52 protein-coding genes and 1 pseudogene (2 of these 53 only partly in view) are annotated in these 57,671 nt (G+C 56.1%); 30 read left to right on the forward strand and 23 right to left on the reverse strand.

Annotated elements, in window-relative coordinates; all coding sequences use genetic code 11:
• The 4 genes from INT32_RS07975 to INT32_RS07990 form a co-directional block, all read right to left on the reverse strand.
• Nucleotides 1-53, reverse strand: partial view of an SDR family NAD(P)-dependent oxidoreductase gene (locus INT32_RS07975; RefSeq protein ID WP_193088196.1) — the beginning only. The gene continues 709 nt to the left of window position 1, outside the view; 53 of the gene's 762 nt are visible here — the first part of the coding sequence; its start codon is at nt 51-53; its stop codon lies beyond the left edge, outside the window.
• Between the two features lie 19 nt (nt 54-72).
• The gene (locus INT32_RS07980) at nt 73-798 is read right to left on the reverse strand and encodes an SDR family oxidoreductase (protein ID WP_193088197.1); all 726 of its coding nucleotides are present in this window, start codon (nt 796-798) and stop codon (nt 73-75) included.
• 5 nt (nt 799-803) lie between these two features.
• On the reverse strand, nt 804-1,799 hold the full coding sequence (locus INT32_RS07985; protein ID WP_193088198.1) for a tripartite tricarboxylate transporter substrate binding protein: 996 nt from the start codon (nt 1,797-1,799) through the stop codon (nt 804-806).
• Between the two features lie 237 nt (nt 1,800-2,036).
• The gene (locus tag INT32_RS07990) at nt 2,037-2,936 is read right to left on the reverse strand and encodes a LysR family transcriptional regulator (protein ID WP_193088199.1); all 900 of its coding nucleotides are present in this window, start codon (nt 2,934-2,936) and stop codon (nt 2,037-2,039) included.
• 112 nt (nt 2,937-3,048) lie between these two features.
• Between INT32_RS07990 and INT32_RS07995 the strand changes: the two genes are divergently transcribed.
• From INT32_RS07995 to INT32_RS08010, 4 genes are all read left to right on the forward strand, one after another.
• Complete coding sequence (locus INT32_RS07995) at nt 3,049-3,873, forward strand: TauD/TfdA family dioxygenase (protein WP_193088200.1); 825 nt, start codon at nt 3,049-3,051, stop codon at nt 3,871-3,873.
• Nucleotides 3,874-4,103: 230 nt separating this feature from the next.
• On the forward strand, nt 4,104-4,637 hold the full coding sequence (locus INT32_RS08000) for a DUF2946 family protein (RefSeq protein WP_193088201.1): 534 nt from the start codon (nt 4,104-4,106) through the stop codon (nt 4,635-4,637).
• Between the two features lie 90 nt (nt 4,638-4,727).
• A complete protein-coding gene (locus INT32_RS08005; protein WP_193088202.1) occupies nt 4,728-6,341 on the forward strand; it encodes a PepSY domain-containing protein in 1,614 nt (537 codons plus the stop codon).
• Between the two features lie 87 nt (nt 6,342-6,428).
• Nucleotides 6,429-7,211 (forward strand): phosphodiester glycosidase family protein, encoded by a 783-nt coding sequence (locus INT32_RS08010; protein WP_193088203.1) that lies wholly within the window; start codon nt 6,429-6,431, stop codon nt 7,209-7,211.
• Nucleotides 7,212-7,231: 20 nt separating this feature from the next.
• Here INT32_RS08010 and INT32_RS08015 read toward each other — a convergent pair whose 3' ends face one another.
• From INT32_RS08015 to INT32_RS22360, 4 genes and pseudogenes are all read right to left on the reverse strand, one after another.
• On the reverse strand, nt 7,232-8,149 hold the full coding sequence (locus INT32_RS08015; RefSeq protein WP_193088204.1) for a pseudouridine synthase: 918 nt from the start codon (nt 8,147-8,149) through the stop codon (nt 7,232-7,234).
• Nucleotides 8,150-8,367: 218 nt separating this feature from the next.
• Nucleotides 8,368-9,759 carry a Re/Si-specific NAD(P)(+) transhydrogenase subunit beta gene (pntB, locus tag INT32_RS08020; RefSeq protein ID WP_193088205.1) on the reverse strand — a complete coding sequence of 464 codons (1,392 nt, stop codon included), beginning with the start codon at nt 9,757-9,759 and terminating at the stop codon, nt 8,368-8,370.
• 1 nt (nt 9,760) lies between these two features.
• Nucleotides 9,761-11,305 carry a Re/Si-specific NAD(P)(+) transhydrogenase subunit alpha gene (locus INT32_RS08025; RefSeq protein WP_193088206.1) on the reverse strand — a complete coding sequence of 515 codons (1,545 nt, stop codon included), beginning with the start codon at nt 11,303-11,305 and terminating at the stop codon, nt 9,761-9,763.
• 683 nt (nt 11,306-11,988) lie between these two features.
• A pseudogene (locus INT32_RS22360) lies at nt 11,989-12,162 on the reverse strand (helix-turn-helix domain-containing protein); the annotation flags it as partial.
• A 110-nt stretch (nt 12,163-12,272) separates the two neighbouring features.
• Between INT32_RS22360 and INT32_RS08035 the strand changes: the two are divergent.
• The 6 genes from INT32_RS08035 (at nt 12,273) to INT32_RS08060 (ending at nt 19,774) form a co-directional block, all read left to right on the forward strand.
• Nucleotides 12,273-13,076, forward strand: coding sequence for an enoyl-CoA hydratase (locus INT32_RS08035; RefSeq protein ID WP_193088208.1), 804 nt, complete (start codon nt 12,273-12,275; stop codon nt 13,074-13,076).
• Nucleotides 13,073-15,238, forward strand: coding sequence for an acetate--CoA ligase family protein (locus tag INT32_RS08040; protein WP_193088209.1), 2,166 nt, complete (start codon nt 13,073-13,075; stop codon nt 15,236-15,238). The genes INT32_RS08035 and INT32_RS08040 overlap by 4 nt, the downstream gene beginning before the upstream one ends.
• 242 nt (nt 15,239-15,480) lie before the next feature.
• Complete coding sequence (locus tag INT32_RS08045; RefSeq protein ID WP_193088210.1) at nt 15,481-16,470, forward strand: tripartite tricarboxylate transporter substrate binding protein; 990 nt, start codon at nt 15,481-15,483, stop codon at nt 16,468-16,470.
• Nucleotides 16,470-17,651, forward strand: coding sequence for an acyl-CoA dehydrogenase family protein (locus INT32_RS08050; RefSeq protein WP_193088211.1), 1,182 nt, complete (start codon nt 16,470-16,472; stop codon nt 17,649-17,651). The genes INT32_RS08045 and INT32_RS08050 overlap by 1 nt, the downstream gene beginning before the upstream one ends.
• A 2-nt stretch (nt 17,652-17,653) precedes the next feature.
• Entirely contained in the window at nt 17,654-18,916 is a 1,263-nt protein-coding gene (locus tag INT32_RS08055; protein ID WP_193088212.1) for an acyl-CoA dehydrogenase family protein, read from the forward strand.
• 60 nt (nt 18,917-18,976) lie between these two features.
• The gene (locus tag INT32_RS08060) at nt 18,977-19,774 is read left to right on the forward strand and encodes a polysaccharide deacetylase family protein (protein ID WP_370540197.1); all 798 of its coding nucleotides are present in this window, start codon (nt 18,977-18,979) and stop codon (nt 19,772-19,774) included.
• A 49-nt stretch (nt 19,775-19,823) separates the two neighbouring features.
• Here INT32_RS08060 and INT32_RS08065 read toward each other — a convergent pair whose 3' ends face one another.
• Nucleotides 19,824-20,435: a LysE family translocator gene (locus tag INT32_RS08065; RefSeq protein WP_193088214.1), complete on the reverse strand. Its 612-nt coding sequence runs from the start codon at nt 20,433-20,435 to the stop codon at nt 19,824-19,826.
• A gap of 120 nt (nt 20,436-20,555) precedes the next feature.
• Here INT32_RS08065 and INT32_RS08070 point away from each other — a divergent pair, with 120 nt between their 5' ends.
• Both INT32_RS08070 and INT32_RS08075 read left to right on the forward strand, forming a co-directional pair.
• Nucleotides 20,556-20,807, forward strand: coding sequence for a hypothetical protein (locus tag INT32_RS08070; RefSeq protein WP_193088215.1), 252 nt, complete (start codon nt 20,556-20,558; stop codon nt 20,805-20,807).
• 9 nt (nt 20,808-20,816) lie between these two features.
• On the forward strand, nt 20,817-22,103 hold the full coding sequence (locus INT32_RS08075; RefSeq protein ID WP_226816770.1) for a PLP-dependent aminotransferase family protein: 1,287 nt from the start codon (nt 20,817-20,819) through the stop codon (nt 22,101-22,103).
• 163 nt (nt 22,104-22,266) lie between these two features.
• On the opposite strand, the gene INT32_RS08080 is transcribed toward INT32_RS08075, so the two are convergent.
• Entirely contained in the window at nt 22,267-22,596 is a 330-nt protein-coding gene (locus INT32_RS08080) for a YegP family protein (protein ID WP_130303200.1), read from the reverse strand.
• Nucleotides 22,597-22,937: 341 nt separating this feature from the next.
• On the reverse strand, nt 22,938-24,539 hold the full coding sequence (locus INT32_RS08085; protein WP_193088217.1) for a YdgA family protein: 1,602 nt from the start codon (nt 24,537-24,539) through the stop codon (nt 22,938-22,940).
• Nucleotides 24,540-24,666: 127 nt separating this feature from the next.
• On the opposite strand from INT32_RS08085, the gene INT32_RS08090 reads away from it, so the two are divergent.
• A complete protein-coding gene (locus INT32_RS08090) occupies nt 24,667-25,161 on the forward strand; it encodes a nucleoside 2-deoxyribosyltransferase (RefSeq protein ID WP_193088218.1) in 495 nt (164 codons plus the stop codon).
• Nucleotides 25,162-25,214: 53 nt separating this feature from the next.
• Here INT32_RS08090 and INT32_RS08095 read toward each other — a convergent pair whose 3' ends face one another.
• Nucleotides 25,215-25,724, reverse strand: a complete 510-nt coding sequence (locus INT32_RS08095; protein WP_193088219.1) for an SET domain-containing protein — start codon at nt 25,722-25,724, stop codon at nt 25,215-25,217.
• Nucleotides 25,721-26,545 carry a 3-methyl-2-oxobutanoate hydroxymethyltransferase gene (gene panB, locus INT32_RS08100; protein WP_193088220.1) on the reverse strand — a complete coding sequence of 275 codons (825 nt, stop codon included), beginning with the start codon at nt 26,543-26,545 and terminating at the stop codon, nt 25,721-25,723. Before panB ends, INT32_RS08095 begins: the two co-directional genes overlap by 4 nt.
• A gap of 154 nt (nt 26,546-26,699) precedes the next feature.
• Here panB and ilvB point away from each other — a divergent pair, with 154 nt between their 5' ends.
• The 8 genes from ilvB to INT32_RS08140 all read left to right on the forward strand — a co-directional run bounded on the left by ilvB (nt 26,700) and on the right by INT32_RS08140 (nt 37,147).
• Entirely contained in the window at nt 26,700-28,454 is a 1,755-nt protein-coding gene (gene ilvB, locus INT32_RS08105) for a biosynthetic-type acetolactate synthase large subunit (RefSeq protein WP_193088221.1), read from the forward strand.
• Between the two features lie 261 nt (nt 28,455-28,715).
• Complete coding sequence (locus INT32_RS08110) at nt 28,716-30,176, forward strand: NAD(P)-binding domain-containing protein (RefSeq protein WP_193088222.1); 1,461 nt, start codon at nt 28,716-28,718, stop codon at nt 30,174-30,176.
• Entirely contained in the window at nt 30,173-31,147 is a 975-nt protein-coding gene (locus INT32_RS08115; protein ID WP_193088223.1) for an ABC transporter permease, read from the forward strand. The genes INT32_RS08110 and INT32_RS08115 overlap by 4 nt, the downstream gene beginning before the upstream one ends.
• Nucleotides 31,144-32,070: an ABC transporter permease gene (locus INT32_RS08120; RefSeq protein ID WP_193088224.1), complete on the forward strand. Its 927-nt coding sequence runs from the start codon at nt 31,144-31,146 to the stop codon at nt 32,068-32,070. The genes INT32_RS08115 and INT32_RS08120 overlap by 4 nt, the downstream gene beginning before the upstream one ends.
• Entirely contained in the window at nt 32,067-33,059 is a 993-nt protein-coding gene (locus INT32_RS08125; protein ID WP_193088225.1) for an ABC transporter ATP-binding protein, read from the forward strand. The genes INT32_RS08120 and INT32_RS08125 overlap by 4 nt, the downstream gene beginning before the upstream one ends.
• Nucleotides 33,056-34,069 (forward strand): ABC transporter ATP-binding protein, encoded by a 1,014-nt coding sequence (locus INT32_RS08130; protein ID WP_193088226.1) that lies wholly within the window; start codon nt 33,056-33,058, stop codon nt 34,067-34,069. The genes INT32_RS08125 and INT32_RS08130 overlap by 4 nt, the downstream gene beginning before the upstream one ends.
• 82 nt (nt 34,070-34,151) lie before the next feature.
• On the forward strand, nt 34,152-35,714 hold the full coding sequence (locus tag INT32_RS08135; protein WP_193088227.1) for an ABC transporter substrate-binding protein: 1,563 nt from the start codon (nt 34,152-34,154) through the stop codon (nt 35,712-35,714).
• 119 nt (nt 35,715-35,833) lie between these two features.
• Nucleotides 35,834-37,147 (forward strand): acyl-CoA thioester hydrolase/BAAT C-terminal domain-containing protein, encoded by a 1,314-nt coding sequence (locus INT32_RS08140; RefSeq protein ID WP_193088228.1) that lies wholly within the window; start codon nt 35,834-35,836, stop codon nt 37,145-37,147.
• Between the two features lie 86 nt (nt 37,148-37,233).
• Here the strand turns inward: INT32_RS08140 and INT32_RS08145 are convergent, their stop codons facing one another.
• The 4 genes from INT32_RS08145 to INT32_RS08160 are packed head-to-tail and all read right to left on the reverse strand — an operon-like array spanning nt 37,234 to nt 41,307.
• Nucleotides 37,234-38,028 (reverse strand): SDR family NAD(P)-dependent oxidoreductase, encoded by a 795-nt coding sequence (locus tag INT32_RS08145; protein ID WP_193088229.1) that lies wholly within the window; start codon nt 38,026-38,028, stop codon nt 37,234-37,236.
• Nucleotides 38,021-38,791: a citryl-CoA lyase gene (locus tag INT32_RS08150; RefSeq protein ID WP_193088230.1), complete on the reverse strand. Its 771-nt coding sequence runs from the start codon at nt 38,789-38,791 to the stop codon at nt 38,021-38,023. Before INT32_RS08150 ends, INT32_RS08145 begins: the two co-directional genes overlap by 8 nt.
• A 12-nt stretch (nt 38,792-38,803) precedes the next feature.
• The gene (locus INT32_RS08155) at nt 38,804-40,315 is read right to left on the reverse strand and encodes a class I adenylate-forming enzyme family protein (protein WP_193088285.1); all 1,512 of its coding nucleotides are present in this window, start codon (nt 40,313-40,315) and stop codon (nt 38,804-38,806) included.
• A 17-nt stretch (nt 40,316-40,332) separates the two neighbouring features.
• Nucleotides 40,333-41,307, reverse strand: coding sequence for a tripartite tricarboxylate transporter substrate binding protein (locus INT32_RS08160; RefSeq protein ID WP_193088231.1), 975 nt, complete (start codon nt 41,305-41,307; stop codon nt 40,333-40,335).
• 108 nt (nt 41,308-41,415) lie between these two features.
• On the opposite strand from INT32_RS08160, the gene INT32_RS08165 reads away from it, so the two are divergent.
• The 5 genes from INT32_RS08165 (at nt 41,416) to INT32_RS08185 (ending at nt 44,295) form a co-directional block, all read left to right on the forward strand.
• A complete protein-coding gene (locus INT32_RS08165; protein ID WP_193088232.1) occupies nt 41,416-42,174 on the forward strand; it encodes an IclR family transcriptional regulator in 759 nt (252 codons plus the stop codon).
• Between the two features lie 120 nt (nt 42,175-42,294).
• On the forward strand, nt 42,295-42,807 hold the full coding sequence (locus tag INT32_RS08170; RefSeq protein WP_193088233.1) for a CMD domain-containing protein: 513 nt from the start codon (nt 42,295-42,297) through the stop codon (nt 42,805-42,807).
• On the forward strand, nt 42,804-43,391 hold the full coding sequence (locus INT32_RS08175) for a peroxidase-related enzyme (RefSeq protein WP_193088234.1): 588 nt from the start codon (nt 42,804-42,806) through the stop codon (nt 43,389-43,391). Before INT32_RS08170 ends, INT32_RS08175 begins: the two co-directional genes overlap by 4 nt.
• 323 nt (nt 43,392-43,714) lie before the next feature.
• Entirely contained in the window at nt 43,715-43,903 is a 189-nt protein-coding gene (locus INT32_RS08180; protein ID WP_193088235.1) for a type II toxin-antitoxin system HicA family toxin, read from the forward strand.
• A gap of 2 nt (nt 43,904-43,905) precedes the next feature.
• Nucleotides 43,906-44,295, forward strand: coding sequence for a type II toxin-antitoxin system HicB family antitoxin (locus tag INT32_RS08185; protein ID WP_193088286.1), 390 nt, complete (start codon nt 43,906-43,908; stop codon nt 44,293-44,295).
• Between the two features lie 41 nt (nt 44,296-44,336).
• Here INT32_RS08185 and INT32_RS08190 read toward each other — a convergent pair whose 3' ends face one another.
• The 3 genes from INT32_RS08190 to INT32_RS08200 are packed head-to-tail and all read right to left on the reverse strand — an operon-like array spanning nt 44,337 to nt 49,289.
• Entirely contained in the window at nt 44,337-45,158 is an 822-nt protein-coding gene (locus tag INT32_RS08190; RefSeq protein WP_193088236.1) for an SAM-dependent methyltransferase, read from the reverse strand.
• Between the two features lie 9 nt (nt 45,159-45,167).
• On the reverse strand, nt 45,168-46,529 hold the full coding sequence (gene hemN / locus INT32_RS08195) for an oxygen-independent coproporphyrinogen III oxidase (RefSeq protein WP_193088237.1): 1,362 nt from the start codon (nt 46,527-46,529) through the stop codon (nt 45,168-45,170).
• A gap of 36 nt (nt 46,530-46,565) precedes the next feature.
• A complete protein-coding gene (locus INT32_RS08200) occupies nt 46,566-49,289 on the reverse strand; it encodes a DNA topoisomerase III (RefSeq protein WP_193088238.1) in 2,724 nt (907 codons plus the stop codon).
• 160 nt (nt 49,290-49,449) lie between these two features.
• Here INT32_RS08200 and INT32_RS08205 point away from each other — a divergent pair, with 160 nt between their 5' ends.
• Nucleotides 49,450-52,212, forward strand: a complete 2,763-nt coding sequence (locus INT32_RS08205; RefSeq protein WP_193088239.1) for a GDYXXLXY domain-containing protein — start codon at nt 49,450-49,452, stop codon at nt 52,210-52,212.
• Between the two features lie 248 nt (nt 52,213-52,460).
• Here INT32_RS08205 and gluQRS read toward each other — a convergent pair whose 3' ends face one another.
• Together gluQRS and INT32_RS08215 are read right to left on the reverse strand one after the other, a co-directional pair.
• Entirely contained in the window at nt 52,461-53,405 is a 945-nt protein-coding gene (gene gluQRS, locus INT32_RS08210; RefSeq protein WP_370540198.1) for a tRNA glutamyl-Q(34) synthetase GluQRS, read from the reverse strand.
• A gap of 106 nt (nt 53,406-53,511) precedes the next feature.
• Complete coding sequence (locus tag INT32_RS08215; protein ID WP_100694625.1) at nt 53,512-53,970, reverse strand: DUF494 domain-containing protein; 459 nt, start codon at nt 53,968-53,970, stop codon at nt 53,512-53,514.
• Between the two features lie 109 nt (nt 53,971-54,079).
• On the opposite strand from INT32_RS08215, the gene INT32_RS08220 reads away from it, so the two are divergent.
• From INT32_RS08220 to INT32_RS08230, 3 genes are all read left to right on the forward strand, one after another.
• Nucleotides 54,080-54,526: a hypothetical protein gene (locus INT32_RS08220; RefSeq protein WP_193088241.1), complete on the forward strand. Its 447-nt coding sequence runs from the start codon at nt 54,080-54,082 to the stop codon at nt 54,524-54,526.
• A 220-nt stretch (nt 54,527-54,746) separates the two neighbouring features.
• On the forward strand, nt 54,747-55,937 hold the full coding sequence (locus tag INT32_RS08225; protein WP_193088242.1) for an acetylornithine transaminase: 1,191 nt from the start codon (nt 54,747-54,749) through the stop codon (nt 55,935-55,937).
• An 85-nt stretch (nt 55,938-56,022) separates the two neighbouring features.
• Nucleotides 56,023-56,355, forward strand: coding sequence for a hypothetical protein (locus INT32_RS08230; protein ID WP_193088243.1), 333 nt, complete (start codon nt 56,023-56,025; stop codon nt 56,353-56,355).
• 396 nt (nt 56,356-56,751) lie between these two features.
• Here INT32_RS08230 and INT32_RS08235 read toward each other — a convergent pair whose 3' ends face one another.
• Nucleotides 56,752-57,671 carry the 3' end of an acetyl/propionyl/methylcrotonyl-CoA carboxylase subunit alpha gene (locus INT32_RS08235; protein ID WP_193088244.1) on the reverse strand. It continues 1,114 nt past the right edge of the window, so 920 of the gene's 2,034 nt are visible here — the last part of the coding sequence; the start codon falls outside the window, past its right edge; it ends in the stop codon at nt 56,752-56,754.

A 57,671-nucleotide genomic window follows, 5' to 3' on the forward strand; every position in this document is an offset into this window, starting at 1 on the left:
ATCTTGCCTGCTCCCCCGGTTATCAGTGCGACGGCGGGTTTGTTATTGATCATTCATTTCCTCTGATAGCGGTTATATCGGCGCGGCACCGATCGAAAGCCCGCCACAAACATACAATACCTGGCCGGTCATGAATCGTGCGTCGTTCGAGAGTAGGAACGCGATAGGTCCGGCGATGTCATTCGGTTCTCCCAGCCGACGCAAAGGGATGCGGTTTTGCAGTGCCAGCGTCTCTTCTTCAGTCATGGGATTGTTGCTGTGAAAAAGCGCAGTGCCAATCGGTCCCGGCGCAATAGCGTTGACCGTGATGCCGTGCTTGCCCAGTTCCAGTGCCCATGTTCGGGTATAGCCGATCAAGCCGCTTTTTGCAGCCGCATAGGCCGATCGGCGAGGCATTCCAAGCGCTGCCCGGCTTGAAATATTAATCACTGCTCCTCGTTGTGAGCGAATCAGGGACGGCAGGCAGGCTTGCACACATTGCAACGGGGCACGCACATTGATAGCAAGGATTCTATCGAGCTCTTCAATGGAGGTGTCTTGAACAGTGCTATTGGTTGTCAGCCCGGCGTTGTTCACAATGCTGTCGACTTCATTCTCTGCGCAGATCTGAGTCAGCGTTTCGGCGGTTGTCCGCGCGTCAGCCAAATCCGCACAGTAGAACTTGCCAGGAAATGCGCCTTCAGGCGCTGAACGCGCCAGACCGATAACCGTATGACCGTCCCGGTCAGCGCGTTCGGCCAGCGCCAGTCCAATACCACGGCTGGCACCGGTAATAAGCACGGTTCTTGGATTTTCCATTGTCGTCATTCCTTGGCCATGACCCCAGAGGCTTTAACAACCTTGGCCCATTTCTGGACATCTGCTTTGACCACGTCGGAGAAGGCCTGCGGCGTATTCGGGTCTGGTGGCATACCTACGCCGCGGTTGACCAGAGTATCTTGCGTTTCTTTATCGGCGAGCGATATATTTACCGCCTGATTCATCTTGTCGATAGTCGGTTTGGCAGTGCCCTTGGGCGCAAAGAGCCCGAACCAGGTCTGGACCGCAAAGCCGGGTACGCCGGATTCGCTCAGGGTAGGAATATCGGGCGTCAACGGCCATCTTTTTCCGGTCGTAACGCCAAGTGCACGAAGCTTGCCGGCATCAACATTGGGTTTGACAGTTGGCATATTTTCAAAAACGGAATCGACCTGTCCGCCCAACAAGGCAGTCATGGCCGGCCCGCTGCCATTGAAGGGAACATGCAAAACATCGGTGCCGGTTTCGATTTGGAACAGTTCACAGGACATATGGATTGTGGAGCCTGTGCCTGATGAGCCACAGGTCAGCTTGCCCGGGTTCGCCTTGGCATAGTCGATGTATTCTTTGACCGATTTAATGGAAAGCTTGGGATTGACCACCAGCAGATTCGGCACGATTCCGAACAGGGACACCGCCGCAAAGTCCGACGTAATATCATAGCCGGCATCTTTATAGAACGTGTGATTGATGGTATTGGCAGCGCTGCCCACATAGAACGTATACCCGTCAGGTTTTTCCCGTTTGACAGCGACAGCGCCGATGTTGCTGTTGGCGCCTGGCCGGTTGAGCACAATAATGGCCTGTCCCAGTTTTTCCGAGGTTTTTTTTGCGACGGTGCGGGCGACGATGTCTGTGGTGCCGCCTGCCGCATAGCCGACGATCCAGGTGATCGGATGGGCGGGCCATTGCTCGCCGTTGCTTGTTTGCGCATGGGAATAAGTAACAACGCTGGTGCCCAGTATAGAAATGGCACCTAATGTCAATATTTTATAGTTCATTTCAGTGTCTCCGAAGCCTCTTGTTTATGGTCGTTCTCAATTCGAAGGGCGTACGATTGAGATTCATGCCTGTCGTGCTAACGTGCACGCCATGTTTGCCGACATCAACAAAGGTATCATGGGACGTGCCGATGGTTTATACAATTTCAAGGCCTGATTGTTAATCGTTTTGCTATAAATATTAGATTACCTTTTGCCCGGTACGCGATACATCGCGATCAGTGGGGCAAGTGCTGACTACCAATCGTCTTGCTTAAAATACAAGACGCAAAAATCGACAAAAGACTGCACGAACGGGTCCATTGCGTGTTGTTTGCTTGCAATGCCCACTGATAACTGCGGACTTGTCTGCATCAGAGGAAGATATTTCACTCCATACATCGACAGCCTGCGCTGAGACTTTGGTACGGGACAGAAGCCCTGTCCTGCCGCAACAAGTGCGAGCGCAGTATGCATGGTGGTTATCTGCAGAAAATCACTCGTTTTGATCCTGTGCTTGATGAACAAGTCCCGAAACAACGCGCGCGTGCTGCCGCTGGCATGATGGCTCGGAAAACCTATCATCGGCTGATTATGCAATTCGGTGACCGATATTTGATCTCCGGCATGGGTCGTCCAGCCCTCAGGAATGGCAATCCAATAAGGCTCGGAGAATAGCCGAGTGACGACGACGTTCTGGTCATGCACGGGTTCCCGGACAAAGGCGAGATCGACATTTTCGGTTGTCAGGACGGCGATTTGATTCTGTGTTGCATGTTCAACCAGCTTGATCCTGACGTCTTTCCGGGTGTTGGCCCATTGCGCAAGCAATCGCGGTAAAAACGTATAGGCATGTGCATGTAATATTCCAAGGCGCAAGGTGTTCATGTTTCGTAATCGGGCATCCCGAATGACTTCTGCACACTGGTCAAGATCGGCAAGAATGCGACGGGCATGAGGAAGAAGACTTATGCCGTCATCGGTCAGCGATACGCTTCGCGTGGTACGGCAAAACAGGGCGCAGCCCAGTTCCTGTTCCAGTGCACGAATATGCTCGCTCAAAGGCGGCTGACTGATGCCCAGACGCTCCGCAGCGCGGCTGAAGTGCTGTTCCTCTGCGACGGCGACAAAATAGCGCAATTTTTTAATATCGATCATTTATCTTATTTTCATATTAATAATGGGATAAAACTATATTGGACTATCATAATAGTGAACAATTATACTCCCCTCTGTTGCTCAGATCAGAGCTCAATTGGAGGACAATTTCATGGAAATCAGGAAGCTTACCGGAACCATCGGGGCGGAGATTTTTGGTTTGGATGTATCCAAGCCGTTTTCGTCGGCGATTCTGGCCGATGTACGTCAGGCTCTGCTGGATCATTGTGTGATTTTTTTCCGCGATCAAGAGTTATCGATGCAGGAACATATTGCCTTTGTGCAGCAATTCGGTGAAATCAGTACAAGCCCGGTTTACAAGACGCTGGAGTCTCATCCGCAAATCATGCCCGTGATCAAGGAAGCCACGGATACTGGGATTATTGGAGACACCTGGCATACCGATGAAACATATCAGGAAATGCCGCCTCTGGGCTCGGTGCTGTATGCCCGGCAAGTGCCATCTTTCGGGGGAGATACCCTATGGTGCAATCTTTATCGGGCGTATGAGAACCTCTCGGATAGCATGAAAAAGCTGCTTGAAGACATGTCGGCCATCCATACCAACGAATACCTTACCGGCAATGTTGCCGCGCGCAACGAGGGACGATCAACAAAGCTGTTGGAGACAGTGGGTGTAAATTACGTGGCTCATCCGGTGATCCGTACTCACGAAGAGACCCAGCGGAAATGTCTTTTTATCAATCGCCCCTTTACGCATGCGTTCGAGGGCATGACGCGCGAGGAAAGCCTGCCCTTGCTCAATTATCTATACGATCACAGTACAAAGCCTGAAAACACCTGCCGCTTCAGATGGCAGAAGGGCTCAATCGCCTTCTGGGATAACCGCTGTACGATGCATTATGCCATTAACGATTATCCCGGGCAGCGGCGAGAAATGCATCGCATCACCGTCAAGGGCGTCAAGCCTCGGTAAAAACAGCCCAGTGCTCGAGCACGCATTTTTCCTGAACAGCAACGTAAGAAGCCGAGGCAGACGAGTACGTAGCGTTGTGCGATGCTAGCGGGTTGGTGAACGCAGTGCATCGGCAGGCGTATTGCCATCGAGCCGGATAATCGGTACTGCGCCTGTAGCGTTTTCGGGTAAACTGCTTTTGTCTGGCAATTTGAGCTGGATTACTTTGCAGATCAATACCGATTACAGCGATGAAACGAACGACAGGCATTCGCATGACCGTGTGGCTGGGCATACTCGCCGTATGCCTGGCCGTGTTCATGCCTGGCGTCAATGCATTGAAAAACCGCTATCAGGGCAGCGGCAACGACATTTTCATGGCTGATATCTGTTATGGTGCGCAGGCTGTCCAGGCGCCTGCCGTGGCTCAGAACAGCACGACATCGCCCGGGCTGCCGGCCAGCGGCCACAGCACACACGCAGACGCTGATGAGGCCACCGCTGGTTTAAGCATTACTCACGCCGCGCATGGCGGGATGCCGACATTGTTCGCTTCCCTGGCCGGTAGTGATTCTCCTGCCTCCTCAGGCCACAGCGCCGATCACAACGTCGAATGTCTTTATTGTGGCTTCTTCACCCATCATCTGCCGTTGCTGTACAGCGCAAACTTGCCGACCATGTCCTATGGCTTTGTCGGCCGGATAGCGCCACAACATCAGCATGCCTCCTATTATGCGCAGCCGGCCTTTGTGCCCCTGTCACGCGCCCCTCCGGTATTTTCCTAAAAAACGCTGTTCCCATGTCGACATGATGCTGCGGCTTAGCCTCGCAGTGCATCCTGTCGCCGCATCGTTATCTGTTTTTCAGGAAATCTCATGATGTCCCGTACGCGACACCCCTCGGCCGAAACTGCTGGTGCGGCCGCCTTGCCGATGGCCCGTTATGCCATGCTCTGGCGCTGGCATTTTTATGCCGCCCTGTTTGTCATGCCTTTGCTGATCGTGCTCGGTATTACCGGCACTATTTATCTGTATAAGCCTCAAATCGAGGCGGTGGCCTACAAGTCGCAGCTGTATGTCACGCCCCAGGCCTCGCCCAGGCTGCCGCAGCAAACGCTCTATGAAATCGCCCAGGACAGTACGCCTGTCGGCGTACCTATTCTGACGGCTGAAATTCATAATGCACCCGATCGCAGCGCGCAATTTACCTATTCGGATCCGGTGCAGGGCAAGTCCAGTATTTTCTTGAATCCTTATTCGGGCCAGGTGCTGGCCAAAATGCCCACGCTCAACTTCAACGCAACCTACTGGATCGGCCTGGCGCGCCAGATTCATCGCGGTCTGCTGCTGGGTAAAACCGGAGAAGTGTTGATGGAGCTGGCTGCCTGCTGGACGCTGATCATGGTCGGCACTGGTGTGGCGCTGTGGTGGCCACGTCGGAAAAATGGCCTGAAACAGGCCATGATGCCGGATGTGAAGAAAAAGGGCCGCCCGTTCTGGCGTGAAATTCATGCAACATTGGGCATTATCCTGGCTGCCGGCGCGGTGTTTTTTGTCCTGTCGGGGCTGCCATGGACCAGCACCTGGGGCACGCAGTTCAAGCAGTTGGTGGCGCAAGTCAATTTGGGCTATCCACCGGATCCACCTGGCAGCACGTCGCAGGCGCATGAGGGGCACAAAGCAGAGGCAGTTGCGCCCACCCGCGTGCAGGATTTGCCGCTGGAGCATACTGCCTGGGGGGCGGGTCTGCTGCCTGTCCCGCAATCGGGATCATCGGCGCAACAGCCGCGCGCTTCAGTGCATGCAGAGCACCGGGGCCAGCATCACCAGGCGCATGAGGCGAATGAGGCGCAGCCAGGCCACGACAATCATGCTGCCCATGGTGCCGACAAGGCAGGCGCAAACAATGCGATGGCGATGCCCAGCGGCCATGGCCAGCATGAAGGGGCAGCCGAGCCGATTCCGCTGGATCAGGTCATGGCGTTGGCGCACGCCAGCAATATTGCCGACGAGTATTCGATTGCGCTTCCGGCGAACCGCTCCGGCGTCTATTCGGTCTCCTATTACCCGGGTGATCCCACCGGCGAAAAAGTGATGAATGTGGATCAGTACAGCGGCAGGGTCATCAATGGCGTTTCCTATGATCAGTACGGCGTGATCGCGAGAATTATTTCCTTTGCCGTGTCCCTGCATATGGGCACCTATTTCGGCTGGATCAACCAGTTGCTCTGTGCCATTATTGCCCTGGGCCTGTGCACCATGGCCGTGACCGGCTTTGTCATGTGGTGGAAACGTCGTCCGGCGGGCGGTCTGGGCGCGCCCCGCGTTCCCGATGCGCTACCCAGCATGCGGGGCTGGATGATCGGACTGGTGATGTTCGGCCTGGTCTTTCCTGTGACCGGCGCAAGCATGCTGGTAGTATGGCTGCTGGACCGGTGGTGTATGGCTCGTTATCGTCGCGTAAATGGGTTCAGGACAAACACGGTGTGATAAGGGAATGTCGGAGAGGCTGACCGGATATTCTGTCGGTTGGTATACTCTGTCCCTGGACAAACAACCCCACGGATGCATTGCTGTATGAAAACCCTGCTCGCTGTATTGATGGGATGGTGCCTGGGAGCGCTTGCACCTGCGGCTGCACAGAGCACCGAACAGGTCTCGCCCTGCATTGCGCATACGTCGCAAAATAGCGCGCATGTGCATATCGTCAAGATCGATTTGTCCTGCCCATCGATTCAGCTGGTGGGTACTGCGATTGGAACGGCACCCACCACAGTCAAGAATTTTGCGTTTCGCAATCGACTCAATGTCGCCATCAATGCCTCTTTTTTTGACCCTCAGTACCGGCCGCAGGGCCTGGTCATCAGCGATGGTCGTCGCTGGAGCAACACCCGCGATACGCGCCAGCACGCGTTTCTGGCCTGCACGGCCGATAACCGTTGCCGGATCGATAAGCCCAACCATAAGGCCAAGGTGGATCCACAGTGGCGTACCGTCATTTCAGGATGGCAGAATCTGCGCGGCGGCACCTATGTCTGTCCACGAGGCGCTTCAGCCAGTTGCAATCGCAATGCGCGCGGGGCGCATCCGCGTACGTCAGTGGGTCTCAGTCGTGATGGGCGCTGGCTTTATATTGTTGTCGTAGAAGGCAGGCTGCCTGGTTTTGACGGGTTTACATTGAACCAGCTTGCCAGGCTGTACCGTTCGCTTGGCGTGCGCGATGCGATCAATCTGGATGGGGGCAGCAGTACCACTTTGGTCATCAATAACAAACGCGTTAACGTCCTGCCATCGCGTCAGCTGTTTCTGGAGCGCAGTGTCGCAAATCAGTTCGGTATTCGCGACACTACCGTGCGCTAGACACTGATCGCCGCACTATTTCACTTGTGGATTCGGGCTGTCATTTCCAGCTCGCGTCGACTTTCGAAATAACGCTCCATGCCGGTCACCGGATCGGTAAACTGCATGCTGCGCGCCAGCAGCTGCAAGGGGTTGTCAAATGTTTCATCAGTGCGCAGCGGTTTGAGTTCCGGATAGTATTCGTCATTGCAAATGGGCATGCCCAGGGCATTCATATGCACGCGCAATTGATGCTTCCTGCCCGTGACCGGCTCCAGCCGGTAATGACCCAGTGTGCCGTTGTGCGCCAGAAGTTCAATCCGGGTGCGGCTGTTAGGCAGGCCGTCAATTTCGTGCATGACAAAGACCTGTCCGCTGCGACGGATCAGGCTTTCGCGTAACAGGGGGAACGTCAGGTCACCACGCCAGGGTGCAACTGCTTCATAAATTTTGTGTACGGATCGGGTTTGGAATAAGGTCTGGTACACGCCGCGGCGATCCCGGTCTGCGCAGAACACCAGAACGCCGGCCGTGTCCCGGTCCAGTCGGTGAATGGGGTTGATATGCGGGTTACCCAGTTGATCGCGCAGACGCACCAGCGCCGTCTGGTGCAAATGGCGGCCCCCGGGAATACTGGCCATGAAATGAGGCTTGTCGATGGCAATCAGCAATTCATCCTGGTACAGAATGTCGATATCGAACGGAACGACCGTTTCCACGGGCACTTCCCGGTAGTACCAGAGCCAGGTGTCGGGAGGGAAGGGGCTCTCCAGCGAGAATGGCTTGCCCTGCGGGTCCACCATATCGCCTTTGGCCAGCCTTGCCCGAAGAACGTCGGCGTCCATACGTGGGAACTTGGCGAGCATAAAGCTCAGCAGATCGGGCCAGGTTTCGCGCGGCAGGTAGACCCGGCTGGGCGCGACGCCATTTTTGACAGGAAGCGGGGGGAGCACAGACATACAGCAGGCAAAGTGTGATGAAAATAAAAACCGCAAATAGGAAATTGCAGGACGGGCAGATCGGTTGTATATGGCAGATGAAATGATGCTGCGGCGGTGCTGTTGCTATTGCAATTGGCATGGCGCATTGTCCGCTACATACCAGGGCCCTGCCGCTTTAATGCTTGTCCGGTTCGCGGCAGGCACCGCTTGCGACGATGCCTGCCATTGCCAATAGATTACCTCAGAGCAGCCAGAATGGCTTCGACGGTTGCCTTGGCGTCGCCGAAACACATGCTGGAGTTCTCGCGGAAGAACAGCGGGTTCTGCACGCCGGCATAGCCGGTGTTCATTGAGCGCTTGAACACCACCACATCACGCGCTTTCCACACTTCCAGTACCGGCATACCAGCAATGGGGCTGGCCGGGTCTTCGCTGGCAGAGGGATTGACTGTATCATTGGCGCCAATGACCAGGACCACATCGGTATCAGAAAGGTCGTCATTGATTTCGTCCATTTCCAGCACGATATCATAGGGAACCTTGGCCTCGGCCAGCAGCACGTTCATATGACCGGGCAGGCGGCCTGCAACAGGATGGATGCCAAAGCGCACGTCAATACCTTGCTTGCGCAGCAATGATGTGATTTCAGCGACCGGATACTGCGCCTGCGCCACCGCCATGCCGTAGCCGGGGGCGATGACCACGGAACTGGCGCCCTTGAGCATCTCGGCCACGTCTTCGGGCTTGATCTCACGGTATTCGCCGGTCTCTTCTTCGCTGCTACCACTGCTGCTACCATCCGTGCCGAACCCGCCGGCAATCACTGATAAAAACGAGCGATTCATGGCCTTGCACATAATGTAGGACAGAATGGCGCCGGATGAACCGACCAGGGCGCCGGTCACGATCAGCAGGTCATTGGCCAGCATGAAGCCGGCTGCCGCTGCGGCCCAGCCTGAGTATGAGTTGAGCATGGAAACTACAACCGGCATATCGGCGCCGCCAATGGATGCGACCAGATGCCAGCCGAAGGCCAGTGCAATGATGGTCATGATAATCAGTGCCGTTGTGGAGCCGCCGTTAGAGACGAAGATCCACAGCAGGATGAAAGACACAACCAGCGCCGCGGCATTGAGCTTGTGTTTGTGTGGCAAAGACAGCGGCTTGGAGCTGAAGCTGCCGCGCAACTTGCCAAAGGCCACAATCGAACCGGTAAAGGTGACTGCGCCAATGAACACGCCCAGGAATACCTCGGTCAGGTGAATATTGAGTAACGCGCCTTCGGGCATGGCGTGCTGTTGTGCTTCGATATAGCTGTTATAGCCGACCAGCACGGCGGCCAGACCCACGAAACTGTGCAAAACGGCAACCAGTTCAGGCATCTGGGTCATCTCTACCTTGCGTGACAGATGCAGGCCAATGGCGCCGCCGATCAGCATGGCCACGATCACCCAGATCACCGAGGCGGAGTTGGGGCCCAAAATGGTTGCGATCAAGGCGATGGCCATCCCGGCCATGCCGAAACCGTTGCCATAACGGGCGGTGTCCTGGCGGGACAGACCGGCCAGACTGGCAATGAAAAACAATGCCGCAATAATGTACGCGGCCGTAACGAATCCTGCACCCATCTTATTCTCCTTTGCCTTTCATGAACATTTTCAGCATGCGCCGTGTAACGAGGAAACCACCGGCAATGTTAATGCTGGCAATGAGGATGGCGATAAAGGCCAGGATATTGACCAGGCCGGAGCCGTGGCCGATCTGCACCACGGCGCCGATCACAATGATGCCGGAAATGGCATTGGTGACCGACATCAATGGTGTGTGCAGGGCGTGTGTCACGTTCCAGACCACGTAATAGCCGACAACGCAGGACAGGACAAACACCGTGAAGTGAGACAGAAATTCTGCGGGCGCGTTGGTGCCGATCCAGGCAAAAATCACGCATACCAGGGCCAGGACGCCGAATTTGAAGGCGGGCGATTTGGGTGGTTTGACTGGTTTGGGTTCTACTTTCTTGGCTGCAGGCTTGTTGGCCGCTGCGGAGACCTGAATCGCCGGAGGCGGGTAGGTAACGCTGCCGTTATGCACAACGGTCATATTGCGAAAAACAGTGTCTTCCTGGTCCAGCAGAATCTGCCCGTCTTTTTCCTTGCTCATGAGCTTGCTCAGATTCACAAGGTTGGTGGCGTACAGTTGTGAAGACTGGGCGGGCAGGCGGCCGGGCAGGTCGGTATAGCCAATGACCTTGACGCCGGACGCGGTCGTGATGACCTGGCCGGGCTCGGTGTATTCGCAATTGCCGCCAGCTGCGGCAGCCATATCCACGATGACCGAACCGGCGCGCATGGAGTCGACCATTTCACGTGTGATCAGCTTGGGTGCAGGTTTGCCGGGAATCAGGGCTGTGGTAATGATGATATCCACTTCTTTGGCCTGCTCGGCGAACAGCGCCATTTCCGCCTTGATGAATTCTTCGGACATGGTTTTGGCATAGCCGTCGGAAGACGAGCCGTTTTCATCGCCAAACTCCAGTTTCAGGAACTGGCCGCCCATCGATTCAATTTGTTCGGCCACTTCCAGGCGGGTATCGAAGGCGCGTACGATAGCGCCCAGCGAACCTGCGGTACCAATGGCTGCCAGACCGGCCACACCGGCACCGATAACCAGCACTTTGGCTGGTGGCACTTTGCCGGCAGCAGTGATCTGGCCAGTGAAAAAGCGTCCGAAATGATGCGCGGCTTCAATAACGGCGCGATAGCCGCCAATATTGGCCATGGATGACAAGGCATCAAGCGATTGGGCGCGCGAAATACGCGGCACCATGTCCATGGCCAGCACGGTGATGCCGTGCTCAGACAGTTTCTGCACGAGTTCGGGATTTTGTGCCGGCCAGATGAAACTGACCAGCGTGGCGCCCGTTTTCATGCGGGCAATTTCAGTGTCGTCGGGCGCATTGACCTTGTAGACGAGGTCAGATTGCCACACCTGATCGGCAGGGGCGATGCTGGCGCCCGCCTTTTCGTAGGCGGCATCGTCAAAGCTTGCTGCGGCGCCTGCGCCTGATTCGATCACAACGGTGAATCCCAGCTTGAGCAGCTGTTCTACCGAGGTCGGCGTGGCGGCGACACGCGTCTCCCCGGCAAGTTGTTCTTTTACTATCCCTATCTGCATGCAGATCTCCTTTGTAGCCTCCCCGTTTTCGGGGCGTCAGTAACCGGAAAGTTACATCATACGGAGACTGACGTGTTTTGCAAGGCGATTGGCCTGATCAGGCGTTTTTGCTGCCAGATTGTGCATTCCTCAATCAGCAGGTGACCCATTTGCGTGCGCCGTTGGCCAGTCAGACGCGGCGTGATTGCGCCAAAGCTGAAGGCCACTTGCGTGATGGCTGAGACCGAGAATGCATAGCCCACGCCGGCAACGCCGGGTGTGATGGTGCTTTCAATCGAGGCATAGCCGTTGCGCCTGGTCAGGTGGCATTTTTCCAGCAGCATGGGCAATGACAACCCCGACTTGCGATAGATCTGTTCATGCCGTTTGTAGATCACCTCGATGTCGGCGTCGGTATGTGTTGCCAGCAATGCGAGGCCGCCGGCGCCAATGCCCAGAAGACGCCTTTCACCGACGCCAATGGTGAATATGCGCACCGGAAATGCACCGTGTTCGCGAAGCAGGCACAGCACCTGATCGGCTTGCTGTATGACCAGGAAGACGGTGTCTTCGGACAGGCGCGACAGCTTCATGGCCAGGGGGCGCAATTGATCGATCACCGGCGCATGGTGCATGGTGGAAAAACCCATTTGCATGGCGTCGATGCCCAGTTGAAAGCGTTTGCCGTCGGTTTCGCGGCGCGCAAAATTTTCTTCGAGCAGGCAGGTGAGCAGCCGATGCGCTGTGGAGCGTTCCAGCCCGCTTAAGGCGGTCAGCTCACTCAGCGTCAGGCCGTGTTCATTGTGCTGCGCGATCAGGCGCAGCAGCGAGAGTGCGCGGCGGATGCTCTGTGCGCCGGCTTGCTGTTTGGTGTCCATAATATGGGAATTTATTAAAAAACATTTTGTATTGTAGGAGTGGTTGATGCGTTAATGCAATCAAAAGCGACATTCAACAGACCTCGCCATGGGTCATAAAGGAAGAGACAATGGGCTATCAGCATATAGAGGTATCGGATCAGGACGCCATACGAACGATGACATTGGCGCGGGCCGGGGCGCGCAATGCGCAGAGCCAGGCGCTGCTGGATGAACTGGATCAGGCCATGCGTGAGGCCGCTGCCGATCAAACTGTCAGGGTCGTGATTATTGGCGGCGCAGGTGACCATTTTTCTGCCGGCCATGATTTGAAGGAAGCCCAGGCCAGCCGTGCCGATTTCAGCGTAGAGCAGCGCTGGGCCTACGAGTCGCTGCGGTACTTTGATTACTGCATGAGAATCTGGGATTTTCCCAAGCCGGTCATCGCCCGGGTGCAAGGGGCCTGCGTGTCCGGCGGCTTCATGATCGCCAATATGTGCGATCTGGTGGTCTGTTCCGACGACGCGTTTTTTTCCGATCCCGTTTGTCATACGCTGGCAGCTGCAGCCACCGAGGTCCTGATTCATCCATGGGTCATGGGATTGCGTTGCGCAAAGGAAATGTTGTTTACCGGCGAGCGAGTAACCGCCGAGCAGGCCTTGCAAATGGGCATGGTCAACCGCGTTGTCCCGCGCGCGCAACTGAACGATGAAACCATGGCGCTGGCGCGACGGGTTGCAGCGGCACCGCCGTTTGCCCTCACGCTGGTCAAAAAATCGCTGAACCGGACACTGGATGCACAGGGTCTGCGTACCGCACTGTCTGCTCATTTTGATGTTCATCAGCTTTCGCATATGAGCGACGAGTTTGCCCAGGTCAAGAAAAAAGGTCTGGCCCAGGCGATCCAGCGCAACAAAAGCGGTGACAGTGCATGAGTCTTGAACCGTTATTGAATCCGCGTTCCATTGCGATGATCGGGGCCAGCGACAATGCCGGCCGCATTGGCGGCATGCCGCTGGAGCTGTTGTCGCACTTCGGTTTTGCCGGAGAGGTCTATCCGGTCAACCCAAAATATGACGAAGTGTTCGGTTATCGCTGTTACGCGCAGGTCGAAGACTTGCCCGAAGTGCCGGATCTGGCTGTCCTGGCCATTGGCGCCCGCGATGTGACCGCCATGTTGCGGCGCTGTCATGCCGTTGGCATTCGCGCTGCCGTGGTCTATGCCGCAGGATTTGCTGAAGAGGGCGCAGCAGGCTTGCTGCTGCAGCAGGAACTGGTGCAGTTTTGCCGAGAAAGCGGCATGCAGGTGGCCGGCCCCAACTGCATGGGCCTGGCCAACCTGAATACGCGTGCATTCACGGCATTTGCCGCCATCTTCAAAACCGCCAGCATGCAAAGCGATACAGGCTGCGTCAGCGTGCTCACGCAAAGCGGTAATGTATGTTCTGCGCTATACGGGCTGGTGCGTGCCCAGGGCTTGCCCGTTTCACATTTCATCAATACGGGCAATGAGGCGACGGTGGATTTTGCACAGTATCTGGCGTATCTTGCGGATGATCCGCATACCGAGATTGTGCTGGGCTATGTAGAACAAATTCGCGATGGTCGGCGATTCATTGACGCCTGCCGGCGCTTTCAGGCGCAGGGCAAAGTGCTGGTGGTGCTCAAGGCAGGCGTGACCGACAAGGGCGCGGTGGCCGTGCAATCGCATACGTCTGCTTTGGCGGGCGATCAAAAGATATACGAAGCAGCCTTTCGCGATCTGAATGTGATTGCTGCAGACGACTTCGCGCAAATGGCCAATATAGCCATGCTGGCGCGGCTGCGCCATCGGACCGCAGGCGCGCGCATTGGCGTGGTGACCATGTCGGGCGCACTGGGTGCGATCCTGACCGATCGTTTCATTCAGGCCGGCCTGCAGTTGCCGGATCTTCCCGACGATGTACAGGCGCAACTGCGCCAGGGCATTCCGGCTTATGGCATGGTGGGCAACCCTGTGGATGTGACCGGCAATATTGTCAATGATCCGCAATTTATCGTGCAGGTGCTACAAGCGCTGGCGATCACGCCCGCACTGGACACGGTGGTGATCAATGCGCCAGGGTATATGCTGGACCGCATGGCGCAGCCGCTGATTGATGTCGTACAGAAATATCCGCGCCTTTTTGTTGCAATCGATACCGGCAGCGCGAGCTGCCGTCAGGCCTTGCGTGAGGCGGGCGTTGCCGTGTTTGACGATTTGGGACATGCGGTCAGGGCATTGGGACCGTTTTTGACTTGGCAGGAACGTCGTGGCCAGCCGAATGCGCCAGTTGATGACACTTGTGATGGCCATACGTGGATTGATTCGCAACCGATGGCCGGGCGAGTCAAGGCGGCGAGCGGCCATGCCCGGATTGATGTGCCACATTTACCCTGTCACGAAGGGGACGCCCGCCACTACCTGGCTGGTTTCGGTTTGCCTGATCCGGATGTGCGCATTGTCGGGACGCGTGAAGAAGCGGCTGCGCTGGCTGACCAGTTAGGCGTGCCGCTGGCGATGAAAGTGGTCAGCGCCGATCTGGCGCACAAGACAGAGGCAGGTGGCGTGTTGCTCAATATCACGGGCGCGCAGGCTGCGGCCCAGGCATATGAGCAAATTTTGGAAAACTGCCGCAACTATCAGCCCGGCGCGGCGATTGCAGGTGTGATGATCACGCCAATGCAGCAGGGCGTGGCTGAGTTGTTGGTGGGCGCTACGCGCGACCCTGTATTCGGACCGGTGTTAACGGTGGCGCTGGGCGGAATCATGACCGAAATATATCGTGATACGGCACATGCTCTTTTGCCGGTCACACACAGCGAGGCGGTGCAACTGCTGCGCAGCCTGAAGGCCTTTGCCTTGCTGGACGGTTTTCGCGGTCGACCAAGCGCAGACGTGGATGCCGCAGCACAAGCCATGGTGGCTGTGGGGCACGCATTTGTGGCGGGCCAGCCGATACTGGATCAGATCGAAATCAATCCGTTGCTGGTGCGGCAAGCCGGCTCGGGCGTGGCGATGCTGGACGCCCTGCTGCTTGCAGATACAGCGACGCAGGCATCAGTGGTGCAGGGGTGATCATACGGTAGCGGCCTGGTCTGCGTAGATGTTCTTTTTTGGTAGGCGCTGCTGTCTGCCTCAGTGGCCGGACCGGCACAGAGCTAATGCAGGGATGACAGACGGGTAAGAGCCGCCGTGCCGACTAGAGCGGCAGAGGTGTCCGTAAGTACCGTTGTCATGAAAGTAACGTATCCGAAATGCAGTTGTGGTAGCAACACGTGGTTTGAAGTCAATTGAATAAAACAGAACGGAGACAAACAATGCAAAAAAAACAAACCTTACTCAAGTGGATGGGCCCGGCCTTGCTGATGGCAACGGGTGCGCTGGCGATCTTGCCGGGAGCGGCACGGGCAGCTTACCCGGACAAGCCAATTACGATCGTGATCCCCTTTGCTGCCGGCGGTGCCGCCGATACCCTGGGCCGATTGCTTGCTGACAAGATTGGTCAGAAGGTCAAGCAGCCGGTGATTGTGGAAAACAAACCGGGCGCAGGCACGCTGATCGCGTCGCAGCATGTGGCGAACGCCAAGCCCGACGGCTATACGCTACTGCTGGCCGCATCTTCGCTGGGCACGATTCCCAGCATCAACAAGAACGTCAAATACGACCCGGTGAAAAGCTTTGTGCCGATTACCCAGGTTGCCTCGGTGGTCCATGTTATCTCTGTCAACCCTGAGGTGCCGGTCAAGAACGTAAAAGAGCTGATCGAATATCTGAAGCAAAACAAGGGCAAGGTGAGCTACGCCTCGCTGGGCACCGGATCCTCGACGCAACTGGAAGCCGAGATGTTCAAGAATATGGCCAATGTCGACATGCAGGATATTCCTTATAAAGGCAGTGCGCCGGCGTTGACTGATCTGATCTCCGGGCGGGTGCAGGTCATGTTCGATGCCTGGGCATCAACCGGGCCTTATGCCAAGGCAGGCAAAGTGAAGGTGCTGGCTGTGACGACGGACAAACCGTCGCCTTCTATTCCCGATATGCCGACCATTGCCCAGGCGGTGCCCGGTTTTTCTGCCATGCCCTGGCTGGGGCTGGTCGCGCCCAAAGGCACGCCTGCCGAGGTCGCGCAGGTGATTTACAAGGTGGTGCATGAGAGCGTGCAGCAGGACGATGTGAAAGCGAAATTCAAAACGCTGGGGCTGGATGTGATTGCCAGCGATCCGGCCACTTTCGGCCAGTTCATCAGCAAGGATGTCAAAACCTGGGGCGAAGTGATCCGCAAGGCCAATATTACGGTGAACCCATAATGACAGATGAAATGCTGCCACAAAGCCCCGAGGCGTTCCGTGCTTATGTCAGGGCGTGGATGGCAGAGCATTATGCGCAGTTCCAGCGTGACTGGCCCGGCAGGATCGATCCGGTCTCGCTGCAATACCGGCGAGCCTGGGAAGATACCCTGTGCCGCCACGGCTGGTCCGGACTTGGCTGGCCGCGGGAATATGGGGGCAAGGCGCTGCCGCTGTCACATCAGGCCATATATCTGGAAGAGCTGGCCCGCAGTGGCGCGCCTCTCGGGGTTAATCTGATCGGACATGGCATTTTCGCGCCGACGCTATTGCACTTTGGTTCGCCGGCGCAAAAGGCGCGGTATTTACCGGCTATTTTGCACAATGAAGCGATCTGGTGCCAGGGTTATTCGGAACCGGGGGCTGGTTCCGATCTGGCGGCGGTAACCAGCCGGGCGCGTAAAACGGACGGCGGCTATGTTCTGGATGGGCACAAAATCTGGACGTCCTTTGCCAATCTTGCCGATTACTGTTTTGCTTTGGTTCGTACCGACCCGAACGCGCAACGACACCGCGGCTTGAGTTTTCTGCTGGTGGACATGCGCCAGCCCGGTGTCCGGGTCGAGCCCATTCGGCAACTGACCGGCGAGGCAGAGTTCTGTGAAGTTTTTTTTGAACAGGTCAATGTGCCATCGGATTGCCTGCTTGGTCAGGAGGGCGATGGCTGGCGGATGGCGATGGCTGCAGCCAGCTTCGAACGCGGCACCTATTTCATTCCCCGGCTGGTGCAGTTCGAAGGCGAGCTGGGGCGGGTGCGCGGGCTGATCGACAGCGTGGCGCAGGGTTTGAGCCCGATCGCGCTGCAGAACTACCGACAACGCTGGGCAGCCTTGTTCGCCGATAGCATGGTATTGCAGTTGAAATCACGTCGCGCTTTGCTGGCCGCCATGAACGGAGATCCGCCAGGCCCTGAAGGTTCGTCAACCAAGGTGCATTGGAGCGAGGCGCACCAGCGCATGCTGGATTTGGCGCTGGAATTGCTTGGATTGAACCTGTGCGCGCCTGCCATGCAGATGCAGGCCGAAGCGGCATTCTTTGCGCATGCCAGCCTGTGGTCACGGGCCGAGACCATTTTGGCCGGCACCTCGGAAATTCAGCGCAACATTATCGGTGAAAAAGTACTGGGACTGGCAAAGGGATAGAGATGCAACATACCGATGACGATTTGCTGCTAGACCCGGTCCGGCGGTTTCTTGCCGAGCAATGCCCGCTGACGGCGCTGCGTGGCGCCTTGCTGACAGACAAACCACTTGCAGGGGGCGTATCAGGGGGCGTCTTACGGCCAGCGCCCGGGTCGGCATCGCTGCCGAGCGGCAAGGTCGCTGCCGATGATGCCAGTTGTAATGGCCATATATTTGCCAGGTTGTGGTCGCAGTTGTGCGAACTGGGCTGGCCGGGGTTGCTGGTGGGTGAAGCCCGCGGCGGTATCGGACTGGGCATGTCGCAGGCCGTCAAGGTCATGGAGCTGGCTGGCAGCGCATTGCTGCCGCTGCCACTGGGTACGTGGATGAACACGAGCGCATTTCTGTCTGAGCAGGCTGCGCACTCCCCGGTATCTCAATGGCTTGATCGCTGCATGCATGATGGACGCCTTGCCGGATTTGCCATCGATGCCGGCCAAAACAGACTGTTTGTACCGTATTGTCGTCATGACAGCCAGATATTGTTCCTGAGCTATGCGCAAGGCAAGGTTTGGGCCAGGGTGGCTGATGGTATCGCTGGCGGTCCGGGCATCGATCCGTTTATACATAACGGCTGGCTGGGCGCACCTGTATGGCAAATGCAGGACGATTTCGCATGTGATAAGGTCAGTTGGGATGCCTTCGAACTGCGTTCCCGTATGCTGGTGGCCGCCGAGCTATTGGGGGTGGCGGCGCGGGCCCTGGACATGACCAGTGCGTATGCACGGGAACGGCAGCAGTTTGGCCGTCCCATCGGCAGTTTTCAGGCGATCAAGCATCGGCTGGCCCAGGACTGGATGGACCTGGACAATGCCCGTTTGCTGTTGACACAGGCTGCAGCGTGTATGGATTCGGCAAATACAGATCTGGCACAGGCTTGCCCTGAATTGCCAGACCAGGAAGTCCGCCGCGGCGCAGAGCTGGCCGGGCCGACGCTTGCTGCACAAGCACAAGACAGGGCGGATCAGGGCGCAACGGGCGAGACATACATTGAAGAAACGACCCTGATGGCGATATTGGCCGAGCATACGATCCAGCAGGCTGCCAGCACGGCCGTGAGAAATGCCCTGCAGGTGCATGGCGCGCTGGGCATGACCTGGGAATGCGATGTGCATTTTTATCTGAAACGCGTGCATTTTCTTTGCGCCATGATGAATCATCGGCACACTGAGGCAGACCGGCTGCAGCAGGTGTGGCAGCTGAGCGCGGGCCGGATGGCCATATAAGTGCACAATATCGCTTGACGGCAGGGGGGGCACTGGCTATTGTTATGGACCCGCTTGCCTGTGCAGATAAATATCGCTGTGATTTCATGGTTCCGCCGCCACACTCTGGTCGCTCATCTTCTTGTTATTGCGCTTGCCGTGCTGCTGTATTGGCTGTGGCCGGTAGCGGCATTTCTGACCGTCGCCCTATATGTGGCCGTGCTTGGCGTGGCCAGCATGAATATGGCAAGCAATTTGTTTGTGGACACCCTCAGGCATGTTCGTCCTGATGGGGGCGCAATCGGAAAACCAGGCGGGCAGATTGCCATCAGTTTCGATGATAGCCCTACCGAAGGGACCGCGCAGGTTCTGGCCATACTCAAAGCGCATGACGTGAAGGCGACGTTTTTTATTGTGGGCGCTCATGCCGCTGCCCGTCCGGAGCTGTTGCGGCAGATTGTCCAGGAGGGGCACGCCATTGGCAACCACAGCTATAGCCATGCCCATACCCTGCCTTTTAAGCGGCCGGCCACGATTCTTGCCGATATACAGCGTTGCAGCGAGACCATAGCGGCCATTACCGGCGTGACTCCCCGTATGTACCGACCGCCATTTGGTGTGGTCAATCCGGGGATTGGCAAGGCGGTGAGGGCCAGCCGGCTGCCCTGCGTGGGCTGGTCATTGCGCTCCTTTGATACGGCGACTGCCCGTCCGGCGCGCCTGCTGTCGCGTATCACAGGCAGACTGGAGCCTGGTGCCGTCGTGCTGTTGCATGATTACCCGGCGGTCACGCCGCAAATCCTGCCCGATCTGCTGCAGGAAATAAAGCGGAGAAATTTCACTTGTGTTCTCCTGTCGCCCGAGACGCTGCAGCCCTGATACCGGTTCCGTAACCGGGCGGCCGCCGCGCACACGCCCTTGGACGCGCTTATATGCCAAGATCGGCGGACACCATGGGTACGACAGAGGCGACGAGCAGCAGCGCCATCACGATGTTGAAGCCGCGTTGCGTTGCTGCCGTGGTAAACAGCCTGCGCATAAGGGTTCCGCCAAACATCCACACACTGATGCACAACAGATTGATGACGATTGCCATCAGGGAAATTTGCAGCAGGGTCAGCTGTCCGATATTGTCTGGTACATAGATGCTGAACATGCTGATCACCATGATCAGGGCCTTGGGGTTGATCCACTGGAACAGCACGGCGTTCCAGAAACCGAAAGGGGACGCTTCGTTCTGGACGGAAAGCGGCGTCGGGGTAATTGAGGCTATTTTCCAGGCCAGCCACAGCAAGTAGGCCAGCGAGGCGATCTTCAGTAGATCAATCAGCCAGCCGGCGTGCAGCATGACCCAATGCAGGCCGAAAGACATCAGCACGATCATAAGCCCCATGCCCGCACTGATTCCCAGGCAGTGCGGAATGGTGCGGCGCACCCCGAAATTGACCGAAGAGGACAGCAGCATGAGGTTGTTGGGCCCCGGGGTTACCGAAGAGACGGCGATAAAAATGGCAAATGCCATGAGCATGGTGTAAGTCATGAGAGTCTCGATACAGGTCTTGCGTGAACAGACACTATATGACAAGATACCGGTACAGTACCGATACAGTTGTGTGCTGTTTTTTCCTTCCTGTACTGCTGCTTTTACCGGAACAGATTGATGACAAGCCAACCCAGCCCTCCCGTTTCTGCCCAACTGCTTAAGCGATCCGCTGCCAGCGATGGCCGTCGCAACGACCAATCGCCACCTGCGCCCGCAGGGGTCGCTGATACCCATGTCGATCACGACCATCAAACCCCGGGGGCGCCGCTGCTGGCCCATTGGCAGCCGGTGCGGTCGGGTTCGCACACCCTGGTGGACCAGATTGTGGATCGTTTTGTTGTCTGCATTGAGCAGAATGTGTTCAGGTAGGGCAGTCGCCTGCCGTCCGTGCGGCTGCTGGCGCAGGAATTGAATGTCAGTCGCTATACGATTGTCGAAGCGTATGATCGCCTGGTTGCGACCAATCACATTACCGCCAACGCCCGGTCCGGCTATTTCGTTCAGCATAAAAGACAGCCGGCACGGGGCATAAAAAGCGGCGAGATCGTACCGACACTGTCCCAGGATAAAATTGATGTCCCCTGGATTCTGAATCGCCTGTTTTCGCAGCAAAACAATCTGGGGCTGAAGCAGGAGTGGCTGGACACCGAGATCGTCGCGCGTTCCATTCGCAAAGTGGCCCGCAAGATGCAGCCATCTGCGCTCATGTATGGCGAGCCCTTTGGTTTTGCGCCGTTGCGCCAGACCATCATGGCTCAGTTGGCTGCGCACGACTTGCATGTGCAGCCGGCGGGCGAGGTGCTGCTGACCACCGGCGTGACGCATTCGGTGGATCTGTTGATCCGTCAACTGGTCCGGCCTGGCGATTATGTGGTGGTTGAAGAGCCTTGCTGGTTTGTCGTGTTTGCCTATTTGCGCATGGTCGGTGTGAATATTCTGACGGTGGCGCGAACACCGCAGGGGCCCGATACAACGCAACTGGAGGCGCATTGTCGCAAGCATAAACCGGTCCTGTTCATCTGCAACAGTACCGTGCATAATCCTACCGGGTTTACCTTGAGCGCACGTGCCGCGCACGACGTCCTGCGCCTGGCCCAGCAATATGACATGTGGATTGTCGAGGATGATACCTACAGCGAACTCAGTGCAGGCCCACCGCTGCGTATCAGCACGCTGGATCAGTGCGAGCGCACGTTTCTGCTTGGCAATTATTCGAAGACGCTGGGTGCTGCGATGCGAGTGGGCTTTATTGCCGGGCCTGCAAATATTTTGAATGAAATAGCCATGCTCAAACTGCTTTCCGGCCTGTCCACCTCAAGCCTGAATGAGCGTGTTATTCATGAAATCATTCACGGCGGGCATTATCGTTCTTATATAGAACGGCTGCGGCAACGTATCAATTGGGCGCGTACCAAGATGCTGGAGCGACTGGGCGATCTGGGCTATGTCCTGGCCCAACCTCCTGCTGCCGGGCTGTTTCTCTGGCTCGACATGTCCCGCGACGCCGAACCACTGGCTCGCCAGTTGAACCTGCACAACATTCCCGCCACGCCCGGCTCCCTGTTTTATCCTGATCAGCGCGTCAGCACTTACCTGCGTCTGTCGGTCAGCAGTTATGATCATCCCCATTTATGGGATGCGCTGGCCGCCTGGCAGCAGGGCTGATCAGCGCCAGGCATGGCCGATTGGCAAGCTTACCATCTGGATAGGTAACTTGCAGGCCTGCGACATCATTTCCGGCGCTATTGAACGCCATTTTGCACACCATTTAGCATGCCAGTCGGGGCGCCAGCGCCTGATTCACAAGGGGCAGGGTAATGAATCAGGTTCAGGCTTCGTGCAACGGAGCAGTGGCGGCATGATGCTTGACCGTGTCGGCTGCCTGCCTGGCGCCGTGGGGATCGGAAAATAGCGGGCTGCTGCCGATGATCTGGCCGTTGGCCGCTTTCAGATTGAAATAGGTTTTGCCGTTGGCGGATTTTTCAAAAACGTAGCGGCTGTCCGTTCCTGCATTCTTGCGAACCGACTCGATTCCATTTTTGGCCGAGGCAAGGGTCGTATAGGTTTCACTTCTAAGGACAGATGCGCCATCTGCTGCGTGCAGGGAAAAATGAAACTGGCCATCAACGGATTTTTTGAGTTCGAATGAAGCAGACATAGCAATGAATTTCCTTGCAAGTGTAATGGAATAAATACCGCATGAAAGAAACTGCCTGGCAAAGCATACTGCAAATTCGTGGAATGTAGAATGAAATAATATGTCTGGCCCTCTTGGGGCAGGGTGTTGCGGTACAGGCAGGCGGTGCGCAAAACCTCGGGGTGGTGCTGTGCCCGCTCAGATGTCGGTTGGCAAGTGTCATGCTGCGCTGCCAGATAATAATCGCGCTTGTAGGCGCAAGCGACAGGCGTTGTCGGGCGCCTGGTCCGTCATCGATCTCGCATCAACCACGCCATCACCTTGCTTGCAGCCACCGACAGTTTCACGGGACTGCAATTGCCTCAGTCTTGCCTGGGGTCTACTTGCTCGGGTATTTGTTGCTCAGGGGTCTCTTGTTCAGGAGCATCTTGCGGCGCAGGCGGTGTCAGTTGCCTGATTTGTAATTCGGCTGCCGCTGCCCGTGTCTGCACGGCGCTGACAAGCCCGACCAGATCGTACTGCTCGCCATTCATGTCTACTGCGCCGGCAGAGGCCAGTGACGGGTCACCCTCAATATTCAAGCTCAGGCCAATCTGATCCTGTTTACGGTACAGCAACTGGTTCCTGACCAGGATATCGATAATGGTGTCCAGTTTTTCTGCTGCCGTGGGCTCGACGGTGGATCCGGGTGAGGCCACGGCGCCGGACCTGAGCTGACTGACCCTGTCCGCGGCGCCTTGCGGCATGGCCTGATCTGCCTGCAGCTCCATGCGAACCGAGCGCAGGGCATTGAGCAGCAAGGCGTAGGGATCGTTACCGAACCGCGATAGCAGCGGAACCGGGTTGTTCAGCGCCACGTTGATCGAGGCTTTGGCAGACCCTTCCGGCAGGGTCCAGGTAATGGGCCCTACAGTGAGCTCGGGCTTGCCCGAGAGCATCAGGTCCAGGCTGGTCAGCAAAGCCATCCATTTCTGTTGTGGCACTGCCTGGTCACCGGGCTGGCCGACATTGAGCAACTGCTGCCAGGCTTGCGCTATAAACTGCATGGCGCCGGCACGGTCCAGTCCTGAAGCGGTCACGGTATATTGCAGTTTGCCAAGATCGGTGCCGTTGACGCGGACCTGGTTCAATACGGTATTTTGCTGCAGCGCCAGCAGGCTGTCCTGGGTGTCCGCTTTTGAATCGGTCTGATACTGGTCGATTTCCAGTCTGGCATCATCACTGGCAAGCGAGAATGCTGCCAATGTCGATTGTTGGCGCCATAGCGGGTTCTTTGTATCGCGACCGTCATAATGGGACGACATGGCAAGGTCCCGGAAAATTAAAGTGCTCGTACCGTTTTCGGTTTTCGGCGGCGTGACCTGTATCAACGGCATGTTTCCGGAAAACTGGGCCACCCGGTTTGTCGCGTCAACTGCGCCTTCAAAGTTCATGCCATCAAAATGCAGCTGGCCGTCTCGGATATTATTGAACGCGAGCGAGGCCACGCGTCCGCGATACCGTGTCTGTCCGTCAAGATGGGTGGTCAACAACAGTTCAAGCGGCGGCTGCCCCTGGCTCAATTCGAACAGGCGCGCGGTTTTTTCATTGTTGATCAGTGTGACGTGGCTGAGTGCCCGCACCGGTTCCAGTTTGCCCTGCTGCAGTCGGGACAGGGGCAGGGGGCCATGCTCGACCTGCACGTTAAAGTCCAGCGAATGCGACTGACCGGCATTGTCAAGTCGCAGGGTCAGCGTGTAAGTGGAAGAGAACAGGCCGGCATCTTTTTTCTCCGATGTCACTTGCACGGGAAGCCCGTTGCTGCGCAGTTGTGCGTTGATGTCCTGTGTGCGACGGATGACCTGTTCGTCCACTTTTGTGCCGCTATACCATGTGCCACCGAAGTAGCCCAGTATAACCAGCAGCACAACGGCAGCCAGTGTTTTGGTGATTTTTTTGCCCATGATATTTGTGATGTGCAACATTCAATGATGTTGCGGCATGCCCCAATGAGTTTAATATTCCGCCGGCCCGATTGCAGGCGCAATGTTGCGGAATGTAAGATGTGGCTTGCGGGGAAATTGCCCGAATGAAACTGTGGATGAATTGTAAATGAAAAAAGTCTATCTTGCCGGCTTTGATGTCTTTCGGTCGGACGCGGCCAGCTATGGGCAGTGGCTCAAAACGCTATGCGCGCGTCATGGGTTTGCCGGGTTGTATCCCCTGGACAACGCAGCGCCGCAGCAGTTGAGCGGCACGGCGCTGGCCGACTGGATTTACCGGGCCAATATCGCGCTGATCGAACAGGCCGATTGTGTCATGGCCAATCTGAACCCGTTTCGTGGCCTGGAGCCCGATTCCGGAACCGTGTTCGAGGTGGGCTATGCTGTGGCCAAGGGCAAGCCCGTATGGGCCTATACCGAACAGACACAGGCGCTGGTGGCGCAGGCCGGCGTGCAGGCGCAGGATGGGCGCGTTGTTGATGCGCAGGGTTACACGGTAGAGGATTTCGGGATGAATCTGAATTTGATGATTGCCTGCAGCACGCAGATTGTGCAGGGTGATGCATTGGCGTGTTTGCAGGCGATGCAGGCAGACGGTTCATGATGCGGGCGGCGGGCCCGCAACTGGGCTCATCATCCGGGCGCGTGCCTGGCTTTTTACTTGCTGCCTTTGCGCTTGACCTTCTTTTTTTCGGGTAAGGCCAGCATGGTGCCGCGGCAGGCCTGTGCGCCGCACAGGCACTTGTACTGTTGGCGCAGCGTTTTGGTGATTCTGCCGTCCATGATCAACCCGTAATCATAAAACAGTTCTTCGCCCTTCAGAATATCGCGAATGGCATATATATAGACACGTTTGCCGCCGCTTCCTTCCTGTGTCTCGCAATTGGGATTGCAACTGTGATTGACCCAGCGCGAGTCGTTGCCACCATTGCCGCCATCAATGATCCTGCCGCTGCTGGTGGAAAAAAAGAAAGTGTGAAACGGATCATCCGGATTGACCGGGTGCATATCATCGGCCTGTTTGGCGCTGATGCGTTTGCCTGTGTATTCAATGATGCGCGTGCCTTGCGGTATATTACGAGCAGCAAAAACACCGTTGCCGTGCAACGTCGATTTGCGCACGACATGCCAGGGTGGGTTGGCGATATTTTTCTTTTTTTCGATCATTTTTTCTTGACGCCAAAGCAATGGTCCAGTGTGGGGAAAGTGCCTTCGCGTACCTCATTGGCGTAGGCTTGCACGCCATCGCGGATGGCGGCCTGCACGTCGGAAAACTGTCGTGCGAATTTGGGAATGCGATTGGGCGTCAGGTTGAAAATATCTTCTGCCACCAGGATCTGACCATCGCAGTCGGGCGAAGCGCCAATGCCAATGGTGGGAATGCTCAATGCCTGTGTAATGCGGCGCGCCAGGGGCTCTGCGGTGCCTTCGATCACCACGGCAAAGGCGCCGGCCTGTTCCTGTGCCAGTGCATCCTGGTAGATGATTTCGGCCGCTTCATCCGACATGCCCTGCGCCTTGAAGCCGCCCATGGTGTTCAGATACTGAGGCATCAGTCCGATGTGAGCCAGCACGGGAATACCGCGGTCGACCAGAAAGCGCGTGGTTGCAGCCAGCGGCGTGCCGCCTTCGTATTTGACGGCATCGGCGCCCGATTCCTTGAGCAGGAATGCGGCGTTGCGAAGGGCCTGCTCGGGCGACTCCTGATAACTGCCAAAAGGCATGTCTACCACGACGCAGACATTCTGCGTGGAACGCACCACCGCCCGCGCATGGGCAGCCATCTGTTCCAGGGTGATGGCCAGTGTGTTCTCCATGTTGTATCCGACCATCGCGGTGGAGTCCCCGATAAGGATCATATCCAGATACTCGTCCAGCACCCGGGCAAAGGGCGCGGTATAGGATGTGAGCGAGACGATTTTTTTCTGGTTTTTGTAGGCCCGCAATTGCGGGACGGTAATCCGTTTTGCTGTGGTATGCACACTCATCAAAAGCACCTTTCTTGAAATACGGCTGGCCGTCTGCGGCCACATGGCGAAGGGGTAAGTTTACCGTGTAATCGCGGGTTTTCTGTCAGTGCATTACAAAAAGGATATTATTTAAGCTTCTATGGAAAACCTGTCTGTCAGTTGGATTTGAATAATGAACACACCCCAGAACGATACGCCTGCCTTCAATGGTGCCCGATTGATGCTTGAAACCCTGATTGCAAACGGGGTCGATACCATTTTCGGCTATCCCGGCGGTGCCGTATTGCCGCTGTACGATGCGCTGTATTCCGAGCCGCGCATCCACCACGTGCTGGTTCGCCACGAACAGGCTGCCATGCATGCGGCCGAGGGGTATGCGCGCTCTACCGGCAGGCCCGGCGTCGTACTGGTCACCTCCGGCCCGGGTATGGCCAATACCACCTCGGGGTTGCTCGATGCACTGTGCGATTCGATCCCGGTCTTGTGTATCAGCGGGCAAGTAGCAACCGGCGCCATCGGTACCGATGCCTTCCAGGAGTGCGATGCGGTGGGTATTTCCCGGCCGGTCACAAAATGGAATGCCCAGATCAAGCGTGTTGAAGATGTGGCCGCCATGACCGCCAAGGCCTATAACATTACGGCTGCCGGCCGCCCCGGCCCGGTGCTGATTGATTTTCCGAAGGATATCCAGATGGCGCAGGCGCCGCAGGAGCCGGAAAGCGAAGTGATCGAGCCCGCCGTCAATACGGCTGGCCAAATGACCTCTTCCGTAATGCAGGCTGCCATCAAGCGCGCCGCTTCGCTTATTGCCAATGCCAAGCGCCCCGTGTTTTATGGTGGTGGCGGACTGATCAATTCCGGCCCGGACGCCTGCGAGGTCTTTTCAAATCTGGTCAGCTACACAGGTGCGCCATGCACGCTCACGCTGATGGGGCTGGGTGCTTTCCCGGCCAACGACAAGCAGTTCGTGGGCATGCTGGGCATGCATGGAACGCTGGAGGCCAATTTGGCCATGCATCATGCGGATCTGATCGTATGCATCGGCGCACGCTTTGATGACCGTATAACCGGGCGTCTGTCCGACTTCTGCCCGCACGCAGTCAAGATTCACCTGGATATCGATCCGGCATCTATTGATAAAGTGGTGCGCGCCGACGTTGCGCTGGTGGGTGACTGCTATCCGGTGCTCAAGTCACTGTTTAATGAGGTCAAGTCGCTGGAGCGCGAACCCGGGTTGATCGACGATTGGTGGACGCGCATTGAAAAATGGCGCAGCACTAATTGTCTTGGCTTTACGCCGTCGGACGACGTGATTCTGCCGCAGCATTTACTGGCAACTGTCAATGACCTGATTGAAGGCCGGGACGTCATTGTGAGTACCGATGTCGGCCAGCACCAGATGTGGGCCGCGCAGTACCTGAAGTTTCGTGAGCCCAATCGCTGGCTGACCTCGGGCGGTGCCGGCACCATGGGTTACGGCGTGCCTGCCGCGATTGGCGCGCAAGTGGGCAATCCGGATTCACTGGTGGTATGCATCAGCGGCGATGCGTCCGTACTCATGAATATCCAGGAACTGTCGACCGCGATCCAGCACGAAACGCCGGTCAAAGTGATCCTGTGCAACAACCGGCATATGGGCATGGTCCGCCAGTGGCAGGAACTGATTCATGACGGGCGCTATAGCCACAGCTATAACGCTTCCATTCCCGATTTTGTGGCACTGGCCACGGCCTTTGGCTGGGGAGCGGCCACGGTGTCTGATCCGCTGCAGTTGGAAGATGCCATCCGTGACTGCTTTGACTATGAGGGTCCTTATTTCCTGAATGTGGAAGTGCAGCCGCAGGAGAACTGCTTTCCCATGATGCCGGCTGGCTATGGCCATCAACAGGTCATGCTTTCCGAAGATACCTGGTACGTGGAAGAATAATCAGGACGCCTGTCCTGTTTGAGCTGGAGCCCGGTCATTGTCATGGCCGGGCTTTTGTTTTGATAGCGCGGGCATTGTATTGCCGTCATTCTTCCGGTGCGCATTGTTTATTATTATTGATATATAGTAATTACTAAATAATATATATTAAACTTGCCATATTCTTTAAAATGGCTGGTTACGCATTTCTTTATATCATTGCGTAATAATCAAATAAAACCAGCAAGGGAAAACCCTTGCATTTATTTATTGAGTTGCAGAATGAGTTATCACCCACCCGAAAAAGACGGGCTGCCCGGCCTTGAAGCACGTTTGCAGGAAGATCTTTCCCGTCTTGATCTGCCCGGCAAGGATTGGGTGCAGCCTCGGGTGGTGGATGGTGAACGCTTGCTCGATGTCGCCATTATTGGTGGCGGCATGGCGGGGTTGACTGCCGCTGTTGCCTTGCGCAATCTGGGTGTGCGCGCCTGTAACTTCGATCGTGCGCCCGCTGGCTTTGAAGGGCCCTGGGCAACGACGGCGCGCATGGAGACCCTGCGCTCGCCCAAGCAGCTGACCGGACCTGCCCTGGGGCTGCCTTCGCTCACGTTTCGGGCATGGTTCGAAGCACAGTATGGGCGCCAGGAGTGGGAGGCGCTGGATAAAATACCACGCTTGCAATGGATGGATTATTTGCGCTGGTATCGCAAAGTCATGAATGTGGATGTGCGCAATGAACATCACATTAGTCATGTCCATCTGCATCCCGACAATTATCTTGAACTGACGCTGCAGGCCCCTGGGGGCCAAAAAGTGGTGGCTGCCCGGCGCCTGATTCTGGCGACCGGCCGCGATGGCCTGGGCGGGCCGGGTTATCCAGCGTTTGCCGATAAGGTGCCGGCGCATCTGCGTGCGCATTCTTCGGATTTCTTTGATTACAACACGCTTGCCGGCAAGCGGGTCGGGGTGATCGGCGCAGGCGCTTCGGCCATGGATAGCGCGGCTACTGCGCTGGAAGCCGGTGCCCATAGTGTGGATATAATTATCCGGCGTAACGAGATTCCTCGTATCAACAAGGGAAAGGGCTCTGGCAGCCCCGGCCTGGTGCATGGCTACGCTGGCTTAACGGATGACTGGAAGTGGCGTATTCGCCATTACATCAATGTGCAGCAAGTGCCGCCGCCCAAAGGCAGTACCTTGCGTGTGGCTTCCCATCACAATGCCCGCTTCAATGTCGGTTGTCCGGTACTGGACATTGAAGTGCGCGAGGACGTGATTTATCTGACCACGCCCAAGGGTACATTTGTTCTGGATTTTCTCATTTTTGCCACCGGTTTCAACATCGACTGGCACCTGCGTCCGGAGTATGCCGAGCTGGCACCGCTGGTGCGAACCTGGGCGCAGCGTTATCATCCGCAGCCAGGGCAGGAAGATGCCGAACTGGCTGCCTGTCCCGATTTGGGACCGGGTTTCGAGTTCCAGCCCCGCGCAGGCGTGGACGCGCCCGGGTTGGCGCATATTCACTGTTTCAGCTATCCTGCCGTGGCCTCACATGGCACTGTCTCGGGCGATATTCCGGCCATTTCAGATGGGGCATCAGCCATTGCCCGCGCCATTGCCGGCTCCCTGTATCAGGAAGATGTCGCCGCTTATTATGCGCAACTGGAAGCCTATGCTGAACCGGAGCTCGATGGCGATGAGTGGACTGCCGCCGGTCCGCCCTTGCCTGTGGAGGCGCAATGACGCTGTGGCTGATTAAACGCGTCCTGCAGGCGCTGCTCATTATCCTGTTGATGACAGTGATCGTCTTTATCGGCCTGCATGCGGTTGGCAACCCGATCGATATTCTTATCGGACCGGATGCCGATCAGCGAGACCGTGCCCGCATCATCGCGCAGATGGGCCTGGACAAGCCATTATGGCTGCAATATTTTCATTTCCTGGGCAGTGCGGTGCAGGGTGACCTGGGCAACAGCTTCGTGTACAACCAGCCAGCCCTGCAACTGGTGCTGCATCGGTTGCCGGCGACCATGGAGCTGGCAATGGCCGCCCTGGTAATTGCGATTGTGGTAGGTGTGCCGCTGGGGCTGATAGCCGGACTTTATTCAGACAGTATTGTTTCCCGCACGATCATGACCGGCAGCATCCTGGGCTTTTCCCTGCCAACCTTCTGGGTAGGACTGGTGCTGATCATGGCATTCAGCGTCAGCCTCGGATGGCTGCCCTCGTCAGGACGAGGGCAAACCGTGACGCTGTTTGGCTATCAATGGTCGTTTCTGACGCTCGATGGACTGCGGCACATGCTGTTGCCGGCAGTCAATCTGGCACTGTTCAAGGTTTCACTTGTGATCAGGCTTACCTATGCTGGCGTGCAGGAAGTGCTGCCGCTGGACTATATCCGTTTTGCCCGTGCCAAGGGCCTGAGCAACTTGCGGGTGATCGGCGTACATGTACTGCGCAATATCATGATCCCGCTGATCACCGTACTGGGGCTGGAGTTTGGTTCGACCATCGCCGGTGCCGTGGTGACCGAGAGCATTTTCTCCTGGCCTGGTGCAGGCAAACTGATCCTGGACAGCATCAATGGTCTGGACCGACCGGTCATTCTGGCCTATCTGGTGGTTATTGTCTGTGTTTTCGTGACCATCAATTTACTAGTCGATATCGCCTATCGCATGCTTGATCCGCGAGTCCGGCTGGAGGGCGCGCGATGAGTCAGCCCGTGACCGAGTCTGCCGTGCAAGCGGTGATTGCTGCGCCCAAGCCTTCATTGTTTCGAGAAAGGCTGGCCGATTTTTTCTCGTCCAAGCGTGCTGTGATCGGCTTTACGCTGCTGTTGCTGCTGGCTTTCGGTTCGGTGTTCGCCCATTGGCTGACACCGCAAAATCCGTATGATCTGATGCAGCTGGATATCCTGGATTCGCGGTTGGCGCCAGGCAGCGCCAACGGCGCCGGCACCTATAACTACTGGCTGGGGACAGATGGACAGGGACGGGATCTGTTGTCTGCCATCCTGTACGGCCTGCGTATCAGTCTGACGGTCGGCGTGGGTTCTGCGCTTATTGCGAGTGTGGTCGGGACAATACTGGGCGTGCTGTCGGCTTATGCCGGGGGCCGGATAGACAGCTTCATCATGCGCACGGTCGATTTGATGCTGTCGTTTCCATCTATTCTGATTGCGATGATGATTCTGGCGTATCTGGGCAAGGGTATTGGTAATGTGATATTGACGCTTGTGATACTGGAATGGGCCTATTATGCGCGTACCGCCAGGGGTCAGGCGCTGGCAGAGCGACAGAAGGAATATGTAGAGGCGGCAAAAAGCCTGAATATTTCCCAGTGGCGCATCATGCTGCGGCACATCCTGCCTAATTGTCTGCCGCCTTTGATTGTGATCGGCACCTTGCAGGTTGCACGTGCGATTACGCTGGAAGCAACCATGAGTTTCCTGGGGCTGGGCGTGCCCGTGACAGAGCCTTCGCTCGGATTGCTGATCGCCAACGGTTATCAGTACATGCTCTCGGGACAGTACTGGATCAGCCTTTTCCCTGGCGTGGCGCTGCTGGTCACCATAGTGGCGCTGAACCTGGTGGGTGATCGCCTGCGGGAAATGTTCAATCCGCGGAGGCAGCGATGAGTACGACGCCTTTGCTGGAGGTTCGCGATCTGCGTACGCACTTTATGACCCGGGCGGGCCAGCTGCCGGCTGTGGACGGCGTGTCGCTCCAGCTGGAGCCGGGACGTATTCTGGGGCTGGTAGGCGAGTCGGGTTCAGGCAAGTCCGTCACGGGCTTTTCCATCATGGGCCTGGTCGATGAGCCGGGCCGTATCGTTGGCGGACAGATTCTGTTCAAAGGGCAGGATCTGCTGGGCCTGCCGCAACAGCAGCTGCGCCGCCTGCGCGGCAATCGCATTTCGATGATTTTCCAGGATCCAATGATGACATTGAATCCGGTGCTGCGGGTGGATACGCAAATGATCGAAACCCTGCGTGCGCATGAAAAAATCAGCCGCAGACAGGCCTGGGAACAATCGCGCGACATGCTGGGCCTGATGGGCATTCCCAGTCCGCAAGCCCGTCTGTCGGCGTATCCGCACCAGTTGTCGGGCGGCATGCGCCAGCGTGTGGCCATTGCCATAGCGCTGTTGCTGAGACCCGACCTGATCATCGCAGACGAGCCCACGACGGCGCTGGATGTCACGATTCAGTCGCAGATCTTGTCGGAAATACAGAAACTGTCGGCCCGATATGGCACGGCCCTGATCTGGATTACTCACGACCTGTCGGTGGTGGCCGGGCTCGCTGACGATCTGCATGTGATGTATGCTGGAAAAATTGTGGAAGCCGGTACAGTGGATCAGGTGCTGGACAACCCGCAGCACCCGTACACCCAGGGCCTGATCCAGAGCCTGCCCGCCAATAATGTAAGAGGGCAGCCGCTGCGGCAGATTGCGGGTATGACGCCCAATCTGCTGTCATTGCCGGCGGGCTGTGCATTCGCGTCGCGCTGCCCGCGGCGTACCGCTGTCTGTGATACGATGCCGGCGCTGGACGAACTGGCGGCCGGTCATCGGGTGCGTTGCTATCATCCGGGCGCTGTTCCTGAAACGGAAGTGGCACTATGACAGATGAAATAAAAGTGCCGCTGATGCGGGTCAGCCACGTGTCCAAGACCTTTGGTCATGCCAGTGACGGGATATTGGATCCCTGGCTGCAAAAACTCAGGTTGACGCGTCCCTCTGCGCTTACGCGTGCCGTGGATGATGTCAGCCTGGATATTGCCAAAGGCGAAGTGGTCGGCCTGGTAGGCGAATCAGGTTGCGGCAAGTCGACGCTGGGCCGGATGGTGGCCGGTATTATGGAGCCGACAGCCGGTCAGGTGCTGGTCAACGGCCAGGACCTGAAAACGCTGCCCAGGCACGAGGCCGAGGCGGCGCGCCTGAAAATCCAGATGATTTTCCAGGACCCCTATGCCAGCCTGAATCCGCGCATGCGTGTGCGCGACATTGTAGGAGAGTCTCCTCGACTGCACAATATGGTATCGGCACGTGACCTGGACCAGTATGTATCTGAGCAGCTGGAGCGCGCCGGTTTGTCGGCCAGCCTGCGCAACCGCTTTCCGCATCAGTTCAGCGGCGGGCAGCGCCAGCGCATCGGTATTGCGCGGGCATTGGCCGTGGCGCCGGATATGCTGGTCTGTGATGAAGCCGTTGCCGCTCTGGATGTATCCATTCAGGCGCAAATTCTGAATCTGTTCATGCAACTGCGCGCGGAACTGGGCCTGACCTATCTGTTTATCAGCCATGACCTGGGTGTGGTGGAGCATTTGTCCGATCGCGTGGTGATCATGTACCTGGGACGCATCGTAGAACAGGCGCCAGTTGCAGAGATTTTCAGCAAGCCCAATCATCCTTACACCCAGGCCTTGTTGGCCGAGATTCCCAAAATGCGGGATCGCAAGAAAGTGTTTTCGATTATCAAGGGTGAAATACCCAGCCCGCTTAATCCGCCAGCGGGTTGTCATTTCCATCCACGCTGTCCGCATGCCATGCCTCGCTGCCGTGCCGAAGTCCCGCTGCTTAAAGCGGTGGCCGGCGGGCATATGAGTGCCTGCCACCTGAATGACCAAACCTGAGTGGGCATCAGGGATTAACTGCCCGATTTCGATCGTGTTGATTATATTGATTAAGTAGCAGTAACCTTATAAAGGAATATAAATGAAAAAGCGCGTACTGGCTGCCATGGCAGCAAGCCTGCTGGCCGCAGGCAATATGGCCCACGCAGAAGAACTGAAAATCGCCTTTGCCGACAATCTGTCTTCGCTGGATCCACAACTGAATAATTTCGCGGGTGACCGCTCTGCCGGCCTGTTCTTTTTTGATATGCTGGTCAACAACTACCACAACAAACTATTGCCCGGCCTGGCAACAGAATGGAAAAACACCGGTCCCACGACCTGGGAATTCAAATTGCGTTCAGACGTCAAATGGAGCGATGGCACACCGTTCACGGGAGAAGACGTCATCTATTCCATTGAACGCATTCGCAAGGTGCCAGGCTCGGTCGCGCCATTCACAGGCTACGTGCGCACGATCAAGAGCGTGACTGAAAAAGAACCGGGCACGCTGGTATTTGAAACCACAATTCCCAATCCGGGCTTGCCACTGAATCTGGCTTCTGTGCACCTGGTGCAGAAAAAAAGCACCGAGAATGCGACAAGCGATGACTTCAATTCAGGAAAGGCGTTGATCGGTACCGGTCCATATAAACTGGTTTCCTACACGCCGGGAGCCGGCTTTCAGGTTGAGGCCAACCCTACGTACTGGGGTGAAAAACCCTTATGGGACAAGGTCTCCTATCGCTATGTGGCTAACGCCGCAACCCGTTCCACGGCCTTGCTCTCCGGTGATGTGGACGTGATCGATAAAGTGTCGGTCGCCGACCTGAAAAAACTGGAAAGCGATGAGAAAGTGAAGGTCTATGCCTATAACGGACTGCGCGTTTTCCTGCTGCAACCTAGCTTTAATCCGAAGCCCAATAAATTCATCACTGATAACAACGGCAAACCGCTGGACAAAAATCCGCTGCTCGATTTAAAAGTACGCCAGGCATTGTCGCTTGCGATCAATCGCGATGCCATCGCCGATCGTATTTTACAGGGCAGTGTGACGGTAGCCGAACAGTGGATGCCCAAGGATTCGATTGGCTACAATCCGAATATCAAGCCGATTGCCTTTGACGCCCCGAAAGCCAAAGCGCTGCTTGCAGAAGCCGGCTATCCGGATGGCTTTAACCTGACCGTGCACGTGCCGACTGATCGCTATCCCATGGCGCCAGAGACCGTGCAGGCAGTGGCCCAGTTCTGGAGCCGCATCGGCGTGAAAACCCAGGTGTCGGTGGTGCCGTGGGCCGTGTACTCAAGCACAGCCCGGAAAAATGACTACGCCATGTCTGTGATTGCCTGGGGTAACGGAACCGGCGAGGGCAGCTATGCGATGGTCAATATTCTGGCTACGGTGAACCCTGAAAAAGGGTTGGGCGCATCCAACTGGGGCCACTACAGCAGCCAGAAGCTGGACGACTATCTGAAGCAGGCCACCGAAGAATTTGATGACGCCAAACGTGAAAAAATAATACAGGACGCCGCCCTGGCGGTATCCGATGAAGTGGGTGTGATTCCCATGTTCCATTACAAAAACATCTGGGCGGCGCGCAAGGGACTGGTTGTCAAACCCTTGAGTTCTGATCGTACCGTGCCGGTCATGGTAAGCAAGGAATAAGCTGGCAGCAGCGGCAATACCAGCGCCCCGTCATCGCTGCTTTACGGGCCCGACGCGCAGATTATGTATCTGCCGCGGGCCGTTGATGATGGCGCGGGTGCGAAATTAATGGAAGATCTATGTCAAATGAAATATTGTCGGTAATGCCGGCTGATGCGCTGATCGACGAACCACGCGCCATCCGTGTCGAAGGTCTGTCGGCTGGCGAGCGTATTACGATTACGAGCCAGACCGAGCGCGCTGGTGGTGTGATATGGCGCAGCCAGGCCCAATTTGAAGCCGATGCACAAGGTGTTGTGGACTTGACGCGTCTGGCGCCGCTGGCTGGCAGTTACCAGGACGTGTCTCCCATGGGGTTGCTGTGGTCGCAAGTGCCGGCTCAGGATAATTGTCGTGAAGTCTTTGCAGACACGATGGCGCAACCGCTGATCACCGAACTGGCCGTGACCACGACCAGCACCACGCTGCGTGCAACACTGACACAGCGCCTGATGCAAGAGGGCGTAGAACGCATTGAGGTACGCGAGGATGGCCTGGTGGGCACCCTGTTTTTGCCCGCTACGCCAGGACCTCATCCGGCCGTCATGATTCTGAACGGCTCGGGCGGCGGTATCAATGAGCCGCGCGCGGCATTATATGCGTCGCGTGGTTATATTGCATTTGCATTGGGTTACTTCAAGGCGCCGGGATTGTCCGATTATATTTCCAATACGCCACTGGAGTATTTCAGGAAAGGCATGGACTGGCTGCGCAGATCTCAGCGCCCGCTTGGTGGATTCGTGGCCCTGAGCGGTCAATCGCGTGGCGGAGAGCTGGTACTGCTTCTGGCCAGCATTTATCCACTGGACGTGAGTGCTGTTGTGGCGTATGTCCCTGGCGCAGTGGTGCACAGCGGACAGAACGCGGCCGATCCGCAAGTCGGTCGCGATGGCCCGGCCTGGCTGCTTAACGGCAAGCCGTTGACACACGTCTGGCAGGACAATAAAACGGCCACCTGGGCGCCATTTGACGAAGGCCCGTCGCCCCACCGCCATGCGCGCGCCATCATGACTGCCCTGCAAGATAGCGAGGCGGTAGCCCGCGCGCGCATCGAGGTCGAAAAGATCCAGGGACCGATCATTCTGCTGTCCGCCACCGATGATGGTGCCTGGCCATCGAGTTTGTACAGCAAAATGATTTATGATCATCTTGGCCAGGTCGGCTTTGAGCATATCGTGCAATGGGTGGATACCAAGGACGGGGGCCACAGCATTGTGTTTCCCTATGTGCCGACGACCCAGCTGGTCTATGCGCATCCGGTTTCCGGCAAAATCAATACCGGTGGCGGAACACCTTCGGCTAATGCCCAGTCTGACGAGCACAGCTGGACTGCGGTCAAGGAGTTTCTGCAAAATGCCGTGAGAGCGCACCTTAAGGGCAGGCAGTCGCATTAGCCATCTGGATGGCGACAGGCCGGGCTTGCGTCATCAGGCGAGAAGCGCAGGGCTGATCCGATGTTGAGTGATCAGCCACTCAGACGCTAATATTTTCCGGTGAGCCCGCCATCGACGATCAGTTCTGTACCGGTGATGTACGAAGCCTGATCGGATGCCAGAAATGCGATGGCATGGGCCACTTCCCAGGCGGTACCCATTCTTTTCATCGGAACCTGGGCATCTCTTTTTTTTCGAACTTCCTCCATGTCATTGGATGAGGAAAAAACAGCGCCAACATTCTTCTGAATTCTGGGCGTGTCAATCAGCCCCGGGATAACGGTATTGGCTCTTATATTTCGATCGGCATATTCATGGGCAATCAGTTTTGTCATCTGTATCAATGCCGCTTTGGTAACGCTATAAGCCAGGTGAGGATATCCCACATAACGGATGCCCGCTACTGAGGCAACAGACACAATGCAGCCTGCGCCGCGCTCGATCATGCCCGGTATCAAGCGCTTCGAAAGCAGCAGCAGGCTTTCGACATTGGTCTGCTGGATACGCTGAAGGTCTGCAACGGACGTTTCCTGGATGCCGCCGGTTTTTCCGATGCCTGCATTGGCAATCAAGGTCGAGATGGAGCCAAATCGCTCCGTGGCAATCTGCAACACGCGATCCATTTCTTCGGGACGGGTAATATCGCCTTGCAAGGGCAAACAGGTTCCGCCAATGCGTTCGATTTCCTGGGCGGTTGCCCGGGCGGCATCGGCATGGCAGTCCAGGGCAATGACTTTTGCGCCGGACTGGGCAATGAGTACCGACGTTGCCTTGCCGATACTCCAGCCCGGTGCACTGCTGCCGGCGCCGGCGACCAGTACCACCTTGTCTGTATCACCCATTGCCCGTGTCCCTTTTGGAGTATGGAATGGCCTGATCAATGGTGTCCCAGATAAAACGGCCCGATGGGATGTTCTGCTCTTCGGCGATATGGGAAACCAGACCCGCAGCGCGTGAGATGACAGCAAAACCACGCATCAGCCGTGATGGCACACCAATGGCGCCAAGCAACGCTGCCACCGCCCCGGTCGCGTTGATCGTAATGTGCCTGGCGTATACCTGGTCCACGGCGCGGCTCAACAGTTTGAGCGCGTCGATATATTGGCGCGCCAGCGCCGGTTCACTATCGGCAAGATCAAGCAGCTTCAATGAACGGGGATCGTCGGGCTTGTGCAGATGATGGCCGAATCCCGGCAGATGTTTTTTCTGCTCTTTATATCTTGTGGCAATGGCCAGCGCCGCTTCTTGCTGATCGGGTGAGGCAATGATTTCGTCCAGCAATGTTGAGCAATTTTCCATCGTTCCCACAAACTGGCTGCCGACAGCCAGCAGTCCCGAGGCCACCGCGCCCTGCAGATTCTCCGGCGCGCTCATGTAGATCAGTCTGCTTGCAATGGCGCTGGGCGTCAGTCCGTGTTCCATAAGGGTGACCAGGACCGCATCCACGATTTTGATGTCGACCGGACGGGCTTTTCTTCCCATGATTTGCAGGAACATGACCTCGGTGAAGGTTGCCTCTCCGATCAGATCATTGACAAGATCCTTATCTCGGTAATTCATACCGGTAAGCGAGTGTGCGCACAGTTCAGTGATGGGTTCTTTCATCGTGTACTCCTTTTACAATTGGCGTGTTTCGGTGGTGTCGTGCAGGCCGGACAGGACCAGTTCCTGAATGGCTTTTTTGAGCACCTTGCCCACCGGCGATCTGGGCAAACTTGCAAAAAAATAGATGTTTTTCGGCGTGTGAACCGGACCCAGTTTTTCTCTGACCAGTCGCTTGAGTTCGTCTGCTGTTGCAGCGCTGTCAGCGCGCAATTGAACAGCGGCGTTCACCGACTCGCCCCATTTTTCATCTGTGATTCCAAATACCGCCGACTCGTACACGCCGGCGTGCTGCGATAGAACATTCTCCACATCAATCGGATAGACGTTGAAACCACCGGTGATAATCACATCGCGAATTCTGTCTTTGATGAACACAAACCCCTTTTCGTCGATAAACCCGACGTCGCCTGTATGCAGCCAACCGTTTTTTATGGTTTCGGCTGTTTTCTCGGGCAGGCGCCAGTAGCCGGTCATCACAAGGTCACCGCGGATCACGATTTCGCCGGTTTCATTTGGGGGCAGTCGATTGTGCTGTTGATCCACAATAGCAATGTCGGTGAACCAGCTGGCTTGCCCGACAGAAGCGCGGTATTGCGGCTGAGCCAGTGTTTCCGGCCCGATCAGCGTAGCTATTTGCGGTGCTTCCGTTTGCCCATAGGTCGTGGCAAGGACGTTGCCGAAAAAATCCTGAGCGCGTGCTATTTTTTCTGCCGGCATGCCGGCTCCGCCGTATATCAGCAGCCGCAGGCACGGGAAATCCTTTTCTGATTCTGCTGCGGCGATCAGCTTGTAAATGAGCGTCGGGGGCATAAAGGTCATCGTACCCTTTTGTTCCCTGAATGCATGCACAATGTCGGCCGCTTCTGCTGACCCGGACAGCACCAGGGCACCACCCTGCGCAAGTACAGGTAAGACATAAGTTCCGGTGCCATGGCTGATGGGCGCGCAAATAACAAATTTGTCATTGTTTGTTATCTTCCAGCCGTGGATCTGATTGATAATAACGGCAACCCACGCCCGGTACGGTTGCATCACCCCTTTGGGCATACCGGTCGTGCCGCCAGTAAATTTGATGGCCTGGATATCGTCGTTGCCCCTGATCGCTTCGGCAAGATGCTGTCCGCTAAATTGTTCAATCAAGGTGGGGATATCATCTGTATTGATGATATGTACGTTTTCCAGGCCGGCAGTCAATGCTGCGCCATAGCCGTCCTGAATGATAATAGACGGCTTGATGACGGTTGTAATTCTTTTGATTTCTGTCGGTGTACTTCGGTAATTGAGTGGTACCCATACCTTGCCGGCAGCCATAATGGCAAGCATGGCAACAATGTAGTCGACCGAATTCTGCGCACATAGTCCGACCATGGAACCGGGTTCGTTGTCCAGTTTACGGATCGCGCAAGCCAGGGCGCTTACCTGATCTGCCAATGCGGCATAGCTGACTTTTTCATGCCTTGATTCAATGGCCATCCGTTCGGGATAACGGATGGCTGCTCTGTAAAAAAAATCGATTGGATACATCTTGTTGTTACCTTCTTTCAGTTGGCCTGCAGCTTTGCCTGGCGCACGACCTTTTCCCATTTCGCAATTTCGTCCCGGGTAAATTGATCCAGATAGGCCGGGGTGTTCTCTACGGGCGCTGCGGTATAGCCGTTTTTGGCAAAGCTATCCTTGACCTCGGGGCTGGCGATCACTTTGTTCAATGCATCGTTGAGCTTGCTGATAATTTTGTCGTCAGTCCCTTTTGGGGCTGCAATTGCAAACCACGAACTGACCAGGAAGTTGTCAATCCCTTGTTCCTTGAAGGTGGGCACCTCCGGGAGCGCCGGATCGCGCTTTTCTGTCGTGACCGCCAGCGGCGTGAGCTTGTTCGATTTGATTCTTCCTACAGACGAAGGAATGTTGTCAAACATTGAATCGACCTGGGCGCCCAGCAAATCGTTGACTGCAGGGCCGCTGCCTTTGTAAGGAATATGAAGAATGTTCGTGTCCGTCAGGATCTTGAAGAGCTCACATGACATATGAATAGACGACCCTATGCCTGATGAGGCGCAGGTCAGTTTTCCCGGATTCTTTTTTGCATACGAAATATACTCGTCCACCGAATTGATGTTCTTTTTCGGATTGACTACCAGCACATTGCCGATGGACGCGATGAAGCCGACGCTTTTGAAGTCTTTCAGATAATCGTAATTCAGGTTTTTATAAAGTGAACGGTTGATCGTGTTGGCAATGCTTCCCACCAGCAGGGTGTAGCCGTCGTTCTTTGCCCTTGCAACGTATTCAGTGCCAATGTTGCTGTTGGCCCCGGGTTTGTTTTCCACAATAACCGTTTGGCCCAATTGGCTGGAAAGGCCTTTGGCGATCAACCTAGCGATGATATCGGTGGCGCCTCCCGCCGAATAGCCGACGACCAGGTTGATTGGTCGATCGGGGTAGGCCGCTGCCACTGCAGAGGAGGCGGATAGTAACGCCAGCGTCAGCGCCGTCATGCCCAAGCATTTTGTTTTCATCATGTCTCCAGTTTTATGTTTTATTGCGTTGATATGCAGCTGCATTCTAGTCAGGTTCAATAGTGTGACAAAATCAATTTGTCCATCATTTGGACATAAGGAGCAGATATGCATTACAAGGATGAGCCCAAAACGCTGGTACGCGGCCTGGCCATACTGGAGACGCTCAGCACTGCCAGTGCCGCTGGATTGAAGATCGCGCAAATCGCAGCCAGGACCCAAATATCACGGCCGACGGTGTACCGTTTTGTCAGCGTTCTGCTCAATAACGGATATATCAATGAGATAGCCGACACGGGTTGCTACATATACAATCGGGACAAACTGAACCAGATCGCTGATTTTGGTGATGAATCCGAGCAATTTAAGGGCGTATTGAGAAAAATCAGCGAAAAGACGGGAGATTCGTCTTTTCTGATCAGGCAGGATAATGCGGATTCTTTATGTATCCATCGGGAAATTGGCACTTACCCCTTGCAGGTTCTTTCTATCCAGATTGATCATAAGCAGCCGATGGGCGTGGGGGCGGCCGGGCTGGCATTGCTTTCTTACCTGCCGGAGCCTGAGCAGGAGCGCATCCTTGCCGAGAACGAACAAAAACTCTATCCCTATGGGGCAATCTCAGTGAAAAAGCTGCGATTGCTGATGAAGGCCACGCGAGAGCGAGGATGGTCCGCGGTGGGTAACGCTGCCGTACAAGGCGTGCTTGGCGTGGGCGTGGCCATCGCCGACAGACGTGGGTGCCCCAGGTTTGCCATCAGCGTATCGTCAGTCGAGGCCAGGTTTACCGTGAAGCGTCAGAAAGCGGTGGTACAAATAATAAAAGATGAAATTGCCGCGTTGGATTCGTATGGCTGCATAAATTGACCAAAGCGCATCCGGTCTATAACAACGGCAGCGTACAGGCGCGAATTTTTTTGCTGTCTCCGTTAGAATGTCATATCGCATACGCCATGAATTTACGAGCAACAACGCAAAGGAAATATTATGCAAAGCGCAGAGGCACTCGATCTTATCGATACGCTGCTCAATCTGAAGCCGGACAGTAAAACCTGGCAAGCCCGGCAGTTCAGGGAAAAAGTTAAAAACGGTACGCAGGCAAGCTACGCCGCGCTGTTTTCGCCCGACCTGAGTTTGCCGCTACAGGATCGATGGCTGGTTGCCTTGTATGCCAGCAGCCTGATGAACTCGTCCGAGCTGACGGCACACTATACCGAGCAGGCGCTGCTGGCAGGTATCGACGAGAAGCTGGTTCAGATCGTGACCGAAGACCATGTCGAGGATATTGTGAAATCTGAATTGAACAGTATCCTGCAATTTACCAAAAAATTGATTCTGGATCCGATAGAAGGCAACGAGGAAGCGTTGCTGACGCTCAAAAATTCAGGCATGTCCACGCAGGATGTTGTTGTGCTTGGGCAATTGATCGGGTTTCTGGCCTACCAGATACGTCTGGTAGCCGGATTGAAGGCAATGCAGAAACTGGAGCAGGCAGCATGAGCGATGTAATCAAAGTCAACGGATTTACCAACCAGACGCTGGGCTGGAAAGCCTGGCTGGATGTTGTGGACGCCAATGCCGCAACACCGGAACAGAACAAGGTACTGGAAGCGAGTCACCCGCAGGCCAAAACGTCCGATTATTATCTGCTGCTGGTGCATGAGCCGCATATTCTGGATCAGCGCTCATTCACCTATAACGCCATCATGTATGCGCCGGGCGGGTTAAATCGCGCCGATCGCGAATTGGGGGCCCTGGCGGTATCGCGCATCAACGGTTGCGTCTACTGCGCTTCGGTGCATGCCCAGCGGTTCGAGCAACTGGCCAAGCGTAATGAAATCGTGCGCGACGTATTTGTTGATCCCGCTACCGCAGCAAAAAATGAACGCGATGCTGCCGTTATCGATGTCGCGACCGCCCTTACGCGCGATGTGTCCGGGTTTGATGCAGACAATCTGCAAGTGTTGAAAAACCAGGATTTCACCGAGATTGAAATGCTGGATCTGATTCATTCGGTGTCTGTGTTCGGCTGGGCCAATCGCCTGATGCAGAATCTGGGCGAGCCTGTTTTTCCGGCGGAGTAATCAATCAGCTTATAAGGCAGGATGGGTGCGATAGGGCTGGCAGATCCATACGCGGCATCTGCATACACTGTATGGGGAAAGCACACGCGCTGGCTGTCGCGCTCATCTACGCACCTCATCACTATCGGAAATGACAGATTGCGAATCTGATAATAATCGCTCCCGCAATGTGATCTAAACCTGACGATGCTGAGTAATCACTTTGCGTGCTGCAATACACGCGTCTAGGTGGTGTCCAGCAAGGCGGTGAGGGCAATATCCAGCGAGGCAGTCTGGTCCCAAAAAATGCATTCTCTTTTTTTTGTTGTGTATAATTACACAAAATGAAGAGAGATGATGTCATTAAATTATTGAAAGCCGACGGTTGGATTTGGGTTGGAGGTAAAGGCGATCATATGAAATTTAAGCATCCCCATAAGAGTCAACATGTTGTTGTTCCCCATCCTCGCAAAGATATAGCCGTGGGTACGTTGCGCAATATCTATCGCCAGGCTGGCTGGAAATGGAGGTAATGGTGTTTTATCCTGCATACATCCACAAAGATCCGGACAGCGCCTACAGCGTTACTTTTCCAGACTTTCCGGGCTGTTTTACCGCTGCGGACGAACTCGCTGATTTACCTAGACTTGCGCAGGAGGCTGTGGAGGTTTATTTCGAAGGCGAAGACGTTGCGATTGCGCCTCCTTCTTCTTTTGAAGATTGGTGTAAGGATGAACAGTTTCAGGACGGCTGCTGGATGCTGGTGGATATTGATTTATCAAGAATCGATACAAAGGCAGTACGCCTAAATATCAGCTTGCCGCAAAATCTGGTGCACCGTATTGACGCAAGAGCCAAGGCTTTGCATATGTCACGATCGGCTTTTCTGGCCAACGCTGCGGAAAAGGAAATGGCCACGCCCTGATGATGTCTGATGCACAAGGGACAGCCGGCCGGCCGCTCATATTAATAAGCAAACCGCTCCTGCAGTGCTTCCAGGTGGCATTCCTTCAAAATGGCCAGTTGCCGCTCGCGTGCGCTTTTCTTGAAGCCGCCGGTTTTTTTGGCGATGATCAGTTCGTTTTTCATTGAATGCTCCCAGCCCACCAGTTCCGTTACGGTAACCTGATAGCCGCGCGCTTCCAGTTGCAGACAGCGTAATACATTTGTGATCTGGCTGCCGAACTCGCGGGTGTGCAGGGGGTGGCGCCATAGTTCGGACAAAGGCGTTTTGCCCAGGGTATTGCCCTTGGTGGCGCGCAGTGCTGCGGCAACTTCGGCCTGGCAGCAGGGCACCAGCACGATGAAACGCGCATCGCGAGCCAGGGCAAAGCGGATGGCGTCGTCTGTCGCGGTATTGCAAGCATGCAGGGCGGTGACAATGTCGATTTTTTCGGGTAGATCGGCAGAAGAGATGGACTGCTCTACGGTCATGTCTTTGAACTGCATACCCTCAAAGCCCAGGCGCCGGGCCAGGTCTTCCGATTTTTTGACCAGGTCGGCACGCGACTCAATGCCATACACCGTGGCGTTATCGTGTTCCTTGAGGAACAGATCGTACAAAATAAAACCGAGATAGGATTTGCCGGCGCCGTGGTCGACCAGTGAAAGCGCCTGCCCCTCGTCCAGTACGGTTTGCATGAGGGGCTCAATGAACTGGTACAGGTGGTAGACCTGCTTGAGCTTGCGTCGCGTGTCCTGGTTGATCTTTCCCTCACGCGTGAGGATATGCAGTTCCTTGAGCAATTCCAAAGACTGCTGCGGCTTGATTTCCGGAATCAGGGTCATGCTGCGCCTTTATACCGTCATCGAGAAAATGCGCGCATTCGGCTGCTTGCGCAGCATGCGCAGATCAAATGCCATACAGATATTGCGAGCGAAGGTGCGCCCGGCTTCGGTTATATCAATGCGGTCGGCCCCAATGCGGATCAGACCGTCGCTTTGCATTTCTTGCAACCGTTCCAGCACGTCGGGCAGCTCGGCAAATTGCATGGCAGGATCGGCCCAGCTTGTCTGCAGTTGGCACATCAGGTTCAGAATGTGGCGGCGGATGATCAGATCTTCCTGGTCCAGCAAATGACCGCGGAACAGCGGCAACACACCGCTTTCGACGCGGGCATAATAATCTTCAAGAACTTTTTCGTTCTGCGCAAAGGCGTACCAGGTATCACTGATGGCCGACACGCCCAGGCCGATCATCAGCTGCGTTGACGAGGAGGTGTAGCCCATGAAATTGCGGTGCAGACTTTTTTCCAGCATGGCCTGATACAGCGAATCGGATGGCAGCGAAAAGTGATCCATGCCAATTTCCACGTAGCCCAGCTCTTCGAGCAGCTGCTTGCCATTTTCGTACAGGGCGCGCTTTTCCTCGCCGGAGGGCAGATCATTTTCGTCGAAACCGCGCTGTCCATTGCCCTTGATCCAGGGAACATGGGCGTAGGAGTAGAAGGCCAGGCGATCGGGCTTGAGGGCGATGGTTTTCTTGATGGTCGATTCCATGGCAGCCCAGCTCTGGAAGGGCAGGCCAAAGATCAGGTCGTGACTGACACTGGTATAGCCGATAGCGCGGGCTGCGTCGGTTGCATTGAGCACGTTTTCGTAAGGCTGGATGCGATGGATGGCCTTCTGGACGATGGGATCATAGTCCTGCACGCCGTAGCTGACCCTGCGAAACCCCAGATCGTACAGGGTCTGCAGATGCTCCTTGCGGGTATTGTTCGGGTGGCCTTCGAAGCTGAACTCGTGATGCTCATGGACGATGGCATCGTCCAGAATGCCGGTAAGCAGGCGCTGCAGGTTGGCGCTGCTAAAGAAGGTCGGCGTGCCGCCGCCCAGGTGTATTTCCCTGATGACCGGTTTGTCGCCGAGCACCTTGCGGTACATGGCCCATTCTTTGAGGACCGCGTCTACATAGGGCTCTTCGACACTGTGTTTTTTTGTAATGCGCTTGTGACAGGCGCAGAACGTACAGAGCACCTCACAGAAAGGCAGGTGGATATACAGACTGATGCCTTCCTGGGCATTCGATTCTGTAAAGCTGCGCCTGACGGTCTGCAAATAGGCGTCGCTATCGAAACTGCCTTCGTCCCAGTACGGGACGGTGGGGTAGCTGGTGTAGCGTGGACCGGGGATGTTGTATTTCTGAATAAGTGTGTTCATTCTGTACATGCGCCCCCGGGATAAGGCGGGGGTCGCTTAAAATGCGGGCTCGGTGTCGTCCGGGTCGGCGGTTTTGGCAGTCTGCTTGCGGGCAGTCGCGCTTTTGCCTGCGACTTTCTTTGCAGTGGCTTTCTTGACAGCTGTTTTCTTGGTGGCAGTTTTACTTGCGGTCTTGCGGGCAGTTTTCTTGGCTGCTTTTTTGACCACTTTGCCGCTGTCGGCCTCTGCCGCGGTAGCGGCGCTTTTTGCCGCAGACTTGCTGGCGGCTTTGGCAGCCGATTTAGACGCCGCTTTTGCCGTTTTGGCTGGGCGGGGCTCAAATTCAAACTCTATTTTACCCGCTTTCGACATGGCCAGGTAGGCTTTGAACTTACGGTTGGTACGATTGGACACAAACCCGTCGAGCAGGTCGGTTTTACCCTGGCTCAGTAATTTGCCCATCTGGTCGTGACCGATCTCCTGTTGCAGGATCACGCGGCCGGACTTGAAGTCGCAGGTTTTCTTTTCGCTGACCGAATTTTCGCAGACATAGCTCATGCCCGTGTCGTAGACGTTGCCAGTGCATTTTGGGCAATGGCCGACTGGTGTCAGCTGGGAAACGTCCAGCGGCTCACTGTTGTTGTCGTCAGACTGGCCAAAATCGAATTCCAGCTTGTTTTCGGGTGTAATGCGCAAAATGGCAGAAAAGGGGCGTCCCATTTTACTGATGAAACCACTGAGTGGGCCCAGGGTTTTATTTTGCAGCAGTTCTTCCACTTCGGGAATCTCAAAGGTACGGCCGCCGGGATGCTTGGTAATGGAAAAATCGCAGTTAGTGCAGGCATAACGGCGGTAATTTTCCTTGACGACGCTGCCGCAGGCCGGGCACGGCGTCGTGAGCGTGGCATAGTCGCCGGGCACGGTGTCCTGCTCGTATTCCTTGGCTCGCTTGACGATAATTTGCGTGCTTTGCGCAATTTCGCGCATGAACGCTTCGCGGTCCAGCTGGCCCTGTTCCATTTGCTTGAGCTTGTGTTCCCATTCGCCCGTCAGTTCGGGCGAAGTCAGCTCGCGCACGTTCAGTCCGACCAGCAACGTCATGAGCTGGCGTGCCTTGGCAGTGGGAATCAGCTCGCGCCCTTCACGGCGCAGGTACTGTTCGTTGAGCAGCCCCTCGATAATGGTGGCGCGGGTCGCTGGCGTACCCAGCCCGCGCTCGGACATGGCTTCGCGCAGTTCATCGTCGTCCACCAGCTTGCCGGCCCCTTCCATGGCCGAGAGCAACGTCGCCTCTGTATAGCGGGCAGGCGGTCGGGTGGCCAGGTCCTTGGCGGCGATATCTTCGGTTTTGACGGTTTCATTTTCAGCGACGGGAACCAACGTGGCATCGCTTTCCTGGTTCTCGCGTCCGTAAATTTCGAGCCAGCCTGGCTTGATCAGCACCTTGCCTTCGGTTTTGAAGTGATGGCTGGCCACAATTGTGATGCGCGTGGTTACCCGGAATTCCGCAGGCGGAAAAAACACAGCCATGAAGCGTTTGCTGACCAGATCATAGATCTTGGCTTCGGCTTCGCTCAGCTCCTTGGGGACCTGCAGGGTTGGGATAATGGCAAAGTGATCGGAGATCTTTTTGTTGTCAAAAATACGCTTGTTGGGTCTGACCCAGCTGTTTTGCAGAATTTTCTTTGCAAAGGGCGCATTGCGGCGTCCTAGCTGCGATTCGGCGCCCACGATGGCCTCAAAGGTCTGTTTGACCGTACTTTGATAGTCTTCTGGCAGGTAGCGCGAGTCGGTACGCGGGTAAGTTAGCGCTTTGTGCCGTTCGTACAGACTTTGTGCCAGCGCCAGCGTGGTTTTGGCGGTAAAGCCGAAACGGGAGTTGGCCTCGCGCTGCAGGGATGTCAGGTCAAACAGGCCTGGCGACATGGATGTCGAGGGCTTGGATTCTTCGGTAACAGTACCGTCTTTATGGCGACACGCAACAACCACCGACTGTGCACTGGCGGCCGACCACAGGCGATTGTCTTTTTTCTCGGGATCGTGTTCATCCTTCTTGAAGGCCGGATCGAACCACTTGCCTTCATACAGGCCGCCGGCAGCGACGAAGGTGGCATGCACCTCCCAGTAGTCGCGGGATTTGAACTTGCGGATTTTTTCTTCGCGTTCGAACACAATGGCCAGGGTCGGGGTCTGGACCCGGCCGATAGGCGTCTTGAAAAAGCCCCCGTCCTTGCTGTTGAAGGCAGTCATGGCACGCGTGCCGTTGATGCCGATCAGCCAGTCGGCTTCCGCGCGCGAGCGAGCCGCCGCTTCCAGCGGCTTCATCACGCTGTCGTCGCGCAGATTGTCGAAGGCCTCAATAATGGCGTTGCGAGTCATGGACTGCAGCCAGAGCCGCTTGATGGGCTTATTGACGCCCGCATACTGGATAATGTAGCGGAAGATCAACTCTCCCTCTCGTCCGGCGTCACATGCATTGATAATGGCAGTAACATCCTTGCGTTTGAGCAGGCGCACCAGCATTTTGAGGCGGTCGGTGGCTTTTTTGTCCGACGGTTTGAGGTCAAACGCTTTGGCCGGGATGGCCGGCAGATGATTGAAGGACCATTTGCCGCGGACAACATCGTCGGGATTGGTCAGGGTGAGCAAATGCCCTACGCTGGACGACAGGACATACTGGTCGTTCTCAAAGTAGTCGCCTTCACGATGCATGCCGCCCAAGGCACGGGAAATATCGAGTGCAACTGAAGGTTTCTCAGCGATAATCAGGGTTTTCGTCATGGTTTTCCGAAGTTATGAACCGCAAGCGGATGTGTTATTTTTCACCGAGTGTACTACACGGTTATTTTCCACACAGCTATAATCGCTTGCCGTGCTGTTTCTGGTGGCCGGCACTTTCCCGTCAGCCCAAACGCGGATAATACGAGAGGTAATTCAATTGATGCAAGCTCCGACGGCTCATTCTGCACAATCCGGGCATGATCAAATCGTCCGGTGGCGTCTCTTTTTCAATATAGGATTGCGGGTACTGGGTATTGGGCTGCTGGCCAGCGGCATTGTGACCTGGATCGCGGCAAACTGGGACGGCCTTGGCAAATTTGAGCGTATTGCGGGTGTCCAGCTGTTACTGGTTGCCGTTGTAGCCGTTGCCTTGGTGCAGGCCTGGCGGGGACAGCCCAGGTCCGGCCATACCCCAGGCGTTCCGGACCTGGCTCGCTCAGGCCGCCAGGGCGTACCGGTTTTTGCAGGCGCGTTGTTTCTCGCTTGTGTCGTTACCGGTGGCCTATTGGCGCTTCTGGGGCAAACCTATCAGACCGGCGCCGATCCCTGGACGCTCTTTGGCTGGTGGGCTCTGCTGGCGATTCCCTGGCTGCTGGTCGCGCGCAGCTGGTTTGTCATCGTTCTGTGGCTGGTCGTGCTAAATACCGCCATCATATTGCTGCTGGGTACGCAGGTGCTGATCAGCCCGCAGCGTTATACACCCATGGGCTATGCATGGGTGGTGGCCGCAATCAATGCCGGCCTGCTGGCGGGCGCCGAGCGTTTGCGCAGCCACTACAGCGATCCCTATCGGATGGTTCCCCGGCTGCTGGTGCTTATCATACTGATTGCCTTGTTTTGTACGCTGGCCGCGTCTGTGGAATCACTGTTTGATGATGGACCCAATCAGGCCATGCTGCTGCAGGCTGTGCTGGTTGGGGTGGTTGTCTCAGGCGGGTTCTATCTTTATCACCGTGTCAGGCCCGATTTTTTCATTCTTTCGCAACTGGCCGTCTTTACGGTCCTGTATGCGGGTACCTACGTGCTCATCGCAAGCTGGCTGTTCGCCGAGTCGATCGAGCTGAGCGTGGCGCTGGCCTTTGTGGTGGCACTTGGGGGGATGCTCGGTTGCGTGTCCTGGCTCAGGAAAGTGTATCAATCGCAGGCTGACGCGCCCGGCCAGCCAGCCCCTTCGGATAGTTCGGCAGCCTTACCTGCTGCGGTCACAGATACAGCCACAAACACAGCAAAGGCTGAATCTGCAGTCACCCCGGCGCAAAGTTCGCCGTTGTTGTTCCTTTTTTCATTCGGTTTTATATTTTTGCTGGGCCTGGCCCTTATTGTGGTCCTGGAGATACCGCTGGCAGGGGCTGCAGGTGCGGCGCTGGTCGCCGGGCTGTTGGCATACTTCGCCGCGGGCGGAAAAGGGCGTGTCAGCGGTGTAACGCTGATGCTGGTCGGTTTGCTGTTGCTGGCATTCGAGGTTTTCAACGGAACCTATATAGACTACGCGGACCGCGCTTTGCCGGTATTGGGTCTGATTGCCGGCCTGCTGCTTCTGTACCATATGCATCAAATACCGTGGTTTCAGTTCCTGTGCGCAGTCGCAGCGCTGGTGCTCTTTGCCATTCTTTGGCCGCAGTACAGTCCTGGTCTGGCATTCGATCATGCAGATACCGGCCTATCGGGCTATCGTCATGACGCAGACTGGCAGTCGTTTGTGAGCGAACTGGCGCCTGTTTATATTGTGCTGGCCACCGTGATTCTGATAGGGTTGCCACAGGCCTGGCTGCGTCGCTACAAAATGCTTGCTTGGGCGCTGCTGTGCGTCCCGCTTGGCGCTTATGTTATTGATATGTCGGGGTTGCCCTACAGCGGCAATCACAGTGCGCACGATGGGCAGAACATGCTGGCCATGGTGCTGAGTAAATGGCGTCTGCCCACACGGTTCCCGATGGTTTATCTGTGTAATTTGGTGTTTGCCCTGCTGCCTGTGGGGGTCGCGTGGCTGTCTGCCAGGCGGTCACGCGTTTGCGCGGTGGATCAGGCCGTTGTGCTGCTGGTCCTGTTGGCACTGGGCGTACTGTGGGGCGACCTGCCCGGTGTGCAGTTGGGGCTGTTGTTGTGCCTGCTGGGCTACGAGCTGCGTTACCGCAGCATGCTGGTTGTCGGCGTGGTCAGTATCATCGCCTTTCTGGCTCGGTTTTATTTTCAATTGCATTTTCTTCTGCTCGATAAAGCATACTTTCTGATCGCTCAGGGCGCCGTTCTGCTGGTGCTTGCACTGCTGTGGTACCGGCTGCGTCCTGTTGCGGTCATTGGCGGGCGACCCGCCGATCATCATGGCGCATCGGATCCGATCTCCGATACGCCCGCCGGGCGCGACGGGTCGCGCTTGCCCACGCATGACACCCTGTCTGCTCCTGAGACCAGATCGGGCCGCGGGTGGCCAAGGGTGCCGGTGCTTGTGAGTATCGTGGCCGGGCTGGTTGCCGTGCTGGCAGTGGCCAATGTGGACATCCTGCAAAAAGAGGCCATCATTCGCGACGGGACGCGTTTTGTTGTTGCATTGCGGCCGGTGGATCCGCGCTCTTTGATGCAGGGCGACTATATGACGTTAAATTTTGCGTCACAGCGGGGCGACGATGGGAATCTGTTTTCCGACTATTCACACCGATATGTCGAACTGAAACCCGATGCGCAGGGTGTCTACCACTTTACGCGAACGCTACCTCAAATGGCACCGCCTGCGCAGCCCGGTAATGTGGTGGTGCGTTATCGCCGGCAGCTGGATGAGCGGGTGCTGTTTGTGACCGATGCCTATTTTTTCCCGGAAGGGCAGGGCGAACACTATGCGCGTGCCCGCTATGGGGAGTTTCGTGTCAATCAGGACGGCGTGGCATTGTTAACCGGGTTGCTGGATGAAAAGCAGAATCGGCTTTAGGGCTTGAGCATCACTCGATAAGCACTTGAGACCGGCACGGCGGGGCTCGGTGGCCGTTATGCAGGGGCTCACTTGCGGGGGCGTGCGTTGTGCCGCACATTTTGCAGTGTGCGTTCGGGCGTTGGCGGTCACTGTATAAAGGCCAAAAAAATAACGACTAAAAATCATAACCGCCCAAAACAGCGGTCACAAATAACGGTCAAAATAACGGCCAAAATAGCGGCGGGAAATAACGGTTAAAACGGGCGTCAGCGTATGGTAAAACGTTGGCGCCATGCCGCCACTGCTGCGTCCCAGAAGTCGTTCACCGTGTTTACGGGCAGCACATCAAACCCCAGCGCTGCCCAGGCCCGCTGCAGGCTTTTAATCGGGTTGTGTACATCAATGGCCTGTGCGTGATTCTGTTTCGAGAGCTTTCTGCCATCTGCGTCCAGCACCAGAGGAACATGCATCATCCGCGGTGGCATAAAACCCAGCATGCGAGCCAGTTGATGCTGCCTGGCTGTAGAAGAAAGTAGGTCCTGGCCTCGCACAATGTCCGTCACCTGCTGATCGTAATCGTCCACAACCACAACGAGCTGATAGGCGAACAGGCCATCGGCGCGTTTGACGATCATATCGCCGACGGCCTGGGCAACGTTTTGGGTTCGTGCGCCCACCCATCGATCGGTAAAGGCGTATGCTTCATCGGGCATTCTCACGCGCCATGCACGGGGTGAGCGGCCAGCAGCAATACCGGCCCGACAGGTGCCGGCGTAGGGGCGCTCACCGTCCTCTCCCAACAGCCCTGCCCGCAGGGCGTTGCTGGCGATTTCCTGGCGTGTACAGGCGCATCCGTAAATCAGGCCTTGTCTGCCAAGTTGCTCGTATATGTCAGCATATCGTGACAGCCGCTGCGACTGCCAGATAATGTCGCCGTCCCAGCGCATGCCCAGTTGTTGCAATTGCGACAGGATAATTTGGTCGGCACCCGGCGCCACGCGCGGCGTGTCGATGTCCTCGATGCGTAACAGCCAGCGGCCGTGATGGGCGCGAGCGTCCAGAAAGCTGGCCATGGCCGCGACAAGCGACCCGTCGTGAAGGGGACCGCTGGGGCTGGGCGCAAAACGCCCCGTATAGGGGGCGCAGGTGGTGTAAGACGAGTTGGACAAAATCAGCGGGGGCAAGTAGATAGAGTAGACACGAGCAGCCACTGGCCTGGCTGCAAACATGCTTATGTTCGCATAGGTTATGGCGGCGTGCTTGCCTCATGGTCGCTTCATGCGACACATGGCGCAACCACGCCGCCGAACCTTCGGATCAGTGAAACAGTTTTTCTTCGTCGTCGGTAACCAGTTCTTCCAGGATCAGATGATCAATTTCCGCTTCCTGGCTCCACAACACCATCAGCGTGATGATTTTGATGTGCTGCAAGGACAGGGGAGCCTCCGGCGCTGCCATGGCCCGATCAATGATGATTTCACGCAGTGGTGGTGCCACTGCCCCGCTATACTCCAGAAAACTCAGGAACCCGAGGGCCGCAACGCCCAGGTGTTGTTGTTCGCCTGGTGTATAAAAACGTGTGCTGGAGTCTGACATGCTGGTCAGTTCCACGCATTTTTCTGTGGATTCGGCCAGACCGAAAAGCCAGCCGATCGCATCGTCAATGTCATCGTGCTCAAAGCCTGCAGCCATGAGCCTTTTGGTCAGGACGTCTGCGGAAGGGCAGGATTCTGGAGTGTAATAGTTCTCGAAGAGATAAACCAGGACATCATACATAATGCGTTTTCCCCAAAAGGTTTATTCAATGATAGCCCTTCAGTCAAATGACACCATCCTGCCTTCAAAATTCTTTAATTAAGCTGAAAGCGTATATAAATGGTGCTATATGACAGGCTACACCCGTCAGCCGTTACGCAGGCTTAATGATTATACTGTACGGGTTTTTGCGTGGGCAGGCAACGGTTTATTGGATCTCGTCATAAAAAAACATCACAGTGGCTTCCAGGCTCATGATTCCAAAAGACTTTCCGATGACAGAACCGTTGTCTGGCCGCCGCGCCTTCTGTTTCAGTCGATTGCACTGTACATAGCTGGCCGGCCCAGTAGCGCAAAAAATGAGCAAAAAAAAAGCGCAGATGACGCCGTTGATTTGACCATGCTGGCGCGACAGGTTAGCGCAGGAAAACAAGCTAAGCTGAGGAGGCGGCAAATGGCGCTGCGCAAAGAACACCCAAGCGCCAGGCCAGGTGCGCGAACAGGGAGTGAGCGGCGCGAGTTAAATCCGGGCGTCAGAGCAAAGAACCGGGAGTCAGAGCAAAGCGTTAAAGTGTAAAGCGACGTGTGCAACTGGGAGTTAAATCCGGGATAAAAATCGAGCGTTAAAGCTTGGTGCGTGAAAGCGGTAGGTGCAAAGATTGCCTTTTGGCAGATCGATGGGTCGCGGCAACCGGCCTGCGTAAGCGTGTATTTTTCATGCAGACCGGACAGCCGGGGGGAATTTGAATACAATGAAAACTTACTTCGTCCCCCATTTGCATTTATAAGGAAATGCCATGTCATTCAGTTCTGCCGATGCTCAGTCGCTAATGGAGATTACCGCCCGTCCACCTTTGTATTTCGTCAGTGGCGAGGGTTCCTGGTTGACGGACGACACAGGCAAGCGATATCTGGATTGCATTCAGGGCTGGGCGGTAAATTGCCTGGGGCATTGTCCGCCGCAATTGGTCAAGGCGCTTGCCGACCAGGCCGGAAAACTGATCAACCCATCTCCTGCGTTTTTCAATGAGCCGTCCGTGGCGCTGGCCAAGCGGCTGATTGATGCGTCGTGCTTCGATCGGGTGTTTTTCACCAACAGTGGCGCCGAGGCCAACGAGGGCGTGATCAAGCTGGCGCGCAAATGGGGCCAGAAAAACAAGAAGGGCGCCTACAAGATTATCACTTTCGACCATAGTTTTCACGGCCGCACATTGGCTACCATGTCCGCCTCGGGCAAGGCTGGGTGGGACACGAAATTTGCGCCCCAGGTCGATGGCTTTCCCAAGGCTGAACTCAATAACCTGGAGTCGGTCAAGGCGCTGATTGACGACGATACCGTTGCTATCATGCTGGAACCGGTGCAGGGCGAAGGCGGCGTTATTCCTGCAGAGATGGCGTTCATGAAAGCGCTGCGCGAACTGACCCGCGAGAACAATATGCTGCTGATCGTGGACGAAGTGCAGACAGGCATGGGCCGCTGCGGCGAACTGTTTGCCTATCAGGCTTATGGCATTGAGCCCGACATCATGTCGCTGGGCAAAGGGATCGGCGGCGGCATTCCCCTGGCCGCCATGCTGGCCCGCGAAGAAGTGTCGTGCTTTGAGCATGGCGATCAGGGTGGAACCTACAATGGCAACCCATTGATCACCGCCGGTGGTATTGCTGTTTTCGATACCTTGGCTGCCCCCGGTTTTATGCAAAGTGTTCAGGCCCGTTCCGAACAGTTGTCGCAAGGACTGCTGGCGCTGTCGGAAAAATGGGGCATGAAAGGCGAGCGTGGCATGGGCATGTTGCGTGCGTTGATCCTGGACAAGGACGACGGACCGGCGATTGTGGACGCAGCGCGTGAGCGCGGTCCGGAAGGCATGCTGCTGAACGCGCCGCGGCCGAATCTGCTGCGCTTCATGACCGCATTGAATATGACTGAAGATGAACTCAAGTTGATGCTGGCATGGCTGGACGAAGCGATTGCCCAGGTCAGAACTTGATCGATCCCTGTCTGCCGACAGGGCAATGAGGTAACCGGATGGTCGAATCCGTCCGGTTTCTCCCAACGGATGACAAGGAGCAGACATGCAGAACGAGATGGAACTCAAAGAGCTGGTAATCGAGCTATCGGATAATCTGAATCAATGCATGGCGCAGCAGGCGGCCCTGCAGCATGCGGTGTATGCATTGCTGGCCAATGTGAGCGACAAAAAGGCCGTGCGCAATTCGCTCAATATCTGCGCCGAAAGTTTTCTGGAAGCCCAGGAGTCTTTGGGTTTGCCGGATGATATGATTGAAACTTATCAGGACGAGATCGCTGAATTGCTCGATACGCTGTCAGACGATATCGAACAGCAGCGTGATGCTGAGTGGGCCAACGAAGGTGGCAATATACATCTGGACGAAGGCAAGCAGTAAGACCACGCTTTTGAACAATGGAAAATACGGGCAGCGGCTGGCGCTTCACGTGCCAGTCTCATGCGCCGGGCAAGTGACGGCAAACGGTTGCTCGCAACGTTCTTTTGATTTGACGGCCTGATTTGGCCGCGCATTCAGCGTAGGCAATCTGGAACGGCATGTAAATAGCGTGGACCAATCTGGAAAATAGGCGGAAATTTCTTCTCGCATACCGCCTTTCTGTTATTTCTAAAGCGCAGTCCGGGACATGGTGGGATGTGTATTTGCAGAGAATTCCGAGACAGTGTCTCGGAATTTTGATTTCTTCAAATTAGCTCAGATCGTCATCTTGCCCGGGTTCTTATCCGGGGCCGTTTACGTTCGACTTCTTTTTTTTGTGAAAGAGAATGCGAAAGGTCAGGTGTCGGCCTCTTCAATCCTGATCAATTCCGCTCCATCCGTTACCTGATCGCCAACAGCAAAGAACACTTCCTCGACAATGCCCGATGTGGGTGCGGTAATGGCGTGTTCCATTTTCATGGCCTCCATGACCATCAGGGCGTCGCCTTTTTTTACGGTGTCGCCGGCCTTGACCGACAGAGAGATGATCTTGCCTGGCATGGGGGCGGTCAGGTTGCCACCATGGTCGGCGCTCTCGTCGGCGGCATGGCGCAACATGTCCGGCAGGCCAAAAATACGGGTGCCACCGGTTTGTCCGGTGCCAAACAACCAGGCCTGTTCTCCCTCGCGCACGACGGTACCGCGATAATTGCGGCCATCCAGGTTGACCTGGGTGTGCCAGCTGGCGCCATCGGCTTGGGCTGACCATGACAGGGGATAGTTACGGTCCTGGTGCACCAGTTGCCACTGTCCGTCAACGCGCTGCATGTGCAGCGTGTGCGCGATATCGCCATCGAGCAGTTGCAGGGTCTGTCTATAGGAACCCGACAGGCGCCAGCCGTCGGTGCTGTCCCATGGGTCGATACTGTGATCGCCCTGGTTGCTGTTATGGCCGGTTTGTCCCTGGGCGCTGATCCAGGTGGCCGCCACGCAGGCCAGCGCCGGCAATGTGGCTTCGGTATGTTCGGGCAGCAATTGCTCGCGGTTTTTTTCGATCAATCCCGTATCCAGGTCGGCGGAGGCAAACGCCGTGTTTTCCATGAGCCGGCCAAGAAACGCCAGATTGGTGCGCACGCCAACAACATGCGTTTGCGCCAGTGCCGTATGCATGCGCGCAATGGCCTGTTCGCGGTTTTCACCCCAGACAATCAGCTTGGCGATCATGGGGTCGTAATAGGGCGAGATGGTATCGCCCTGGCCCACCCCGCCATCGACAC

This window comes from Advenella sp. FME57 (genome assembly GCF_014897675.1).
Classification (GTDB): domain Bacteria; phylum Pseudomonadota; class Gammaproteobacteria; order Burkholderiales; family Burkholderiaceae_B; genus Advenella.

Bases quoted from the DNA above. Each gene is read 5' to 3' on its own strand.
- INT32_RS08070 (WP_193088215.1), top strand. From the start codon at position 20,556: ATGACAAGCCAACCCAGCCCTCCCGTTTCTGCCCAACTGCTTAAGCGA.
- INT32_RS08215 (WP_100694625.1), bottom strand. From the start codon at position 53,970: ATGTATGATGTCCTGGTTTATCTCTTCGAGAACTATTACACTCCAGAA.
- INT32_RS08190 (WP_193088236.1), bottom strand. From the start codon at position 45,158: ATGACCCTGATTCCGGAAATCAAGCCGCAGCAGTCTTTGGAATTGCTC.
- INT32_RS08110 (WP_193088222.1), top strand. From the start codon at position 28,716: ATGAGTTATCACCCACCCGAAAAAGACGGGCTGCCCGGCCTTGAAGCA.
- INT32_RS08200 (WP_193088238.1), bottom strand. From the start codon at position 49,289: ATGACGAAAACCCTGATTATCGCTGAGAAACCTTCAGTTGCACTCGAT.
- INT32_RS08150 (WP_193088230.1), bottom strand. From the start codon at position 38,791: ATGAAAGAACCCATCACTGAACTGTGCGCACACTCGCTTACCGGTATG.
- INT32_RS08050 (WP_193088211.1), top strand. From the start codon at position 16,470: ATGACAGATGAAATGCTGCCACAAAGCCCCGAGGCGTTCCGTGCTTAT.
- INT32_RS08140 (WP_193088228.1), top strand. From the start codon at position 35,834: ATGTCAAATGAAATATTGTCGGTAATGCCGGCTGATGCGCTGATCGAC.
- INT32_RS08230 (WP_193088243.1), top strand. From the start codon at position 56,023: ATGCAGAACGAGATGGAACTCAAAGAGCTGGTAATCGAGCTATCGGAT.
- INT32_RS08065 (WP_193088214.1), bottom strand. From the start codon at position 20,435: ATGACTTACACCATGCTCATGGCATTTGCCATTTTTATCGCCGTCTCT.
- INT32_RS08085 (WP_193088217.1), bottom strand. From the start codon at position 24,539: ATGTTGCACATCACAAATATCATGGGCAAAAAAATCACCAAAACACTG.
- INT32_RS08045 (WP_193088210.1), top strand. From the start codon at position 15,481: ATGCAAAAAAAACAAACCTTACTCAAGTGGATGGGCCCGGCCTTGCTG.
- INT32_RS08000 (WP_193088201.1), top strand. From the start codon at position 4,104: ATGAAACGAACGACAGGCATTCGCATGACCGTGTGGCTGGGCATACTC.
- hemN (WP_193088237.1), bottom strand. From the start codon at position 46,529: ATGAACACACTTATTCAGAAATACAACATCCCCGGTCCACGCTACACC.
- INT32_RS08125 (WP_193088225.1), top strand. From the start codon at position 32,067: ATGAGTACGACGCCTTTGCTGGAGGTTCGCGATCTGCGTACGCACTTT.
- INT32_RS08130 (WP_193088226.1), top strand. From the start codon at position 33,056: ATGACAGATGAAATAAAAGTGCCGCTGATGCGGGTCAGCCACGTGTCC.
- INT32_RS08115 (WP_193088223.1), top strand. From the start codon at position 30,173: ATGACGCTGTGGCTGATTAAACGCGTCCTGCAGGCGCTGCTCATTATC.
- INT32_RS08080 (WP_130303200.1), bottom strand. From the start codon at position 22,596: ATGTCTGCTTCATTCGAACTCAAAAAATCCGTTGATGGCCAGTTTCAT.
- INT32_RS08025 (WP_193088206.1), bottom strand. From the start codon at position 11,305: ATGCAGATAGGGATAGTAAAAGAACAACTTGCCGGGGAGACGCGTGTC.
- INT32_RS07980 (WP_193088197.1), bottom strand. From the start codon at position 798: ATGGAAAATCCAAGAACCGTGCTTATTACCGGTGCCAGCCGTGGTATT.
- pntB (WP_193088205.1), bottom strand. From the start codon at position 9,759: ATGGGTGCAGGATTCGTTACGGCCGCGTACATTATTGCGGCATTGTTT.
- INT32_RS07995 (WP_193088200.1), top strand. From the start codon at position 3,049: ATGGAAATCAGGAAGCTTACCGGAACCATCGGGGCGGAGATTTTTGGT.
- INT32_RS07985 (WP_193088198.1), bottom strand. From the start codon at position 1,799: ATGAACTATAAAATATTGACATTAGGTGCCATTTCTATACTGGGCACC.
- INT32_RS08120 (WP_193088224.1), top strand. From the start codon at position 31,144: ATGAGTCAGCCCGTGACCGAGTCTGCCGTGCAAGCGGTGATTGCTGCG.
- INT32_RS08090 (WP_193088218.1), top strand. From the start codon at position 24,667: ATGAAAAAAGTCTATCTTGCCGGCTTTGATGTCTTTCGGTCGGACGCG.
- INT32_RS08220 (WP_193088241.1), top strand. From the start codon at position 54,080: ATGACAGGCTACACCCGTCAGCCGTTACGCAGGCTTAATGATTATACT.
- INT32_RS08040 (WP_193088209.1), top strand. From the start codon at position 13,073: ATGAGTCTTGAACCGTTATTGAATCCGCGTTCCATTGCGATGATCGGG.
- INT32_RS08165 (WP_193088232.1), top strand. From the start codon at position 41,416: ATGCATTACAAGGATGAGCCCAAAACGCTGGTACGCGGCCTGGCCATA.
- INT32_RS08095 (WP_193088219.1), bottom strand. From the start codon at position 25,724: ATGATCGAAAAAAAGAAAAATATCGCCAACCCACCCTGGCATGTCGTG.
- INT32_RS08170 (WP_193088233.1), top strand. From the start codon at position 42,295: ATGCAAAGCGCAGAGGCACTCGATCTTATCGATACGCTGCTCAATCTG.
- INT32_RS08205 (WP_193088239.1), top strand. From the start codon at position 49,450: ATGCAAGCTCCGACGGCTCATTCTGCACAATCCGGGCATGATCAAATC.
- INT32_RS08225 (WP_193088242.1), top strand. From the start codon at position 54,747: ATGTCATTCAGTTCTGCCGATGCTCAGTCGCTAATGGAGATTACCGCC.
- INT32_RS08010 (WP_193088203.1), top strand. From the start codon at position 6,429: ATGAAAACCCTGCTCGCTGTATTGATGGGATGGTGCCTGGGAGCGCTT.
- INT32_RS07990 (WP_193088199.1), bottom strand. From the start codon at position 2,936: ATGATCGATATTAAAAAATTGCGCTATTTTGTCGCCGTCGCAGAGGAA.
- ilvB (WP_193088221.1), top strand. From the start codon at position 26,700: ATGAACACACCCCAGAACGATACGCCTGCCTTCAATGGTGCCCGATTG.
- INT32_RS08175 (WP_193088234.1), top strand. From the start codon at position 42,804: ATGAGCGATGTAATCAAAGTCAACGGATTTACCAACCAGACGCTGGGC.
- panB (WP_193088220.1), bottom strand. From the start codon at position 26,545: ATGAGTGTGCATACCACAGCAAAACGGATTACCGTCCCGCAATTGCGG.
- INT32_RS08005 (WP_193088202.1), top strand. From the start codon at position 4,728: ATGATGTCCCGTACGCGACACCCCTCGGCCGAAACTGCTGGTGCGGCC.
- INT32_RS08180 (WP_193088235.1), top strand. From the start codon at position 43,715: ATGAAGAGAGATGATGTCATTAAATTATTGAAAGCCGACGGTTGGATT.
- INT32_RS08145 (WP_193088229.1), bottom strand. From the start codon at position 38,028: ATGGGTGATACAGACAAGGTGGTACTGGTCGCCGGCGCCGGCAGCAGT.
- INT32_RS08155 (WP_193088285.1), bottom strand. From the start codon at position 40,315: ATGTATCCAATCGATTTTTTTTACAGAGCAGCCATCCGTTATCCCGAA.
- INT32_RS08035 (WP_193088208.1), top strand. From the start codon at position 12,273: ATGGGCTATCAGCATATAGAGGTATCGGATCAGGACGCCATACGAACG.
- INT32_RS08160 (WP_193088231.1), bottom strand. From the start codon at position 41,307: ATGAAAACAAAATGCTTGGGCATGACGGCGCTGACGCTGGCGTTACTA.
- INT32_RS08055 (WP_193088212.1), top strand. From the start codon at position 17,654: ATGCAACATACCGATGACGATTTGCTGCTAGACCCGGTCCGGCGGTTT.
- INT32_RS08135 (WP_193088227.1), top strand. From the start codon at position 34,152: ATGAAAAAGCGCGTACTGGCTGCCATGGCAGCAAGCCTGCTGGCCGCA.
- INT32_RS08015 (WP_193088204.1), bottom strand. From the start codon at position 8,149: ATGTCTGTGCTCCCCCCGCTTCCTGTCAAAAATGGCGTCGCGCCCAGC.